This is a genomic window from Flavobacterium chryseum, from assembly GCF_004362015.1.
Classification (GTDB): domain Bacteria; phylum Bacteroidota; class Bacteroidia; order Flavobacteriales; family Flavobacteriaceae; genus Flavobacterium.
Genome location: NZ_SNWW01000008.1, coordinates 115,344 through 173,014 on the forward strand (window position 1 = coordinate 115,344; position 57,671 = coordinate 173,014).

The following is a 57,671-nucleotide window of genomic DNA, read 5'->3' on the forward strand; positions in this document are numbered from 1 at the left end:
GATTCTTGCTTTTTCATCATTTCCAGATGAACGAACGTTAGATTGTTTTTTCTCTTTCGTTACGTTTACACACATATCATCACCACGAGAGTTTTCTCCAATAACCTGACCTTCGTAGATTTCGGCATTTGGTTCAACAAAAAACTTACCACGATCTTGCAATTTATCGATAGAATAAGGAATAGCTTTTCCTTTTTCCATAGAAATCAATGAACCTTTGTTACGTCCGGCAATTTCACCTTTGTAAGGCTCATATCCAATAAAACGGTGTGCCATAATAGCCTCACCTGCTGTTGCAGTAAGCAATTGGTTACGCAATCCAATAATTCCACGTGATGGAATATTAAATTTTACAATCATACGCTCCCCTTTAGTTTCCATACTTAGCATTTCACCTTTACGCATAGTAACGAACTCTACCGCTCTACCTGAAAGTGATTCTGGTAAATCGATTGTCAATTCCTCAATTGGCTCACATTTTTTACCATCAATTTCTTTGATGATAACCTGTGGCTGACCAATTTGTAATTCGTAACCTTCTCTTCTCATTGTTTCAATAAGAACAGATAAGTGAAGTACTCCACGACCAAAAACCATGAATTTATCAGCAGAATCAGTTTCACCTAACTTCATCGCTAAGTTTTTCTCTAATTCTTTTGTCAATCTTTCTCTAATATGACGAGAAGTTACAAATTTACCCTCTTTACCAAAGAAAGGAGAGTCGTTAATTGTAAACAACATACTCATTGTAGGCTCATCGATATCAATCGTTTTTAGACCTTCCGGATTTTCATGATCAGCAATAGTATCACCAATTTCAAAACCTTCAACTCCAATGATTGCACAAATATCTCCAGCAATAACTTCTTGTACTTTTTTACGACCAAGTCCTTCAAAAGTATGAAGTTCTTTGATACGAGATTTAGATATCGTACCATCTCTTTTTACTAATGAAATTGGCATACCTTCTCTAAGAACTCCTCTTTCAAGACGACCAATAGCGATACGACCTGTAAAAGCTGAGAAATCTAAAGAAGTAATCAACATTTGTGGTGTTCCTTCAGAAACTTTAGGAGCTGGTACATTTTCAACAACCATATCCAATAATGCTTCAACATTATCAGTTACGTTTTCCCAATGATCAGACATCCAGTTATTTTTAGCAGAACCATAAACTGTTGGAAAATCCAACTGCCATTCTTCAGCACCTAATTCAAACATTAAATCAAAAACTTTTTCATGAACTTCTTCAGGAGTACAGTTTTCTTTATCAACTTTATTGATAACTACACAAGGTTTCAAACCTAAGTCAATCGCTTTTTGTAATACAAAACGAGTTTGTGGCATTGGACCTTCAAAAGCATCAACTAGCAAACATACACCATCGGCCATGTTTAATACACGTTCTACTTCACCTCCAAAATCCGCGTGGCCTGGAGTATCAATAATATTGATCTTTGTTCCTTTATATTGAACTGATACGTTTTTAGAAGTAATAGTAATACCTCTCTCACGCTCTAAATCGTTATTATCAAGAATTAAATCACCTGTATTTTCGTTGTCACGAAATAATTGACAGTGATACATAATTTTATCAACCAAAGTGGTTTTACCGTGATCGACGTGGGCAATAATTGCAATATTTCTAATAGATTCCATCTGAGATTTTTAATGGGTGCAAAGGTACACTTTATTTTGATATAAAAAACGTTTCTTTGATAGTTTGCGTATCTCCAAGTAATTAGTTCGGCGTTCTATGTAAATTTTAGGGTCAAAATGGAACCGCATTTTTGTTTAATTGTGGTTAATTTAATTATATTTGAGTGATGAAAAGTAAAACTCTCCAAATTATTCTGGTTTATATTATTATTTCGTTATTTATGGCAATTATCTGTCATAAGTTGCTAACTAGTTTTATTTCTTCAAAAGAATATTTTTACTTTTTCATCCTTAAAGACATCCTTTTCATCTTAATTACCGGTCTTATTTTCAAATACATACTTTCTAAAAATGAAAGCAAAAATATTTCTGTTTTTGAAAAATTAAAAAGTACAAATGAAGAAATCAAAGAATCAAATGAAAAATATGATATTGTAGCAAAAGCAACAAGCGATACCATTTGGGACTGGAAAATTCAGGAAGACAGCATTAATTGGAATAAAGGAATTGAAATTGTTTTTGGGTATAAACAAGAAGAAGTCGGAAAAACCTCAAAATGGTGGTTTGACAAAATTCATCCCGAAGACAGCATTCGAATGTCTATTAAACTGTATTCCTTTATTGAGCAAAAAACCGAAAAATGGCAAGATCAATATCGTTTTAGATGTGCAGACGGAACTTATAAATATGTTCTTGACAGAGGTTTTTTATTAAAAGACGAAAACGGAAGAGCCATCAGAATGATTGGAGCCATTCAGGATATCACCAAACAAAAAGAAGAAGAACAGCGCTTAAAACTTTTAGAAACGGTAATTACGCAATCTAAAGATTCTATATTAATTACAGAAGCAAATTCAGCAAGTGGAAGAATTCCTAAAATAGTATACGTAAATCCTGCTTTTTCACTAATGTCCGGATATCTTCCGAAGGAAATTATAGGAAAGTCAACAAACATTTTCAATAAAGGGCCAAATTCAGATTCTGATGAACTAAAAAAGCTTTTAAGCGCCATTAAAAACGAAGAAGAATGTTTGATCGAAACTATAAGTTACACCAAGCAAAAAGAAGAATATTGGGTTCGGTTTTCTATGATTCCAATTTTTAATAATGAAGGTTTAATTTCGCATTGGATTTCTATTCAAAGAGATATTACTGATGAGAAAAAACTCGAAACAGAAAAAGAACATCTTATTCGTGAACTGACCCAAAACAATAAAGATTTAAAACAATTTTCATACATTACTTCCCACAATCTGAGAGCGCCATTATCGAACTTAATTGGCCTTTTGAACCTTATCGAAGATATTCCGATTGAAAATCCTGAACTCGAGGAAATCCTGACCGGCTTCAGCAAATCAACCCATTTATTAAACGAAACCATCAACGATTTAGTAAAGGTCATTATCATTAAAGATAATCCTTCGATGCAAAAAGAGGAAGTTTCTTTAAAAGAAGTATTCGAAAATGTATTTAGTCAATTATCTTTTCAAATAGAACTACACAAACCAATCATTAAGTTAAAGTTTGACAGAGTACCAATATTAATTACAAATAAAGCTTATATAGAAAGTATTTTACTTAATTTGCTCACCAATTCTATAAAATACAAATCAGAGAATAGAAAATTAAAAATAGCTATTACTGCGGAACAAATTGACCACAAAGCTATTTTGACTTTTAAAGACAACGGAATTGGAATTGATTTAGAAAGAAATGGTGACAAGGTCTTTGGACTATATCAAAGATTTCACAATTATCCAGACAGCAAAGGACTAGGATTATATCTTGTAAAATCGCAGGTAGAAACCATGGGCGGAACCATAAGTATAGAAAGTGAAGTTAACAAGGGAACCACTTTCACAATAACATTTAAAAATTAAACTTATATGCTCGAGCAAATTTTATGCATTGATGATGATCCGATCTCATTAATGTTATGCAAGAAAGTAATTTCAAAATCATCATTTTCCAAAGAAATTATCACAGCACAAAACGGCGAAGAGGCATTACACCATTTCAACACTTTAAAATACAACAAAAATAAAGTAAGCAAACCAGAACTGATTTTTTTAGATTTAAACATGCCTATTATGGGTGGCTGGGAATTTCTGGACCACTTTACTTCTAAAGATTACACTGAATTTAATACTGCAAAAGTTATCGTATTATCATCTACAATTGATCCGGATGATCTTGCGAAGGCCAAAAAGTACCCAATTATCATTGACTTTCTTTCAAAGCCAATAACGAAACCTATGTTAGAATATTTAAAAAAGAAAATAGAGATTTAAACGAGAAATAAATTCCAATCTTTTAAACTCCAAATTCCAACCTTTAGATATTATTTAAAGAAACAACATTCATTTACCCAACAAGAGAATAACATCAGAATTTCAAATCCTATACAATATTAAGAGGTATAATTTGTTTTTTTTTAAGCACAAGTCTATATCTCAATTGGAATTTTAAAATTGATTTTTGTTTATTTTTTCAATTATATCAAAACAAAAAAAAGTCCTCTAAAAGAGGACTTTTTATATTTTAGGAAATTGTAAATTAATTACAATTTAGCAACATGCTTAGTTAATTTAGACTTCAAGTTAGAAGCTTTATTATCATGAATGATGTTCTTTTTTGCTAATTTATCAATCATAGAGATTACAGTTGATAATTTTGAAGTAGCATCAGATTTATCAGTAGCTATTCTTAATGCTTTGATAGCATTACGAGTAGTTTTATGTTGATATCTGTTAAGAACTCTTCTTTTTTCGTTACTTCTGATTCTTTTTAATGCTGACTTATGATTTGCCATTTTTTTTAATTTTAGATGTAATAATTATTATAGAATACTAGTTAAAAAAGAAAAACCTCCCACAATTGCAAAACAATCACTTTGGTTTTAACTAATAAAACAAAAACCGAGACACCAGTTTTTATTTTATAAAACTTATTCACAACTAATTTTAGTAGTCCGTAAGGGAATCGAACCCCTGTTACCAGGACGAAAGCCTGGAGTCCTAACCCCTAGACGAACGGACCATTCTCGTTCTAAGTTTTCTTCAATTATATGAATTGAAATTGTAGCCCGTAGCGGAATCGAACCGCTCTTACATGGATGAAAACCATGCGTCCTAACCGATAGACGAACGGGCCATTTAATTCTCAGTATTTCAAGAACAATTCGCAGTAAAAGTAGTAGCCCGTAGCGGAATCGAACCGCTCTTACATGGATGAAAACCATGCGTCCTAACCGATAGACGAACGGGCCTGCTTCTCTAATGCGGATGCAAAAATACAACTATTTTTAAGATGTACAATACCTGATGCAAAAAAAATTATTTTTTTTTAATACGCCTTAGCAAACAACACTCTTTTTGTAGAAGGATTCCCAGTAAACACACAGGTTCCCGCCTCTTCTACAGCATCTAAAGGAATACAACGAATTGTTGCTTTTGTCAAGTCTTTTATTTTCTCTTCAGTAGCTGCAGTACCATCCCAATGTGCGGATACGAAACCAGCTTTTCCATCTAAAACTTCCTTAAACTCCTCAAAACTATTCACTTCAGTAATATGAGTATTACGATACTCTAATGCTTTATTAAATAAATCGATTTGAATCTGTTCTAACAGGTCATTTATATAATTTACGATTCCGTCACCAGAAACTACTTCTTTTGTCAAAGTATCTCTTCTTGCAACTTCAAAAGTTCCGTTTTCTAAATCTTTTGGTCCAACAGCAATTCTAACAGGCACACCTTTCAATTCCCATTCAGCAAACTTGAATCCTGGTTTTTGAGTCGTTCTGTCATCATATTTAACCGAAATTTTCAATTTCTTTAGTTTAGCCGTTAACTCGTTAACTGCAGTTGTAATTTCAGCCAATTGCTCGTCTGTTTTATAAATAGGAACAATAACAACTTGTATTGGTGCCAAATTTGGAGGCAATACCAATCCCTGATCATCAGAATGCGTCATTACCAAAGCTCCCATCAAACGGGTAGAAACTCCCCAGGAAGTTCCCCACACGTGTTCTTGTTTTCCTTCTGCGTTAGCAAATTTCACATCAAAAGCTTTTGCAAAATTTTGTCCTAAAAAGTGAGACGTTCCTGCTTGCAATGCTTTTCCGTCCTGCATTAAAGCTTCAATACAATATGTTTCATCAGCACCTGCGAAACGTTCTGTTTCGGTTTTTATTCCTTTAACAACCGGAATTGCCATGAAGTTCTCTGCAAAATCAGCATAAACATTCATCATTCTTTCAGATTCCTCTACAGCTTCTGCTTTTGTGGCATGCGCAGTATGACCTTCCTGCCATAAAAACTCTGCCGTTCTTAAAAACAAACGCGTACGCATTTCCCAACGAACGACATTCGCCCATTGATTGATTAATAAAGGTAAATCTCTATAGGATTGTACCCATCCTTTATATGTAGACCAGATAATAGCCTCACTAGTAGGTCGAACAATTAGCTCTTCTTCTAGTTTAGCGTTTGGATCAACCATTAATTTTCCGGGTCTGTCCGGATCATTTTTTAATCTGTAATGTGTTACAACAGCACATTCTTTTGCAAATCCTTCTGCATTTTTTTCCTCAGCTTCAAACATGCTTTTAGGAACAAATAAAGGAAAATAAGCATTTTGATGTCCTGTCTCTTTAAACATTCTGTCAAGCTCTGCCTGCATTTTTTCCCAGATAGCATATCCGTATGGTTTAATAACCATACACCCTCTAACCCCTGAATTTTCGGCTAGATCTGCTTTAACAACCAGTTCGTTATACCATTTAGAATAATCTTCTGATCTCGTAGTAAGGTTCTTACTCATATTGAATAGTTTGGCACAAATTTTGTTTTAATAATTTTAACTTAAAAGTTTCACAAAACTAACTATTTTTGTAATGTGCAACAATAAAAAACACCACAGATATGAAAACTTATATTTCTCTTCGCCAAAATTCAGCTCATTTCTACTTAATTGGATTACTGAGTTTTCTAGCGGCATCGTGTGGTTCTTACCAAAATGCTTCGTATAACGACAATGACGGAGTTTATGGCAACAGACCAAACACTTATGCGCAAACAAATACCACAAACACAAACAACCAATATAAGGATTACTTTAAATCATTACAGGATGACAATCAGCCAACTGAAATTTTTACAGATGTAGATTCTTATGGTAATTATGCCGAAAATGACAGCACACAAGTGGCTACTACTACCGCTTATCCTGCATGGGGAAGCGCTAACTCAGATGTAGCTGTTAACGTTTATTCTAGTCCAAGCTGGTCAATCGGATTTGGATTCGGATATCCTTATTATGGATACGGATATGGTTACGGTGGATATTGGGGTTACCCTGGTTATGAATGGGGTTATCCTGGATATTGGGGACCTGGTTACGGATGGGGTTATCCCGGATACTATCCTGGTTATGGATATGGTTATAATAACTACTCTTACAGCTACGGAAGAAGAGGTTCTGCCGCTTATTATGGTGGAAGAAATTATGCCTCAAACAGAAATTACTACAGCAACAGAGGATATGCAAGTAGAAACTACACTAGCAGAGGTAATTATACCACAAATAGAAATAGCTACACAAACAGACAAAATGGCTATTCTGACTACAGAAGAAGTTCTTCTGTAAACGGAAGAAGTTACAATAGCTCAAGCCCTACTTTTACAAACAGAAGAAGTTCTGCTCAAAATTATAATAATGGTAGTTATGATTATTCTAACAGAAGATCATCAGGAAATACAAATACAACCAGAAGTTATAACAATGGCGGAAACAACAACTCGTCAAGAAGTTATTCATCACCAAGCTCATCTCGTTCTTATAACGGCGGCGGTGGCGGAAGCATGAGATCGTCTGGCGGCGGCGGTGGCGGAGGTATGAGATCTGGCGGCGGTGGCGGTGGAGGAAGAAGATAATTCTTCTCCTTTTCACATCAAAACAATCATCTAAAATGTAAACCTAATGAAAAAAATATTCTTCCTAATTATATCAGGACTAAGTTTTAGCGTCTCACATTCTCAAGAAGTTTCAGATGCAGTACGATATGCACAAGACAATTTAACAGGAACTGCAAGATTTAGAGCCATGAGTGGCGCCTTTGGTGCTGTTGGTGGAGATTTATCTTCAATGTCTGTAAACCCGGCAGGGTCTGCTATCTTTTCTAACAATCAAGTTGGAATCACCCTTAGCAATCAAGACATTAAAAACAATTCTAGTTATTTTGATGGTCGATCTAGCGATAAGGACAACTCATTTATCTTAAATCAGGCTGGTGGTGTTTTTGTTTTTCATGACAGAAATCCAAATAACAATTGGAAAAAAATAGCAATTGGAGCAACTTATGAAAACACTAATAATTTCAATAGTAATACTTTTTCATATGGAACAAATCCAACAAACTCTATTGACGGTTATTTTTTAGATTATGCCAATGGAATACCCTTGGGAGATATAACACAAATTCCATATAGAGATCAATTTTACTATGAGCAACAAGCTGCTTTTGGAGTTAAAGGAAAAGTAATATTACCGGCTAATCCAGATGACGAAAACACAGTGTATAATTCTAATGTTCCTGCTGGTGGAAACTATTATCAGGAAAATGAAATATACGCCAGAGGATATAATAGTAAATTGAGTTTTAATATTGCAACTTCTTATAAAGACAGAATATATTTTGGAGCAAATTTAAATGTTCACGTTACCGATTATAGAAGATCTAGCAGCTTTTATGAAGATAATAACAATGATTTATTACCTCAAGAGACTATTTCGACTTTACGTTTTAATAATGACTTATATACTTACGGAAATGGTTTCTCTTTTCAACTAGGAGCTATTGCCAAAGTTACAGAAGCATTCAGACTTGGTTTAGCCTACGAATCAAACACATGGTATGAATTATATGATGAAGTTTCTCAAAGTTTATATACATCAACAGATACCAGCGGAGGGCAAGGATTTAATTATTCTGTTAATCCAAATGTCGTAAATGTTTATGATTCCTATACATTACAAACTCCAGGGAAAGTTACTTTTAGTGCTGCGTATGTATTTGGAAAATCAGGTTTGATTAGTGTTGATTATGCTATTAAAGATTATTCAAATACAAAATACAAACCAACAAGCGACAATGGTTTTAAAGGATTAAATAATGATATGAGCAATCAATTAACCAACAATGGAGAGTTAAGAGTTGGTGCCGAATATAAAATAAACCGATTAAGTCTGCGAGGCGGATATCGCTTTGAAGGAAGTCCTTATAAAGACAAAACTACAATTGGAGATTTAAACAGTTATTCCGGAGGATTAGGATATAGTTTTGGAGCTACAAAAATAGATTTAGCGTATTCTTACTTAGAAAGAAAATCTAATCAGAAATTTTTTGCTACAGAATCATTTAATGCTGCTGCTAACATTACATCGAAACTTAATAATGTTTCTTTGACCTTATTATTTGAATTGTAATTAAAACTAAATAGATGAATGAAAATTTCCGTCAGGTTTTTTACTTGACGGATTTTTTTTTTGACAAAATTAAATTTTCAGGCATTCATATAAGAAAATTAAAATTATCCTTAGAAGTTTAGGGGAATTGGCTTCATAAAAAACATCTAAAAGAAACTGAAACAAGTGGTGTTTGAATAAAAAAGCGTAATTTTGCACTCCAATTTATAAAAGTATGAGAACCAAGTCTTTAAAAAAGAACAAAATTAACGTAATCACTCTTGGGTGTTCAAAAAATGTGTACGACAGTGAAGTGCTTATGGGACAGCTTCGTGCCAATGGCAAAGAAGTACAACATGAAGCGCCTGCTGCTGAAGAAGGAAACATTATTGTAATCAACACTTGCGGTTTTATTGATAATGCGAAAGCAGAATCTGTAAACATGATTTTAGAGTACGCTGATAAAAAAGAAAGAGGCTTAGTTGATAAAGTTTTTGTGACAGGATGTCTATCTGAACGTTACAGACCAGATTTAGAAAAAGAAATTCCTAATGTAGATCAGTATTTTGGTACAACAGAATTGCCTCAATTATTGAAAGCTTTAGGTGCAGACTATAAACATGAATTATTAGGAGAACGCTTAACTACAACTCCAAAAAATTACGCTTACTTAAAAATTGCAGAAGGCTGCGACAGACCTTGCAGTTTCTGTGCTATTCCTTTAATGAGAGGTGGACACATTTCTCAGCCAATTGAAAAATTGGTTAAAGAAACTGAAGGTTTGGCAAAAAATGGCGTTAAAGAATTGATTTTAATTGCTCAGGATTTAACGTATTACGGTCTTGATTTATATAAAAAGAGAAATCTTGCCGAGCTTTTAGAAGCATTGGTAAAGGTTGAAGGTATTGAATGGATTCGTTTACATTACGCCTACCCTACCGGTTTCCCGATGGATGTTTTGGAATTGATGAAACGCGAACCAAAAATTTGTAATTATATTGATATTCCGTTGCAACATATTTCAGATTCTATTTTGAAATCGATGCGTCGTGGTACAACTCAGGCGAAAACAACTCAATTATTGAAAGATTTTCGTGCTGCTGTTCCCGGAATGGCAATTAGAACTACCTTAATTGTTGGATATCCAGGAGAAACTCAGGAAGATTTTGAAATTTTGAAAGATTTTGTTCAGGAAATGAAATTTGACAGAATGGGATGCTTTGCTTATTCTCATGAAGAAAATACGCATGCATACTTATTAGAAGATAATGTACCGGACGATGTAAAACAAGCCAGAGCCAATGAAATCATGGAATTGCAGTCGCAAATTTCATGGGATTTGAATCAGGAAAAAATTGGAAAAGTATATAAATGCATCATTGACAGAAAAGAAGGAGCGCATTTTGTGGGTAGAACTGAATTTGATAGTCCTGATGTTGACAACGAAGTCTTAATAGATGCATCAAAACACTATGTAAAGACTGGTGAATTTGTTAATATAAGGATAATTGAAGCAACAGAATTTGATTTATACGGAGAACCTGCTTAAATTTACAGTATACATTTGTTAACTTTTGATAAATTCCACTTTATGAAACCTATACAATCTTTATTTATTTTAGTTTTCGCCTTACTAAGTTTCAATTTTGCATCTGCTCAATACGGAAACGGCGGTGGATACAATAATGGTTATGGTGGCGGTGGCGGCTACGGAAGAGGCGGCGGAATGGGAATGGACAGAAGCATGATGGCAGGTCCGCAGGGTAATACAAGTAAACCTAAAGAAGTTCCACCTGAAGAAACAGCTGCCAAAATTGTTGAACAAATGAAACCAGAAGTAAATCTTGATGAATTGCAAGCTATTGCAATTACGAATGTTTTTGCAGACAGTATGAGAGAACAAGGCATTCTTTTAAAAAATGAAAGCAGTAGTCAGGATGAGAAAATGGAGCAAATGAAAGCGTTGCGAGAAAGTACTACTAAAAAAGCAACTGCTTTTCTTAACCCTGATCAGATTGAAAAATATACTTATTTCATGGAAAATTTTAAAGAGGTAAAGAAATCAAAAAAGAAAAAAGAAAAAGACTCTAAAGAAATAAAAGAAGGAACAGAAGTAACACAAACTAAAGAATAAGTTATTCTCTATAACCTTACAATGTAATAACCATGGTAAAAAAACATCTTTGTTATTTTGTATTAGCAATTATAATTACTTCTTGCTCTACAAATCCCTATAAAAGCACCGAGAAAGTTTATGACCAACAGCTTAAAACTCTGGAAGGTCAAATTACAAGTAAAGAACCTCAACCAATTCCTGGCATTACACCTGTAGTTATTGATACTACATATGCACAACAATTAGGTATTGTAAAGGATTCATTATCAAAAACAGGATCTACGGCTTTACAAAATGGCATAAATACGGAATGGATTGGGACTGTAAATTTCAATTTAAGAAAACCAAGTTTTGTTATTATTCATCATACGGCTCAGGATTCAATTCAGCAAACTATAAATACTTTTACAAAAACAAAAACTCAGGTGAGCGCTCATTATGTGATATCTGAGAATGGAAAAGTAGTTCAGATGCTAAATGATTATTTAAGAGCATGGCATGCCGGAGCATCAACCTGGGGGAAAAATACGGATTTAAATTCAACCTCAATTGGTATTGAACTTGATAATAACGGATTTAAACCTTTTACAGAAGCTCAAATTGGTAGTTTAGTCGCTCTTTTAACTAAACTTAAAAAAGATTACAATATTCCGACGCAAAATTTCTTAGGACATGCTGATATTGCCCCGGGAAGAAAACAAGATCCAAGTGCTTTATTTCCTTGGAAAACATTAGCTGAGAAAGGTTTTGGAATCTGGCCTGATGAAATTCTGGAAGAAGCTCCTTTCGACTTTAAAATTGAACCTGCTTTGAGAATTATTGGTTACAACACAAAGAATCTTTCGGCAGCAATTCAAGCTTTCAAATTACACTATATTCAAACTGATGCAACTTCTGTTTTAGATCGAAAAACAATAGATACTATTTATTCTATTTATAAAAAACAGCTTCAATAAACATCAATTAATAAAATATAAAACGCGTTTCTAACTATTTGGAAACGCGTTTTTTTTTGTAGTGTTTTAAATTTGTCACGAATTACACAATATAACACAATAGAAACCCAGAGCTAATGATTTTAACAATAACAAAATTAGAGGAAATTAGTGGAATTCGTGGCAAGAAAAACACCCAATAAGAATTAAGCTTTTAATCCTTTAAGCTGTAGCTAAAATTTAATACAACAAGAACGCTTAATAAAAAAGCTGCCTAAACATTAGTATGTTTCGACAGCTCCAAAAAAAAAAAATATCAATCTTTATCTCTAGAAAGAGTATGTTGTAGCAATTAATCCGTAGAATGATCCTCCTGTTGGCAGAGTATCTTTATCTAAAAAGATATCTTCTGATGCAGCATCGTATCTTAACTCAGGAATTATTGTTAGTTTTCCAACTTTGTAATTTAATGAAATTGTGTTTGCAAATACACTAGAACCATTTAAAGTTCCAAGATTTAAAGCATCTTTAGCATCGAAATATTCAATTCTGTATGCTAAACTTAAAGTTGGCTTGAATGCGTAATTAGCATATCCTACGATCGCGAACCATTCTCCGTCTAATGTACTGTCAAAATCATTTTTAGATTTAGCATAAGTAGCATTCAATCCAAGTGCGAAACTATCACTTATTGTTTTTGAAGCCGTTAAGTCAAACTGTGTTTTATTCTCATCAGATGGTATAACTAAAGTTCCCGGAGTAGGATTTGTACTTCCTGTCGTAAAGTTTAAATAGGCGCTACCTGTTTCACCAACAAAACCTACTTGTCCGATATACGTTTTTTGACTTGAACCGGCATCCATTGCTGATTTAAAATCAGTTGGATTTGTTATACCCAACATTGCTGTAAATTTCCCTGAAGTATATTGTGCTTTTACTCCAGTATTAAAGAATGGTCCGTATGAAAATGCATAAGACATACTATAGTTTTTGTTACCTATTGCATCTAATACTTCGTATCCGATATGTGTACCAAAACTACCTGCGACAACTTTAAATTTATCCGTAATTTGGTAAGTAAAAAATAATTGTTTAATTAAAAATTTTGCGTTAATATCTTTATCTGTTGTTTCATTATATGAAAATTCTCCTGCTCTTTTTCCGAATCCTAAATCGACGAAAACAGAAGCTTTGCCAAATGTGTGGCTTGCTTGTACGGAAGCCATTCCTAATTCGAATGAATCTTGTGAGTTGGTAAAGCTCGTTAATCCATTCATTTGTTTTGAAAAATCATATTTATAATAAGCATCTGCTGATCCTCCCCAAGTGGTTGCTGGCGATACTGCGGTTTCAGTATCATCTTGGGCAAAAGCAAAAGAGCTGGTTAGCATTGCAGCTAAAATGTGACATACTTTTTTCATGTTTTAATTGGTTTAGTTATTAATTGATTCTGGTTAGTTAAATTTTTATATATGTATTTGTATACTATAAGTCACTTCTAAAACCTCTTATTCCCCCTTAAAACCTCTTCATTTTCATTAGCGAATTTATTAACTTTTGTATCAGTACAAGAATTCAAATGTATTTTTTTAGTGTTTTATAGCAAGAATTATGGATTACAAAAATTATTTTGACAATAATCGTTATTTGACATTTATAGCGATTTGTTTTTGAAAATTCAATAACGGTTTTACACCAAAAATAACACATAAACAGGGGTAAATAACAAAAATAAAAACACAAACAACCAAAAACAATCTATAAAAAGATAAAAAACAAACATCACCCTATAAAAAATAGGGGTATTAATTATTTTAATTAAAACGAAATAAAAAACCAGTTAACACTCTTAATTCAGAAAATAAATTTTATTTTAATCTAAATTCTTACAAAATAATATCCACATAAACAGAATTAACATCCACACATAAAACCTTTTTAAAACTGAATACAAATAAAAAGCCTGCTCAAAAATGAACAGGCTTTAATTGTAAACTAATATTTTCGCATCATTCGTGCGAATTGTACTTTCTTATATATTCCCGAACTTTGATTCCGGATTCTTTTAAATCTTCTGTTTTCCACTTTCCTTCTGACTTTGCTGATTTTTTTAAGATGGAACATGTTTCATCTTTATCAGAAACAGACCATGTTATCCAGCTCAGCTTTCGGGCTTCCATCCAGTCTATATATTCTTGCCATGATTTATAATCAAGAGGTCCGTCTCCTGTTGCTTCCATTCCTGCTGATTCAGAAATAAAAATTGGTAAACCGCTTTCTATCGCTTTATCTGTTCTGTCTCTTAACTCTTTATGGTGCGTTGCAGCGTAGAAATGCATGGTGTACATTAAATTAGTATATCCTTTAATAGGATCTGCAGCCGGAAGGTTTACATCCTGATCCCAATGCGGGGAACCAATCAAAATAACATTATTAGGATCGTTTTCTCTGATAACTTTAATTACTTCTTCGGCGTAAGCCTTAACTTCAGGCCAAGTCTCGTAATCAGGTTCATTAAAAACCTCATATATAATGTTGGGATATTTTGCATACTTTTTTGACATCTCTGCAAAGAATTCTTTGGCTTCTTTTAGGTTAATGTTATGACTGTGCCAATCGATAATTACATAGATATCCGCTTTTATGGCGCCGTTTACAACTGCTTCTATTCGTTGTTTTGAAAATTGCGGCTCTTTCATATAAGACATCTCTCCCAACTCTACTCCCATTGCGGCACGAACAATATTGCATTTAAAATCTTTTTTTAACCAGCGAACCGCTTTTTCATTATAAAATCTCGGCCACATACTATGCCAGCCAAAGCTCATTCCTCTTAAAGAAATCGGTTCCTTATATTTATCTACCAATTGAGTTCCCACAACACTAAGTTGCCCGTGATGTTTTACCTGTGCATTTAAAAATGAAAACAGCAGTAGTAAACCCATAGAAAATAATCTATTCTTTGATTTCATAATAATTTAGTTAAGGAATTAATCGAAGTGTAATTACATCGTGAGAAGCAAGATCTGCAACAAAATTCTTTTTAGTATTTCCTATTTCTTTATTTTTCCAGAGATCTTTTACTTTATAACTTGTTTTGCTAAAGTCAGCTTCGTATCCAAAATCAGCATCTTTAATGACCTGTTTTTTCCAATCGAAATTGATTTTCTTAGCAGTATCGCTTCTATTTAAAAAAGTTACGGCCCAATTTCCATCTGATAAAGGTTTTACCCAAACTTCTAATCCGTTTTCGACAGAATATTTAAAACCCTGAATTCCCAGTTTGTCCTGATTAACGGCGATTAATTCTTTGTTGGTTAAAATTGCCAGAGTTTCTTTAGACATTTTTCTGAAATCGTTTCCGGCAACAAGTGGCGATGCCATCATGCACCACATCGAAAAATGCGATTTATCTTCGGTATCATTCATCTCATTTCCAACTTCCATCATATCAAAATCATTCCAATGATCCGGACCTGAATATTTACGAATGTCTTTTCGCATTTCGACAATTTTCATAAATCCCCAAGACGACCAATTTCCTTCTTCGTGTTTGAATTCGCAATCAAAACAAGGATAAATATCTCCTGAAATTCTCCAAAGATTACCAATTGGTTTTCCCCATTCCCAAGGTTGATTATCGCCCCATTCGCAAAGACTAAAAACTATTGGTCTTCCGGCAGTTTTTAATGCGTTACTCATCGTTGTGTAAGCTTCGGGAGCTGTAATTCCTTTTGTGTTACACCAATCGTATTTTAGGAAATCGATTCCTAATTTAGCATAAAAACGAGCGTCCTGATATTCGTAGCCTCGCGTTCCGGGATAACCGGCGCAGGTTTGCGTTCCTGCACAATTGTACAAACCAAACTTTAAACCTTTACTATGCACATAATCGATAATAGCTTTCATTCCGCCAGGAAATTTAACCGGATCTGGAACTAAATCTCCATTAACATCTCTTTCTCTGGTCATCCAGCCATCGTCGAGAACAATATAATTATATCCTGCCGCAGCCATTCCTGAAGAAACCATAATATCTGCAGTTTCTTTTACCAGTTTTTCGTCGATACTTGTTCCGAAAGTATTCCAGGAATTCCAGCCCATTGGTGGCGTCATCGCCAAACCTTCAAACTTTCCTCCAGCCTGGGTATGTGTATTTCCCTGACTAAATCCAAAAACGGAAATACTTAAAGTTAGTATTAAAATTATCTTTTTCATTAAAAATTCATTTTAAAATATACTATAAAAAAGTATTCCCTAATTGAGTGGATTAGGGAATACTTAAACAAAACTCAAAATATAATAAACGCTTTTATTTCAATACGAAGCCGATATCATCAAATAATACAGTATTACCTCCGTCACCATTTGATTCCTGAAATGTAAGCATCGTAACACTTGTAGGATTTCCTAAATCGCTTAAAGGAATTTCAAGATAAACCCATGTAGTTGTAACAGGAAGAACATAATTAGGCCCTCCATTTACACTGAAATTTACACGCCCGTTTTTTGTTCCTTTAATGGCAAATCTCATTCCTTTATATGGTGTCATATCAACATTGAAACCCCAGTTTCCTCCATCCCATTGTCCAAATTCCCATCTCCATGATTTCTCGCCTTGATAAGAATCTCCTTCAAAAGCAAAATTAACGCCTTTTCCTGCCCAAGGTCCTCCCCATTGCATACCATAAAGTTCATCATCATAAAGCGCTGTTCCTATTGCTTCTTTAGATACTGCCGTTCCTGATATATTGGTTACTGCCAGATTTCTATGATTTGCATTGGCCGGTATTTTCACAACAATTTGCTCTAATGTAGAAGATAGCACTGTAACAGGAACTTCTGGTTCTGTTAGTGTTTTTGCAAGCGTTACAACCGGATTAAGGAAATATTTTCCTTTAATTGTTACCTCATCACCTTCAGAACAATTTATAAAATTGAAACTATTAAATGTTGGTACCGGAGGCGCAACGGTTAAACCAAAAACAGCTGTTCCTTTTGATGTTACTACTTTTAACTGATTTGCTGCATCTGCATACGGCGTGTTTTCATCAACCAATATAATGATATCTGTATCCGTTACTAATGTTGGCTTAAAATACGTTTCAAAGTCATTAAAGTAAACTTTCTGTGTTCCCAAAAGTCCTTTACCATGAATTACATAATAATTTTTTGGATCTACTAATGTTACCGGAGTTAATGGTTTCATGCTTCCGTCAAGATTATATCCTGAAGGAGAAACAGACTCAATAACAGGTCCGCCATTGTAAGTCTCGGCACCATCATCATTTGAGCATGAACTAAAAAACATTAAGGATAACATCAATGCCATGCATGCTGCTAGCGAAACAATTTTTATATTTTTCATATCTTATATTTTTAATATTATTTAAAAGTATACGGTGCTACTTCTGTCAATTTTGGATTTTTAATTAAATCATCTGCCGGATAAGGCAATAATAGATTTGATGCAGAGATTGTAATATGTTTTTCGACATCTTTATCTCCTCTGTTTTGCGCTTGCAAAATAGCTTTAGCTTTATCAAAAGGCAAACGACCTAAATCGAAATAATAATCTCCTTCACACGCTAATTCTGCACGTCTTTCTTTGAAAATATCATCAAAAGAAATTGATGCTTTCTCTGATAAACCAGCTCTCTTACGAACAGCGTTGAAAGATTTTAGTGCCGCAGGATCTGATGTACTTCCTGATTGTGAACCCAAAATTGCTTCGGCATGTATCAATAATAATTCTGCATAACGCATCATATAACTGTTCATACTGCTTTCTCCGTTAAACGGAGGATTAAATGGTCCTGTTAATGGAAGATTTTCTTTCCCTATTACATATTTTTTTAATCCGGCACCTGAATTTTGAGCCTGATTTGCTATTTCGAATGTATATCCTAAAATTTTTGGAGAATCTACAGCAAGTGTCTGAGCATAAGTTAAGTTTGGATAAAAATCACCCGGTAACATAAATGTTTCAATTCTTCTCTTATCTCCATTTTCAAAAACATTATGAATTAAATCCTGAGATGGTGCAATTTGTCCTGAATAACTTGTTTCTACCAATCTGTTTTCAGGAGCGAATAATGTATTCGAAAAATTCCCTTCAAAATACGTTCCGGCTCCTGTCCATTGCCATGAAAAGATAGACTCTTCATTATTATTGTTTTTCTGAATCCATAAATCAGCAAACGATTTTGTTGGCAATTCTTCCCCACCTAATAACTTAAATTCTCCGCTGCTAATTACTTCCTGAGCCATAGCTCTGGCTAATTCATATTTCTTTTGATATAAATATACTTTTGCTAACAGCGCTTTTGCAGATCCACTGGAAACATGTGCGTTTGCAGCATAATCTGAACCTCTGTTTTTAGTTTTTAAATTGGCGATTGCAAACTTTAAATCGTTTTCTATAAAAGTATAAACATCTGTAACAGGGTTGCTTGGAATAACAAAGTTTTTTGAATATTCTGCATTGTTTTCGATAATTGGCACATTTCCCCATAATCTTACTAAAAAGAAATATGAAAATGCTCTGATAAAGTGCATTTCTCCCAATGCATTGTTTAAAGCCGCATCACTAACATTTGGGCCAACACTTTGCGGAAGTGTATTGATAAAAGAATTACAATTTGCAACAGCTCCAAAACATGATCTCCATGAATCTGAAATAAAAGACTGCGAATTTGTAAAACTTAAATCTGTAAATTTTCCAAATTCATTATAAGGCCCCGCATACATATTACCAGAAATAACATCTGTAATACCATAGAATCCTTCTTTATTCATATTAAACCAAACAAGGCCGTACAATCCGTTACTTGCATTATCAAGTTTTGTATCAGAATCGTAGTAGTTACCTATAGTGGGAGCACCTTCTGCAGGAACATCTAAAAAGTCCTGAGAGCAAGATGATGATAGTAGCGTCAGTAATGTCAAAGCAATTGCACTACTTCTTTTTATTATATTTTTCATAGTAATTTGTATTAGAATTCAACATTAAAACCAAAAGAAATCTGTCTTGGCACCGGATAACGACCATTATCTACACCAGATAATAATGCATCCTGATTATAAGAGCCCACTTCTGGATCGTATCCTTTATATTTTGTAAAAGTGTACAGGTTTTGTCCAGATGCATAAATCCTCAATCTTGTCAGACTCAATTTCGAAATCATATCAGATGGTAAAGAATATCCTATTGTTACGTTTTGAATTCTTAGATAAGATCCGTCTTCGATAATACGCGATGAAACTGCATTATTAATATCATTGTAAGCTGATGGTCTTGGCAAAGAAGCATCGAGATTTGAAGCTGAGTAAAAATCTGAAGCCTCTGTTAAGTAATTGGTTCCTAAATTACTATTCAAAGTTCCGGACATACGTGTTAAGTTCATTAATTTATTTCCGGAAGTTCCCTGAAGAAAGATTGATAAATCAACATTTTTGTATTTGAAGTTATTCGTAAATCCGTAAGTAAATTTTGGATTTGGATTTCCGATTGTAACTAAATCTTTAGTATCAATAATACCATCACCATTTTGATCTTTATAAATTACATCTCCTTTTTGAAAATTTGGTAACAATGAATTCGTTCCATTTTTTAAAATAACTCTTGTTCCAGGTGCAGTTTCATGACCATATGTTAACAAATCCTCATCTGTTCTGTAAATTCCGTTTGCTTCATAACCTATGAATGAACCAATTGGCAAGCCTTCCTGAGTTCTTGACACTGTAACAGTATTGTAAGCAAGCGTACCCATAGTTTTTACAATATTTAATCCGGCCATGTTTGTTACCTCATTTGTATATTTAGTAAAGTTGGCACTAGCATTCCATGAAAAATTTTGTGTAAACTGGTTGGTATAATTTAGGGTAATTTCAAGACCTTTATTCTCCATGCTTCCAAGGTTAAAGTAAGGAGGATTTACACCACCTTCATAATCACCACCTCCGGAAAGAAAATTAGGTAAAGGAACCTGATACAGGAAATCTTTATTTACTTTTCTATACACATCTATTGTAGCAGAAAGTTTAGAATTAAACATTGTAAAATCTAACCCCAAATTGGTTTGTTCCTGAGTTTCCCATTTCAAATCTTTATTTGCTGTATTTGATGGTAAATAAGAAGTTCCCATTGTACTGTTAACCAAGTGAAGATTAGAATCATATAAATTATTACCAATTTGATTATTTCCTGTTTGACCCCATCCTACTCTTATTTTAATATTGTCAACATACTTTTTGGTACCTTCCATAAAAGCTTCATTTGAAAGTTTCCATGAACCACTTGCCGAACTAAAAACACCCCATTTATTTCCAACAAAGAATTTTGAAGATCCGTCAGTTCTAACCGCTCCTGAAACACTATATCTATCAGCATAATCATAAACAACCCTTCCTAAATAAGAAGCTAAAGTTTGAGTTCCTGAATACACACCACTTGTAACCGCATTTGGCAAATCAGATCCGGCTAGAGTTTTGTCGTTATTGTCTTTATATCCTTCACCAGTTATAGTATAACCTTCCCAGTGTGATCTGTTTGACTCTTGTACAGCCAAAATTGTAAAGCTATGTTTATCAATAGTTTTTCTATAGGTAAGCATATTTTTCAAATTCCAGGAATTACCTGTAGAGGGGTTGTAATATAAATTAGCAAAACTTTTTACAGCATTACCTAATGAATACATAGGATCAAATCGTTGTCCTAAATTATCATAGATGTAACCACCGGCCTCAAAACGATATTCTAAACCTTTAAATAAATCTATTTGAGTATAAAAGTTTCCTGAATAATTTTTTCTAACTAAAGTGTTTGACCCTAATAATGAAGTTGCAACAGGATTAACAAATGATGTCGATCCGCCGGCCGCAGGACCGGCAAAAGCACCTGATAATTCTCTAACCGCTACATCCGGTGTTGCTAACAATGAAGTCGCAACTACACCATTAAACTGACCGTTTAAAGTTAGTTTTTCATCAGTAACTGCGCCACTTATGTTCACACCTACCTTTATAAATTTGTTTACTTTTGCATCAAGATTGGTTCTGAAATTATATCTTTTAAATCCAGATTCGATAACAATTCCTTCCTGATTTAAAATCCCTCCGGATATATAATAGTTAATCCCTTCTTTACCTCCTGAAAAAGACAGTTGATTCGATTTCATTATTCCTGTTTCATAAATTGCATCCTGCCAGTCTGTACCTTTTCCTAACAGTTCAGGATGTGCAAATTCAGGACGTTTACCTGTAGGATCATATACATCTGATAAAGCATTTTGATGAATTGCATATTCCTGCAAATTCATAGAATTCAATTTCTTTGGAAGATTGCTGATTGAATAAGAATTCTCAAAAGATAATTTTCCCGTTCCTTTTTTACCAGACTTTGTTGTAACGATAATAACACCATTAGAACCACGTGATCCGTAAATTGCAGTTGCAGAAGCATCTTTTAAAATATCAATAGACTCAATATCACTAGGATTAATAAGCGCTAGAGGGCTTTGCGTAATATTACCACTATTAGAAAAATTACTATTTCCCTGAGCATTTCTGCCTGATGTAGATGAATTTCTTGCATCACCAGATATTGGCACACCATCAATTACGTACAAAGGCTCATTTGTTCCTGTTAAAGATGAAACACCTCTAATACGTACCGAAACATTACTTCCCGGCTCACCAGAATTACTGTTTATAACAACTCCGGCAGCTTTACCCTGCATCATTTGGTCAAATGAAGCTACTTTTAAGTTTTCAATATCTTTTGAGCTAATACTCGAAATAGCACTGTTTATATCTTTTCTCTTTTGAGTTCCGTAACCAATAACGACTACATCTTTCAAATCTTCAGCAATAGGTTTTAGAACTACATTTAACGATGTTTTTCCATTTAAGGCAATTCTTTGCGTATTAAAACCAATAAATGAAAATACTAAAGTTGAATTAGCTGGAACATCAATCGTATATTTTCCATCAAAATCTGTTGAAGCTGATGTCTTTAATCCGACAACCGAAATATTTGCTCCAGGGATCGACAATCCTTTGTCATCAGATATGACTCCGGATACCTTTACCTGAGCCGTAATAAAATTACACGTCAGTAACAAAAATAGGATCAAAGGAACTGCTCTGTGGTTAGCGTTCCAATGAATGAAGTTAGTCATTAGTTTTTTCATAATAATGTTTGGTTAGTTTAAATTTGTTCTTCATAACTCAGTAATAAAAGGGTTGCATTTATTTTCTAAATTATTTAACAAATCTATAACAGAAGAAAACATTAAATCAATAGTATTATATCATTTGATGATAATATTTTTACTATATCGCTTTAAAAAAACATATATGAAAAATAAACAGAATAAATTTTACATTATTCGCAATTACCAACCCGTAAACAACTAAGAATTATAAATTAAAATTAACGAATCAGCTAAAATGCAAACGATTTCGTTAAAAATAATATTTGTTAGTGAAAAAATAGTATCATTATAATATGCGCTTTAATCCAGAAAAATCTTCCCTGTATTGACTTGGCGTACAGTTTTTAGTAGCTTTAAAACTACGATTGAAGTTCGCAATATTATTAAAGCCTGATTTAAAAGCGACTTCAGAAACGCTCATGTCTTTTTCAACCAGCCAGCGGGCAGCATAACCTATTCGAATATCATTAATATAATTGACAAAAGTTTTGCCAGTACGTTTTTTAATAAACCTGTTAAAAGAAATTATAGACATGCTGGCAACATTCGCAACATCTTCTAAAGTAATTTTTTCAGCAAAATGTTTTTGCACATATTCATAAACTAATTTCATTTTGTCGTAATCATCAAACGTATCATAATCTACAGTATAAGTAGAAAGCAACCGTTGATTTCTTGAATTTGCCAGATCATATAATAAAGAAGTAATTTCAAGAAAGTAATCCATTCCATCTAACTTAGAGAGCTTTACCAATCTTGGCGTTAATTCTTCGGTTACTTTTTTAGAAAATAAAATTCCGTGAATCGAACGATTGAACATATCCCGAATCGGATTCATAATGCGTCTAGATAGCAAAGATTCGTGAAATAAATCGTTATGAAACTGAATTGTAATTTCATGAATTTTTTTGCTCGTGCATTTATTCAATTCCCAGCCATGATATAAATTTGGCCCAATCAAAACCAATTCTACATTGTCAATTTCTTCAATATTATCTCCAACAACACGCTTTACTCCTTTTCCATTCAAAATAAAATTAATCTCAAATTCAGGATGATAATGCACCGGAAAATCAAAATTATCCTTTACTCTGTCAAAAACCAAAAAGCTGTCTCCAGCCGACAGTGGCGCAATTTCTCTGTAAAAATTTTTAGTACTACTCATCTTTAGAACAATTTTAAGAAGTGATATCAGGTTTTTATTTGCAATAATATGATATATAATTGATAAAATAATATTAATTATGCTATAAACATCCGTTTATCTTTGAAAAATAGAATTATCATTTTTATAAAAAGAACATTAATATAAAACATTAATCATTTTTAATATAATAACTTTTTATAGTTTTAATAATTTTAAAGGATAAATGGTAGCAAATTCCAGATTACAAAATAGAGTACTATTAAACCATTATCATTTTTATAGTTTAATACTATTAAAGCTAAAAACAGCAACAATTGCAATGAAAAAAAACATTCAAATACTACTAATATCAATGTTTACTGGAGTTTCATGCTCTTCAAAAGGAATAGTGACTAATACTAATTTGTCACTTTCAGATAAAAAAGCAACACCGGAAACCGTTTCCTTATTTGAAAAGCTTAATCGATTAACGAAAAAAGGGTATCTTTTTGGACATCAGGACGACCTCGCTTATGGTGTAAACTGGAAATATGAAGAAGGCAGAAGTGATATAAAAGATGTCGTTGGAGATTATCCTGCTGTTTACGGTTGGGACATTGCAGGTTTGGAAAAAGACGATATTAACAATATTGATGGCGTTCCTTTTGAAAAAATGAAACACTATATTAAAGAAGCCAATGAAAGAGGCGGAATATCTACCATAAGCTGGCATTTTGACAACCCTGCAACCGGAAAAAATGCCTGGGACAATACACCAAATTCGTTAAAAACAGTTTTACCTGGCGGAGAAAACCATCAAAAATTTACAACATGGCTAGACAAAGCCGCTACTTTCTTTTTGTCCTTAAAAGATAAAAAAGGAAAAAACATTCCGATTCTCTTCAGGCCTTATCACGAACTTACCGGTGGCTGGTTTTGGTGGGGAAAAGGAAATTGTACTCCGGAAGAATTCAAATCTTTATGGAAATTCACCTTCGAATATTTACAGAAAAAAGGAGTCCATAATCTTATTTACATCTATAATACAGGGAGTTTCAATTCAAAAGAAGATTTTTTAGTTCATTATCCAGGCGATAATTATGCTGATATTTTAAGCTTTGATAATTATCAGAATAATGATGATGAGGAAGGTACGAAATTTATTGAACAAACCCAAAATCAGTTTAAAATTTTAAATGAAATCGCTGCAAATCAACATAAATTAATGGCTTTAGCCGAAGCAGGATACGAAGCAATTCCAGATCCAAAATGGTGGACAGGAACTTTATCAAAAGCGATTGGAGATTATAAAATATCGTATGTTTTATTATGGAGAAATCACGGCTGGCAGGAAAAAGAAAAAAAAATGCATTATTACGCTCCCTATAAAGGACAAATAAGTGAAAAAGATTTTGTCGATTTTTATAATCTGGATACAACTTTATTTGAGAAGGATATAATTAAAAATTGAGAATTAAAAATTAAAAATCCGCTTAAATCTGCGTGATCTGCGTGATCTGCGTGATCTGCGTGCTGAAAAATTCAACACATAGAACCAAATCTAAACCATAACCTTAAAAAAAACGAATGCACGAAAAAATAAGTTTAAAAGAAAAAGTAGGTTACGGCCTTGGAGATGCCGCATCTTCGATGTTCTGGAAAATTTTCAGCATGTACTTATTATTTTTCTATACCGATGTTTTCGGGTTGGCACCTGCTGTAGTCGGAACCATGTTTTTAATCACCAGAATCTGGGATTCGTGCTTTGACCCAATTGTTGGAATCATCGCTGACAGAACAAAATCTAAATGGGGAAAATTCAGACCTTACTTATTATGGGTTGCCGTGCCTTTTGCCATAATTGGCGTTTTAACTTTTTACACCCCTGATTTTGACGAAAAAGGAAAAATTATTTATGCCTATGTAACGTATTCGGCAATGATGATGATTTATTCGTTAATCAACGTGCCATATGCATCACTTTTGGGCGTAATGTCATCTGACAGAAAAGAAAGAAATACTTTATCGTCTTACCGAATGGTTTTTGCCTTTGGAGGAAGTCTTTTGGCACTTTGGCTAATTGAACCTTTAGTAAATTACTTCGGCGGAAGCCTAAACTCCAAAACAGGCTGGCTGGCAACAATTGCTGTTTTCGGAGTTATTACAACTGCTTTTTTCTGGGGTTGTTTTTTCTTCACTAAAGAAAGAGTAAAACCAATTTCTGATGAAAAGACAGATTTAAAAGAAGACTTAAAAGATTTATTAAAAAATAAACCGTGGTGGATTTTACTCGGAGCCGGAATTGGCGCTTTAGTATTCAATTCTATCCGTGATGGCGCTGCCGTTTATTACTTTAAATATTATGTAAGCAGCAGCGTAAATTTCGATTTTTCGCTTTTTGGGACAGCTTTTCACATGACACCAACTTCAATTTATTTGGTTTTAGGGCAAGCTGCAAACATCATCGGAGTGATTGCCGCAACGCCAATTGCTAACAGAATTGGTAAAAAAAACACGTTTTTTGGTGCCATGGCATTAGCCGCACTTTTGAGTTTGATTTTCTATTTCTTCGGAAAAGAAGATGTTTTGTTAATTATGAGTTTTCAGGTTTTAATCAGCATTTGTGCCGGTTGCATTTTCCCTTTAATCTGGTCGATGTATGCCGATAGCGCCGATTATTCAGAATGGAAACAAGGCCGCAGAGCAACCGGACTGGTTTTCTCCGCATCCTCAATGTCACAAAAATTTGGCTGGACCATTGGCGGCGCAGGAGCCGGATGGCTTTTGGGTTATTACGGGTTTCAGGCTAATGTCGAGCAAACCGAAGTAACGCAAAACGGAATTCAATTAATGTTAAGTGTATTACCTGCTTTAGCAGCCTTTATATCAGTCGCTTTTATTTTGTTTTATCCATTATCTGAAGAAAAACTTCAAATAATAGAACAAGATTTAAACGAAAAACGAGACCTGACCCATTAAAATAGTACCCATACTGAAATCAATTCCTATGACAACAATAATCTCTTCGACTACTTTTCAGGATAGAAAAATAGCATTAGAAAAAGAACATAAAACATTAATCGAGCAAAAAAATGCTCCACAGGAACACACCGGAAACGGCATATACGAACGCTATAAAAACCCTGTGGTTACAGCATCGCATGTACCATTAAACTGGCGTTTTGATTTAGACGAACAAACGAATCCTTTTTTACAGGAAAGAATCGGAATAAATGCCGCTTTTAATGCCGGCGCCATGAAATGGAACGGAAAATATCTTCTTGCCGTTCGTGTAGAAGGCATTGACAGAAAATCATTTTTCGCTATTGCCGAAAGTCCGAACGGAGTTGATAATTTTAAGTTTTGGGAGAAACCATGCGTGATTCCACAAACCGGAGAACCTGATACCAACGTTTACGACATGCGTTTAATCAATCATGAAGATGGATGGGTTTACGGAATTTTTTGCACCGAAAGAAAAGACCCGAAAGCTCCAAAAAGCGACACAAGTTCGGCTGTTGCCAATGCCGGAATCGTTCGTTCTAAAGATTTAATTAATTGGGAAAGATTGCCGGATTTAATTTCGAATACAGGCCAACAACGTAACGTGGTTTTGCATCCGGAATTTGTAAACGGAAAATATGCTTTATACACACGTCCGCAAGATGGTTTTATAGATGTTGGCGCAGGAGGCGGAATAGGTTTAGGTTATGTTGATGATATGACAAATCCGGTAGTTAAAAAGGAGAAAATCATTTTTGGAAAACAATATCATACTATTTACGAATTAAAAAACGGTCTTGGCCCCGCTCCTATTAAAACAGAAAAAGGCTGGCTGCATTTGGCACACGGCGTTCGTAATACAGCTGCAGGTTTACGTTACACACTTTATATGTTTATGACTGATTTGCACGATATTGCCAAAGTAACGCATGTTCCGGCAGGGCATTTTATGGGACCTGAAGGAATTGAAAGAGTTGGTGACGTGTCTAATGTTTTATTCTCTAACGGATGGATTGAAGATAACGACGGCACTGTTTATGTATATTATGCGTCATCAGACACCAGAATGCATGTTGCGGTTTCATCTGTAGAAAAACTCGTTGATTATGTTACGAATGCTCCCGCAGATACTTTTATTTCTGCAGGTTCTGTAAAAACAATTATCAATCAAATTGAAAAAAACAACGCAATATAATTTATCGTGTCAAAACTAAAGCAACTTAAAACCGAGTTATCAGCAGAACTTGATTCTATTTTAGACTATTGGTCAAAAAATGCCATCGATACTAAAAACAACGGTTTTATTGGTCAGATTGATAGTAATGAAAACATAGTGGGAAATGCCGAAAAAGGTTCTGTTTTAAACGCCAGAATTTTATGGTCTTTTTCTTCCAGTTATCAAATTACTAAAAATGAAGAACATAAAAAGATAGCGAAACGCGCTTTTGAATTTCTTTCAGAATATTTTTATGACTCAGAATTTGGAGGTTTATTTTGGAGTATCAATGCCGATACAACGCCAAAAGACACCAAAAATCAGATTTATGCTTTAGCTTTTGCCATTTACGGATTATCTGAATATTATGTAATTTCTAAAGACGAAAAAGCTTTAGCAATTGCAATAAATTTATATTTAAGAATTCAGAAATACAGCTACGATCCTGTAAATAAAGGCTATTTAGAAGCCTTTACCAGAGATTGGCAGCCTATTGAAGATTTACGTTTGAGCGATAAAGATGCCAACGAAAAAAAGACAATGAACACGCATTTGCACATTGTAGAAGCATATGCGAACTTGTATAAAGTCTGGAAAGATAAAACACTTCAAAAAAACATAATTGAATTATTACAAACCATCGAAAAACATTTCATCAATACCCAAACAGGTCATTTACGTTTGTTTTTTGATGAAAACTGGATCGAAAAACCAGATGTTATCTCTTATGGACATGACATCGAAGCAGCCTGGCTTTTATTGCATTGTGCAGAAATCGCTGGAGATGAAACGCTAATTATCAATTATAAAAAATACGCCGTTCAAATGGCAGAAGTTACCAAGGAAGGTTTAGACATTGATGGCGGTTTATGGTACGAATTTGATCCTGAAAAAAATGAATTAATTGCAGAAAAACATTGGTGGGTTCAGGCCGAAGCTTTAATTGGTTTTTACAACGCTTATCAACTGACAGAAAAAGAAAGCTATTTAGAGATTGTACTCAAAAATTGGGACTTTATAAAAAAACACATTCTCGATACTAAAAACGGAGAATGGTTTTGGGGAATTTACAAAGATGATTCTCTAATAGAAAAAGACAAAGCAGGTTTCTGGAAATGTCCATATCACAATAGCCGAGCCTGTTTAGAACTCATTAACCGAATTAAAACTTAGCAAAATGAAAACTACTTTTCTAAAAATAGCATTTTTAAGCATGTCGATTCTGGCATTTGCTGGTTGTTCATCAGACAAAGATACAAGTGATGAAGTCATTGTAGATCCGCCCAGTTCTGGCGATATTTTGACAACACAAAACGTGACAACTTATATGGTTGATGCCAGTGCTACTAAAGAAACTGTAGCTTTATTTTATAATTTAAAAAAACTTGCCAAAACTAAAGTTGCAATTGGGCAACAAGACGCTTTTAATAGTTTTTACCAAGATACGGCCGGAGATTCTGATATCAAAAAAAATACAGGTTTCGATCCTGCACTTTTAGGTTCTGATTTTATCTTTATTACCGATAAAAACAATAACAATCAGGCTAATAACTGGTTTTATCAACAAGAACAAAAAACGATTAGCGATGTAAAAGCCGCTTACGCGAAAGGAATGATTAATACCTTTTCATGGCATTTGAGAGAACCTAACAACGAAGATTCTTTTTATGCAGCCGATATGACTGCAGACCAAAAAGCAACCGCTTTTAAAAGTATTTTATCAGGCGGCACAAATCACGAATGGTACAAGAAAAAACTAGACAAAGTTGCGAGCGTTATTTCAAATTTAAAAGGTTCAAACGACGAATTGATTCCGATAATTTTCAGGCCTTTTCATGAATTTGACGGAAGCTGGTTTTGGTGGGGAGCCAATTTTTGTACACCTGAAGAATACAAAACGGCTTATCAATTTACCGTTGATTATTTAAAAAATACAAAAGGCGTTCACAATATTTTATATGCTTTTTCGCCGGACAATTCTTATTCAACAACTGAAACTTATTTAAGCCGATATCCGGGAGATAAATATGTTGATGTTTTGGGAATGGATAATTATGGAGACTTTAATAATCAAGGAAATGAAGGTGTAAACAGAGCCAATGCCAAACTCAAAATGATATCGAATATAGCTTTGGATAAAGTAAAAATTGCAGCTTTGACCGAAACCGGATATCAGGTTAATGCAACAACTCCACCAATTAACAATTGGTTTTCTACCAACTTATACAGTGCATTAAATAATAATTATACATTTGATCTTAAGATTATATCGATAAGCTATGTAATGTTTTGGAATAATACTAAAGATGGTTATTATGTCCCGAATGGTTCCGTTTCGAATGCAGCTGATTTTAAGACATTTGCGGAAAAGCCAAAATCGGCATTATTGAATTCTTTGCCGAAAATGTATGAGTTGCCGAAGTAAAATACATTTAGTTAGTCATTGCGAGGAACGAAGCAACCACACTAACAATAAGCAAACTTGCTAATTAAAAAGATAGGCTGCGTGAGATTGCTTCGTACCCCGCAAAGACAAAGTGCGAGAAAAATTAATACCTAACAGGTTTTTAAAACCTATTAGGAGATAAAAAAATAAATAATGAGAAACAAACTTCTAAAAACCTTCAGCCTTGCTTTAATTTTCTCTGTCCTTGCGTGTCAGGCACAGGAAAGAATTACAGTAAAAGGAACGCAATTTTACAAAGGCGATAAGCCGTACGCTTATATTGGAACCAATTATTGGTACGGAAGTTTACTGGCTTCGAAAAAAATAGGCAACCGAAAAAGATTACTTCGTGAACTTGATTTAATGCAAAAAAACGGAATCGATAATTTAAGAATTCTGGTTGGTGCTGATGGCGGAAAATATGATTTTACAGTTCGTCCTGCGTTGCAATACGAACAGGGAAAATACGATGAAGATTTGCTGGACGGACTGGATTTCCTAATGAACGAAATGAGAAAACGTAAAATGTATGCCGTTTTGTATTTGACGAACAACTGGGAATGGTCCGGCGGAATGTCGCAATATCTGGAATGGAATGGCAAAGGTGCAATTCCGGTTCCGGCAATTCCACCCAACACCTGGCCGCAGTTTATGTCGTATACAGAACAGTTTCATAGTTGCGAACCTTGCATGAAAGCTTTAGAAAATCATGTGAAATTTATTATGGGGCGATCAAATAAATATTCGAAAAAGAAATATACCGAAGACAATACAATCATGGCGTGGCAGGTTGGCAATGAACCTCGACTTTTTACGCCGGAAAACGAAGCAAAATTTACCCTTTGGCTGAATAACATCGTCGATTTAATGGATAGCCTTGACAAAAACCACTTAATTTCTACCGGTTCTGAAGGCAAAAACAGTTCAAATGACAGCATGGAAATCTTCGAACGCACACATCAGAATCCGAATATCGATTATTTGACGATGCATATCTGGCCAAAAAACTGGAACTGGTTTAAAGCGGATAATGCAGCAAATACATTACCAACAACACTGGAAAATGCCGGAAAATATATTGACGATCATGTAAAAGTTGCCAATAACTTAAAACGACCTATTATCATTGAAGAATTTGGTCTGCCGAGAGAAAATGAAAACTTAATTGCCGGGTCATCTGTTACCAACAGAGATATTTTTTACAATTATATTTTTAGCAGAGTTGCAGAAAGCGTTAAACATAACGGTCCGTTGCAAGCGGCAAATTTCTGGGGATTTGGCGGTGAAGGAAAAGCAATTACTAAAGATGGAAAATGGAATCCGGGCGATCCTTTAACTACAGACCCTCCACAAGAACCGCAAGGATTAAATTCTGTTTTTTCTTCGGACAAATCGACTTTAGAGATTGTAAAAAAATATAACTTAGAGTTGCAGAAAAATAAACCACATAAGTTATATAAGAAATTATAAGTTACTTGCCGAACAGCTTTTCAAATGAACTTACATTACTTATATGTTGAAAAAAAATCCAGCATGAAAAAAATATTGCTTGTCTTTTCCGTTTTACTTTTTAATTTCTCTTTTTCTCAAAAGAAGCAAGACTTTGTTTTGAATTCTCCCGATGGAAAAATCGAAATTAAAATTGTTGTAAATGATAAAATTAGCTGGACGATTTCTCATGAAAAAGATTTGATTTTAGCTCCGTCGGCTATGTCAATGACTATAGATGAGAATATAGTTTTAGGAAAAAATGCAGTTATTTTAAATTCAAAAAAAGAAAGTATTGATGCCTCATTTGAAACTCCCATTTACAAAAAGAAATCAATTCAAAATAAGTACAATCAACTCACAATAAACTTTAAAAATGATTTTAGTATTGAATATCGTGCCTTTGATGATGGCGTTGCTTATCGATTTGTAACCAAAAAGAAAAAAGATATTACAGTAAAATCAGAAGAAGTTGTTTTGAATTTCGATCAGGATTACAACACGTTAATGCCTTATGTTCGTGATTTAAGAAATCCCAAGGACCCTTATATTTCATCTTTTGAATCACATTATGAAAACAAAAAGATAAGCGAATTTGCAAAAGATACTTTAGCTTTTCTTCCATTTTTAATTGATTATAAAAACCATAAAAAAGCAGTTTTTCTAGAAGCCAATTTAGAAGATTATCCAGGATTATTTGTAACCAATAATAGTTCAAAATCAGGTTTTCAATCTTGTTTTTCTAAATTTCCGCTTCAGGAAACAAACGGTGGTTTTAATTACCTCAACAAATTAATCACAGAACGAGCTGATTATTTGGTTAAAACCAAAGGAACCAGAAATTTCCCGTGGAGAGCAATTGTAATTTCTGAAGATGATTCGGCTTTAGCCAATAACGATATGGTTCAGAAATTAGCTGAACCATCAAAACTTAAAGACATTTCGTGGATAAAACCCGGAAAAGTTGCCTGGGATTGGTGGAACGACTGGAATATTTACAATGTCGATTTCAAAGCCGGAATCAATACACAAACCTATAAATATTATATAGATTTTGCATCCAAAAACAAAATTGAATATGTGGTTTTGGATGAAGGCTGGAGTGTAGAAACAGACATTATGAAACACAATCCGAATGTTGATTTGGAAGCCTTGATCGCTTACGGAAAAGAAAAAAATGTTGGTATTATTTTGTGGTGTTCCTGGATGGCTTTGAATAACAATATTGACGGTGTTTTCGAAAACTACGCAAAACTAGGCGTTAAAGGTTTTAAAGTTGATTTTATTGACCGCGATGACGCTAAAATGGTGAATTCTGTTTATGATATTGCTCAGAAAGCAGCAAATCATAAATTACTTTTAGATTTTCACGGTATGTATAAACCAACCGGAATTCAGAGAACTTTCCCGAATATTTTAAATTTTGAAGGCGTAAAAGGTTTAGAAAATAATAAATGGACACCAAATGATGATGTTCCGTTGTATGATTGTACAATTCCGTTTATCAGAATGATGGCGGGACCGATGGATTACACGCCCGGAGCAATGCGCAACGCGACAAAAAGCGAATTCAAACCCAGTCATTCTAATCCGGTAAGTCAGGGAACAAGATGTCATCAATTAGCACTTTACACAATATTCGAAGCGCCTTTGCAGATGATGGCCGACAGCCCAACCGCATATATGAAGGAACAGGAAAGCACTGATTTTATTGCTCAAGTTCCGACTACTTTTGATGAAACTGTTTCGTTAAATGGCGAAGTTGGAAAATTTGTTTCAATTGCGAGAAGAAAAGCAAATACTTGGTATTTAGGCGCTATCACCAATTGGGATTCCAGAGAAATTATAATAGATTTTTCTTTCCTTGAAAAAGGCAAAAAATTCGAAGCCGAGATTTTCTCCGATGGATTAAACGCGGATAAAGCTGCTATTGATTACAAAAGAGAAAGCATTACGGTAGATTCTAATACAAAATTAAAATATCGATTGGCAAGTGGCGGTGGTTTGGCGATGATTATAAAATAATAACTTAAGTATTAAACCCGACAGGTTTTAAAAACCTGTCGGGTTTACGATTTTTTAATCCCACAAAAAAACTGGACTAAAGTCCAGCTCTACAATATGGATCGAGCCAAAGACTCTTTTATAGTTCCGAAGGAACAAATTATATTGTAGGGCTGGACTTCAGTCCAGTTTAGAGTATGTAGTGCAAATTAAGACAATATCTTTTCAATCGCATTCAATTCATCTTGAGTAAAATCAAAAATTTGCAGACAATCAATATTGTTATTTAATTGTTTTACAGAACTCGCACCAATTAAAACCGAAGTAATTCTTTTGTCTTTCATTAGCCAAGCTAATGCCATTTGCGCTAAAGATTGGTTTCTGTTTTGCGCAATTTCATTCAGCTGAACTAATTTCTGAATTCTTTCCTGCGTAACCTCATCTTCTTTCAAATGTCCGTTTGGATTATGCGCTCTTGAATTTTCAGGAATTCCCTTTAAATATTTATCCGTCAAAAGTCCTTGTGCCAAAGGCGAAAATGCGATACAGCCCACTCCTTTTTCTTCTAAAACATCTAATAAACCATTTTCTACCCAACGTTCTAACATTGAATATTTTGCCTGATGAATCAAACACGGAGTTCCTAATTGTTTTAAAACATCGACTGCAACACGAGTTTCTTCTGCAGAATAATTGCTGATTCCAACATACAAAGCTTTTCCGCTTCTTACGACGTGGTCTAGAGCCATCATTGTTTCTTCAATAGGCGTTTCAGGATCTGGGCGATGCGAATAAAAAATATCAACATAATCGACTTTCATTCTTTTCAAACTCTGATCTAGACTTGACAATAAATATTTACGAGAGCCCCAGTCACCATAAGGTCCGTCCCACATGGTGTAACCTGCTTTTGTAGAAATTACGATTTCATCACGCAGGTTTCCCTGAAAATTATGCCAAAGGATTTTACCAAAATTAGTTTCTGCAGATCCAGGAACCGGTCCGTAATTATTCGCCAGGTCAAAATGAGTAATTCCTTTATCAAAAGCTTCTACCGCAATACTTTCGGCATTATCAAAATTATCTACTGAACCAAAGTTATGCCATAATCCTAAAGAAATTTCAGGTAATAATAAGCCGCTTTTTCCGCATCTGTTGTATTTCATTGTTTTAGTTTAATTGTTGGAAGTTTTTATAGGTTTTAAAGGTAAAAACAAACATCAGAATTTAAAATCAAAATAGTATTTAATTTTCGTAAATTTGTTTAAATTATAAAATTATGAATAATAACTGGCAAAATTTAATTTCGATAGATCCTGATATCAGATTTGGAAAACCTGTAATCACAGGAACTCGAATTTGTGTTTCAGACATTCTTTCATGGCTTTCTACCGGAATGTCTTTCGAGGAAATTATTGAAGATTTCCCTGAATTAAAAAGAGAAGACATTCTTGCTGCTTTGGTTTTATAATAAAAAAATCTCGCAGATTTTGCAGATTAAGGAGATAAAGAAATCTGCCGAATCTGTAAAATCTGCGAGAGAAATATTTAAAAAAAACTTTGCGACTCTGCGCCTTTGCGAGATTAAATACTTCTACTCTTTTATCTCAAAACCACTTTCCAATCCTTTATCAGAACTTCCTCCAACCATGATTTTAAAAGTTCCGGGCTCCACTAAATAATTACCTTCATTATCATAAAAACCGAGTTCCTTATCTGTTAAGGTAAAAGTTACGGTTTTCGTTTCGCCTTTTTTCAGGTTTACCAATTCAAAACCTTTCAATTCTTTAATTGGTCGAACAATACTTGCGAATTCATCATGAATATATAACTGCACAACTTCTTTTCCGTCATAATTTCCTGAGTTGGTAACGGCAACACTAACCTGCACTTTTTCTCCCTTTGCAAAAGAAGTTTTATTTAGCTTCAAGTCTTTATAATCAAATTTAGTATAGCTCAATCCAAAACCAAACGGAAATTGCGGTGTTTTTTCCACATCCATATAATGCGACCAGAAAACGTTTTTATCGCTGTCAACCGGTCTTCCTGTACTGTATTTATTATAGTAAATCGGAACCTGACCCACATTTCTAGGGAAAGACATTGGCAATTTTCCACTTGGGTTATAATCGCCGTATAAAACCTGTGCAACCGCATTTCCGGTTTGTGTTCCTAATTGCCAGGCTTCTACAATTGCCGGAATTTTTTCTGCAGCCCATGGAATACTTAACGGACGACCGTTATTTAAAACCAAAACAATATTTGGATTCACTTTATAAATTTCTTCTAGTAATTCCTGTTGTAATCCCGGCAAATTAAGATCGGTTCTGCTTCTTCCCTCGCCGCTTTGAAAACCATATTCACCCAAAACCATTACGACAACATCTGCATTTTTTGCGGCTGTTTTTGCAGCTTCAAATCCGCTTTTGTCTGTTGTGTTGAAAACAGTTTCAGTCAAGAAAGTAGCTTTTTGAGATAGTAAATCGACACCTTTTTCAAAAACCAATTGATTGTCTTTGTATTGCTGCATTCCTTCTAAAACCGAAACGGCTGTATTGTCATCAGCAGCAATTCTCCAACTTCCGAGCGGACTATTTTTATCATTTGCCAAAGCGCCAATCAAAGCAATTTTTTGTCCGGATTTTTTCAGCGGAAGCAAATTCTTTTCATTCTTTAACAGAACGATAGATTTTTTCGCCATATCCAAAACGCCTTCATTATTGGCTTTACTTCCCACAACTTCTTTTTCGCGTTTTTCATCGCAATATCGGTACGGATCATCAAATAAACCTAATTCAAATTTCACACGAAGAATTCTTCGAACAGCATCATCAACCAAAGCTTCTTTTACTTTCCCTTCTTTAACCAAAGCCGCTAATTTTGCCACATACAAATACGATTCCATATCCATGTCAGAACCTGCAAGTACTGCTTTTGCAGTTGCTTCTGCTTCGTCCTTTGCATATCCGTGTGCAATCATTTCCCGAATCGAGGCATAATCAGAAACAACAAATCCATCAAACTTCCATTTTCCTTTTAGAATATCTCTTTGCAGAAAAACATTTCCGGTTGCCGGAACACCGTTCAAAGTATTAAACGAATTCATAAAAGTTCTAACTCCAGCCTGAAGCGTTGCCTCAAATGGTGGCAAAACCGAATTATACAATTTAGCATTGCTAATATCTACAATATTATATTCCAGTCCGGCTTCAACGTAACCATACGCCGCAAAGTGTTTCGCGCAAGCTGCAATCGTGTTTACTTTTTGCAAATCTGCAATGGTTTCACCCTGAAAACCGTGAACTCTGGCGGTTGCAATTTTACTTCCCAAATACGGATCTTCTCCTGCACCTTCCATTACACGACCCCAACGTGCATCGTTTGCAACATCTACATTTGGACCAAAAGTCCAGTTTATTCCAGATGCAGAAGCTTCATCTGCCGCAATTGCCGCCGATTTTTTAATGGCTTCTAAATCCCAACTCGCTGCTTCTGCCAGCGGAATCGGACTTAGCGTTTTATAACCGTGAATGACATCAAAACCAATAATCAACGGAATTCCCAATCTCGTTTCTTCAACTGCAATTTTCTGTACAGAACGAACTTCTTTAACGCCCCGAACCGTTAACATTGATCCCACTAATCCTTTTCGTAAATGCTCGTATTTCAATTCTGCGGTTCCACCTTTAGGAGCCGGTCCCGTTACATCCCAAAATCCGTTGTACTGATTCATTTGTCCGACTTTTTCCTCTAAAGTCATAAGAGGCAAAAGCAAATTAATTCTTTGCTCAACAGTTTTATTTTTATCCAGATACGGTTTTTTTTGTGCATTCATATTTCCAACAGTAAACAGGGCAAAAAACCCCAATTGTTATTATTTTTTTATTTTTCATTTGGTTAGATAGTTTTTTTTTAGGTTCTGAGTTACTAAGTTGCTAAGTTGCTAAGTTTTAGTTTGGGCGTGTCCCTCCGGGTCGGGCTATCCGTTTCAAGTCCTCGCACTTCCTTCGTCAGGCTGTGGGCTTTCCACTGCTATCCCTCACGCAAAGGGTCTTACAAGAACTTTTCGTTTTTAAACACAATCTTGGCATTTCGACGGAGGAGAAATCATATAACGGATTTACGGTTCGTTGCTCTCTGGATGTGATTTCTCCTCCGTCGAAATGACACAAAATGCGAAAAATCTAAAATCTAAAATCTAATTACTCCGTTATAAAACAAGAAGCCGGCAAATTTGCTTTATTAAACAAATCAGATTGTATTGTATTTCCCCATGCAAATCTCACTTTTACAGGAGTCGCTCCTTTTTTACTCGTCAAAATCACCTGATTATTTTTTATCGAAGCTTCTGCCGGATAATAAACTCCATCAGCTCCGGCCATCTCAAATTGATTCGATGTTTTGTTTTTAAAGTACAATCCGTCGGCATAATCAAACGAAACGATTGCTTTGTTTTTATCAATCTTTACATCTTTAAAAATTGGGCCGTTTACCAAATTAGAATTGACTTTATAAGTATCAGCCAAAGCCAGATTTGCCAAACGAATTCCAACTGATTTTTTATTTTTTGGATGAATATCAATCGTATCTGAAATATCAGAAGTCAAAACCATTCCCGTTTTTGGAACTTCTTTTAAAATTTTTCGCTGCGAATTTCGCACTGTTACATTTGAGAAATTATTGCTTCCGGTTTTATAAGGTGCGATCTGAACAAAGTAAAAAGGAAATTCGTCGTTCCAAACTTTTCTCCAGGAATTAATCAACGCCGACAACGTTTTATCATAAACTAAAGAACCCACATTCGATTCGCCCTGATACCATAATGTTCCGGCAATTTTAAAACCAGCAAAAGGATAAATCATCGCGTTATATGCACGCCCGGGCTGGCGTGGCCCGTATTCTTGTTCGTTGAGTTTTTTAGCATTTTCTAATAAAACCGCATCGTTTTGAACTACCTCTTCCGGCATCCAGATTTCAGCAGGAGTTCCGCCCCAATTGGATGAAATTAATCCGATTGGGACATTTTTTAAATCTTCTTGCAAACGTTTGGCGAAAAAATAGCCAATTGCGCTGAAGTTTTTCATGGTTTCCGGAGTTGATTCAACCCAATTTCCGAGTAAATTATTCTGAGGTGTTGTAGCAGTTAATTTCGGAACGGTAAAAAATCGAATGTTAGGATTTGTAGCATTCTTCATTTCTTCTTCACCATTCTCGATTCCCCAACTTACCGACATTTCCATGTTGGATTGTCCGGAACAAACCCAAACTTCACCAATCAAAATATTTTTTAGGATAACTTCATTATATCCTTTTATCGAAATACTGTAAGGCCCGCCCGCTTCGGGAGTTTTTATATGAAGTTCCCACTGCGCCTGATTGTTGGCTACGACTTTATATTCCTGATTGTTCCAGCTTGAAACCAATTTGATTTCTTCTTTTGGATTTGCCCAACCCCAAATTTTTACTTCAGAATTGCGTTGCAAAACCATATTATCGCCAAAAATATTCGGAAGGGTAACGTTTGCCATCATAGTATTGGAAATCAATAGAAAGAAAACAAACTTAAATATATTATTTTTCATTTAAGAGCTTTTTTAAAAATGGACCATATTCAGCGGCTAAAATTTTATGATCTGACACATCAGGATGCCCTGAACAACCTTTTGGTGTCATTTGTTTAAACTTAAAAATCTGAATTGGTTTATGCCTTTTATCTTCCGTGAAAGCGCTTTTTACTTTATTTAAACAATCTTCAAAAACCACGGCTCTTTCTCCATTTACCATTGGGCTGTTGGTTATTACTATTTGTGCTTTCGGATTGTGTTTGTACAACATTTTAATGAAGTTGATGTAATTCGAAACATATTTTTCTGCGTTAAAAGGCAAACGCTCTTTTTTTCCATCTCCGCCAGAAAAATCATTGGTTCCTAAAGCAATACTGATAATATCAGGCTGAAATGCAAAATCATATTTTGGTTTTGATGGATCTTTTGTTAAATATAAATTCTCATATACTTCCGGCATTATAGCTTCGTCTTTATTTTCATCGTTCCAGTTTCGATACATTCCAATTCCTGAAACTGAACTCATTAAATAGTCAACATCAATTTTTCTGGAAAGTATTGGACCATATGCGTAGTATCCGTTGTGATGATCAAAATATTCTCCTTTATCGCAGGGAACATCTGACGGATCGCTCGCCGCGCCACAGGTAATTGAATCTCCAATAAATTCGATTTTCTTTTTCTTTTTCGACGAAATCGAAGTTAGTTTTGCTGTTGTTCCGTAGAAAAAAATTCCACCGCTGTGGGCTTCTGTAGTTTTATAAATAGTTAAATTATGAACTTTTTTATTGGAAGTTACTTTTATTGGAAATGATTGTACTGCACCTTTTTCAATTCGTAGTTTTCCAATATATTTTCCATCCAAAACTAAGGAAACATAATTATGATGTTCCCAAGAATCAACACTTTGCAATGAAATCGCGCATTTATTCCCTATAAAATTGAATGAAACCGAAGAAGCTGTTCCGATTAAAACAACAGCATTGTTCTGGAGTTTTTCGATGCGGCCTTCATAAAGAAATTTATCTGTTTTGTTTTGAGCTTTCGAAACAACCGAAATCAACAAAAACAAAATTAAAAGTGCTATTTTTTTTGGAAACATAATTTATTCGTTAAAATCTTAATGTGATTCACAAATATATCTGAAAAATATTTTCAAAAAAGATACTAAAACATCAAAAAGCAATAAAAAAACACCAGAATAATTAAACTCGTTTTACGTTATAGTATCATTCTTATAAGTCAATAGCAAGTATTCCTTTGATTTTCAAAAGCAACAAACTATCTTTAAAAAATTAATCTTTGATTTGCCTCAAAAATGAAACTGACTCTTTACATATTAACTGCAACAGCTTTTTTGCTTTCTTCTTTCACCTGCGAAAAAGAAAACAAACCAATAGTTCATCAAATTCACAAAACATCATCTAAAATTGACCGCGATTCTATTGTTAGTTACGCTAAAAATTATTTAGGAACTCCTTATCTGTATGCCGGAAGTGATCCGAAAAAAGGATTTGACTGTTCGGGATTTGTGAGTTATGTTTTTAAAAATTTCAACGTAAATTTACCAAGAAGTTCCAGCAGTTATAAAGATTTGGGAACTTCATTAAATCCTGAAGATTTTAAAGTTGGAGATATTTTGGTTTTTTACGGCTACAAAGACAGAACTGTTGTTGGTCATCTTGGCATTATTTGCGAGGCCAACGGAATGCAGTCCAAATTTATACATGCTTCTTCGGGAAAAGTAAATAGTGTTACGATTACTTCTTTAGGTACAGAACATTATACCAATCGTTTTTATAAATGTATTGATGTCTTGTCTAAATAGTTTTTTTATTAATAATGATTTTATTGATTTTTTCACGCAGATTTAAAAAGATTTAAGCAGATGTGCGCAGATTTATTAAAAAAAAATCTAATTAAAATCTAATTAAAATCTGCTTTAATCTGCGTGAAAATTAGGCGGCAAACCTTTTTATAACTTATTCTTCTGTAAGTAGTTTTATCAGACTTTCATCTCTTTGGTAAACATCTTTATAAAAATTCAACTGTCCCTTTCTATCTACCCAAGCGGTAAAATATCCAATATAAACGGGCACTTTCTTTTTTAGCGTACACCAGCTTTCTTTACCTGCATGCATGGCTTTATCAATTTTTGCCGGTGTCCATCTTGGATCTTGTTTTAAAAGTTCAATGGCCAATTCTCTTGGTTTCGCAACGCGCACACAACCATGACTAAAAGCTCTGCTTTCTCTTTCGAACAAACTTTTTGCAGGAGTATCATGTAAATAAATATTATTTGAGTTTGGAAATAAAAACTTCACCAAACCAAGTGAATTATTTTTTCCGGGAAGTTGTCGCACTGCACCGTTATTCCATTCGAGATTTTTTTGTGCAAGGTAATTTTTATTCTTAGCCATTCCGGGTTTGATCTCTTTATTAATGATACTTGTGGGAACATTCCAATACGGGCTAAAAACAATATTATTCATCATTCCGCTAAAAATAACGGTTTTTGTCATTGCTTTTCCAACCACGACTGGTGAAGTAAAGGCAATTTCACGATCACGGATTAAATATAATTTGAATTCCGGAATATTAACTTCTATAAATTCTTTTCCTTTTTCGAGTTCAGGATCAATCCATCTGCAACGTTCCATATTGGCAATAATCGTTTTAATTCTGTCAGAAACCGGAACATTCATTTCCTGAATATGTTCAGATGTAATTTTTCCGTTTACGATATTTCCGTTATGCGATTGGAAATTTTTAACGCCATCAACTAAAATATCGTCATAGACCAAACTTTTATTGTTTTCTTTAAGTTCTCCGGTTATAAATAGTCGTTCTCTAATTTGTGCAATAGCAAGTGCAGAATCGCCTTTTTGTAAACTTTTAAAATCATCTCCTACTTCGATATTTTTCCATCCGCCTTTTTTCTCGATTTCTCTGTATTGACGAAGCGCATCACGAAGTTTGTAATACTGACTGAACATTTTGCTCTTTTTGTCATCGCTTATCGTAGATTTTTCAAAGATTGAATCTGAAAAAACCTGATAATTTAGTTTTTTTCGGGGTAAAAGCCATTCTAAAGAAATTGTTGTTTTTTCATCTACGCCTGATACTTTCTGAACGTAATAGAAATATAAATTGGTTATCATCAAATCAGTAGTAATTTGTGATAATTTATTATCAGAAACACGTTCAAAAATAGGCGTGATTTTTCCGTTATACGGAAAGTTGGCTTTTAAACCTTCTTCTTCTAAACCTCTGTATTTATTAAATAAAGTATTTCCAAATTCTACAACTCCTTTATTATCCAACCATAATTGGGTAGATTTTTTTTTCTTGTATAATGACAAAACATCATTTTGAAATTTATTCAATTTAGGATAGGTTTCGTAAAAAGCCGCAATAGCAGCACTATCAATATGAATCTTAAGTTCAGGAGCTTCTTTTTTAGGATTGTTTTTTAAATTTTCTTCATTCTTTTCAGATTTAGAATTGCATGAGACAGCAATAAAAAGAGCAATAAAAGCAGTAAGCGAATACAAAAATTTCATAAAATTATTTTTAATAAAAGTAGAAAAGTTTTAATATAATTTAAGTTGCCGGAGCAAAAATTAATCACATAATTACTAACAGGATTTTTAGTCGAATTTCATTTAAATAACAAACAAAAAAAACTCCAGATACATTACATACCTGGAGTTCTCCCCTTTATAATCAACCTTTTTATTTAAATAACCGTACCTTTTAAAGTCAAAATTTTTGGCGCAGTTTCAGCGCTTGTTGTTACAGTAACTGTTTTAGTAAAAGCACCTTTATTTGCTGCATTATAGGTAGCCGTTATTTTTGCCGATTTACCAGGCAAAATTGGCTCTTTTGTATAATCTGTTGCTGTACAACCACAAGATCCCTGAACTGTTGTGATTACAACTGCCGTTTTTCCTGTATTTTTAAATTCATAAACAATTGCTTTTGGTGTTCCTTGCGGAATTTCACCAACATCAACTGTTTCTGCTTTCCAAACTATTGTTGATGCAGTAATTGTTGTGTTTTCATTTTTGCAAACTAATGTTTTAACTGGCGCTATTGCCGAAAAAGACATTAATCCTAAAGCAAGAGCTAACATCGAAATTTTAATAATTTTCATAGTCAATTTATTTTAATGGTTTATAGTTAAATTTTCTATACCAAAAGTAATTGAGTTAAAATCGATTCGCTGTTAAGCGGTATCAAATGTTTGTTAACGACTTGTTAACGGGTGTTTTTATTTTAAATTTTGACTATATTACACTATCTAAACGCCCTATTTTTGAAAATTAACAGACTCAATAGTATCATTCTTTTAGGACTCATTGCAATCATAAGTATCTTGGTGGCGCAACTACTTTGGACAAAAGAAGCGTTTACTTTAGAGCAAAAAAAGCTGAGTCAGAAAACCCATATTGCTTTACTTGAAGTTGCCAAAAAATTGTATGAAGGCACAAACCACGAGTTGCCGGCACAAAATCCTGTTCAAAAAATAGCGAATGATTATTATATCGTAAATGTTGATAATGACTTTGAACCTGATATTTTAGAATTTTATCTGAAAACAGAATTCAAGAAAATGAATATCACAACTGATTTTGAATATGCCATGTACAATTGTCAGAGCGACGAAATGGTTTATGGAAATTATATTTCATTATCAGAAAAAGGAAGAGACAAGCAATCGGTTTATTTCCCGAAGCATAAAAACCTGGTGTATTATTTTGCGGTTCGTTTTCCCAATGAAACTACTTATTTATTTAGTTCAATGCGTTTTTGGTTTGTCCTTTCCATTGTACTCATTCTTATTTTGCTAATTTATGTCTATTCGATTTTTACGCTTTTACAGCAAAAAAAATACTCGGAGTTGCAACGTGATTTTATTAATAATATGACGCATGAATTTAAAACGCCTTTGTCTTCGATTTTAATTGCTTCCAAATATTTAATTGAACAGAATGTTATTAAGGAAGACAAAAAGCTTCATACTTATACCGATATTATCATTAAACAAAGCCATAAATTAAACCATCATATTGAGAAAATTTTAAATGTGGCAAAATCTGATTATAAAACATTAGAACTAAAGAAAGAGTCGGTTTTGATTGTTCCGATTATTGAGGAAACTATTGAAAATATTCTTTTAAAATATCCCGACGCCAATATTAAAATTGAAACAGAAATAAAAGATATTAAAATCGAAACAGATGTTTTTCATTTTACTAATTTAGTTTACAATTTATTAGATAATGCTGTAAAATATTGCAATAAAAAACCGGAGATTACGATTAGAATTGTATTAGAAAATCAACTATTAAAATTGGCTTTTATTGATAACGGAATCGGAATTTCTCCTAAAAATATTTCTTTTATTTTTGATAAATTCTATCGTATTCAAAATGAAAAAAGCAACGAAGTCAATGGCTTTGGTCTTGGTTTATATTATGTAAAAGAAATTTGCAATTTGCAAAACTGGAAAATAAATGCCCAAAATAATGATCTAGAAGGTGTTACTATCACCTTATCAATTCCTTATAAAAAATGAAAAATTTTAAAATTCTTTATACCGAAGATGATGAAACATTAGCGTTTCTGACGAAAGACAATCTAGAACAAAACAACTACGAAGTCATTCATTGCTCTGATGGAAAATCTGGCCTGGAAGCCTTTAAAGAAGAAGATTTTGACATTTGCATTTTTGACATTATGATGCCAAAGATGGATGGTTTTGAATTGGCAACGGAAATAAGAAAAAGCAATACTGATATTCCGATTATTTTTCTTTCTGCCAAGACTTTAAAAGAAGATCGCCTTAAAGGGTTGCGTTTGGGTGCCGATGATTATTTGGTAAAACCATTTAGTATTGAAGAATTATTATTGAAAATCGAAATCTTCTTAAAGCGATCTCAAAAAAACAATCTGACGCAAAACTCACTTTATGAAATTGGAAAATATCAATTTGATTATAAAAATTTCTTTCTTTTTAATGAAGATGAAAAAATTGGGCTTACGCAACGCGAAGCAGAGCTTTTGAAATTGTTTTTTGATAATAAAAATATGGTTTTAAAAAGAGAAAAAATTCTTTCGGCGCTTTGGGGTAATGATGATTATTTTATGGGACGCAGTTTGGATGTTTTTATTTCTCGCCTGCGTAAAATCTTAATTAATGAAAAAGAAATTGCTATAGAAAACATCCACGGAGTTGGTTTTCGTTTTAAGATGTAATTTCTTGACAATAACTATTTTAAAATTTCGTATTTTTAATATCTAAATCTTCCAATATGAAATTGTATCATTTACGAAACGCTACTTTAGTTATAGAAACAGATCTGCATGTTATTTTGGTTGATCCGATGTTAGGAAAACGAAAAACGATTCCGCCCTTTACGATATTTAGATATAAGCCAAAACGAAATCCGCTTGTTGCTTTACCCAAAAACAGTCGGGATATTTTGAGCAAAGTGACCCATTGTTTGATCACACATTTGCATCCGGACCATATTGATAAAGCCGGTGAAGTTTTTTTAAGAAGAAAAAGCATTCCGGTAATTTGTAATATAAAAGATGAAAAACAACTGACAAAAAGAGGTTTAAACATTACTCAAACTTTGAATTATTGGGAACCTCAACCTTTTTTAGACGGCAAAATTACTGGAATTCCCGCCATTCACGGTTATGGATTTATTGCTAAAGCGATGGGAAATGTAATGGGTTTTCATATTGAATTGGCGAATGAAAAATCAATTTATATTAGTTCTGATACTATTTTCACAGAACATGTAGAAAAAGTTCTTGTAGAGTTTAAACCTGAAATCGCTGTCGTGGCTTGCGGAACTGCAAGACTTGACATTGGTCAGCCTTTATTGATGAGAATGAATGATATTTTAAAGTTTGTTGCTCTTGCACCAAGCCAAGTTTTAGCGAATCATTTAGAAGCTTTAAATCATTGCCCAACTACCCGTGAAGAATTAAGACTGGCTTTGATAGAGAATAATCTTTTATCGAAAGTTTCTATTCCGGAAGATGGGGAAAGTGTTAGTTACTAACTCCAAAATACTTTAGAAAAACAAATTCTTAGTTCATTATAAATATTATATTTGACTTCCTAATTAAGCCAAAAATAATGAATGATTTTCTAAGAAAAATAAAATTAACTAAAGACATCATTATACAATTACCAGTGTCAAAGATTGACTTTATTCAGAAATTTAGAAATAATGTTGATGAATCTAATTTAGATTACGATCCATTTGAAGTTTTTCAATCTAGTATAAATGAATACAAAGGACATATCGGTGATTATATCTTCGAAATAAAAAAGAGGAAGAAAATATTCGATACGAATTATTCTTTTGCTAAAGTTACAGGAGAACTAACTGAGGAAAATAATCAATTAATTATAAACGCTGAAATTTCTTGTTTTAGAAAAAGAATGATTATTTTTATAGTTATGGCGCTTCTTTTTTATTCAATTTTCTTTATAAGCATGGTTTTTAATGCTGAAAATACTGTTCCCTTCTTTATGGTTCCATTTCTTTTAATTCATATGTCACTAATGATAGGAGTTCCTTATTTCATTATAAGAAGAAGTGTAAATAGAATGGCTTATGATTTAGAAAGAGATTTTCATTATTGGGTAACTAAAAACAATTAAACCGATTTGAATTATTTACAAAACCAATAATCCAAACTCGCGTAAAGTATTAATTGGTTTAGAATACCAAAACAATTCAAAATCCTCTAATTGAGTTTCAAAATCATTTTTAACTTCCTGAAAAGTGTAATTTTTAGCATTTGAAATCGTAATTTTCGTTAAGATTTCTACCAGCCATTCTCCTTCATTTTTATTGGTTTGAATTTGAAAACTTTCTTTTTTATCATGAAAAGTAAGAGTCATCATTTCCCAGGTTTGCCCTTTTTTAGATTTTGTAAAATGTTCTGCAGAAGGTTTTCCACCCAACCAAACTACTTTGGCATTTGGTTTTGTATTGAAATCATTTGCTTCCTCGAGTGCATTAAAAATAAAATCGGGATCAATTTTTGTTTTCGGAATTTTAAAGTCGAACCAGTCTTGCAGTTCATAGTCGAAACAGATTCCGTGCATGAAATTAAAAAGTGATTTTTTTAATCCGAAACTAAACTTGTCGTGATTGATTCCGGTAGAATCGGTATAATCAATATCATTATTGGCAAAAGTTCCAATAACTTCAGTTGCTTTTGTAACGCCAAATTTCTCTGGATACAAACCAACCGGACTGTGAGCTGTCATTGCAAATTGATGCCAAAAACCAGATTGTAGAATTCCGGCTTCAAATAACTGGCGAACCATTTCTAAGCTGTCAACTGTTTCCTGTATGGTCTGAGTTGGATATCCGTACATTAAATACGCATGAACCATTATTCCGGCTTCGGTAAAATTTCGGGTAACTTTTGCTACTTGTTCAACCGTTACACCTTTATCGATCAATTTTAATAATCGGTCTGAAGCCACTTCTAAACCTCCGGAAACTGCAATACAGCCGGAAGCTTTTAGCAATAAGCACAAATCTTTAGAAAAGCTTTTTTCAAAACGAATATTAGTCCACCATGTTACGGCTAACTTTCTGCTTAAAATTTCCAGTGCTAAAGCACGCATCAGCGCTGGTGGAGCAGCTTCATCAACAAAATGAAAACCATTTTGACCGGTTTGAAGCATCATGTCTTCCATTCGATCGCAAAGCAAATTGGCGGCAACTGGTTCGTATACTTTAATGTAATCTAATGAAATATCGCAGAAAGTACATTTTCCCCAATAACAGCCATGCGCCATGGTGAGCTTATTCCAACGGCCGTCGCTCCACATTCTGTGCATCGGATTTACGATTTCAATAACCGAAATGTATTTATCCAAAGGCAAATCAGAATAATCAGGCGTTCCTACATAAGATTGTTTGTAATCGTTTTTTAGGGAATTATTTTTATAAACGACTTCGCCATTTTCTAAAAGAAAAGTTCTTTTATAAGAATTGGAATTTGGATTTTCGAGATTGAAGATTAATTCCTCAATCGGCACTTCTCCATCATCTAAAGTAATAAAATCGAAGAATTCAAAAACTCTCGCATCAGAAATAGAACGCAATTCGGTATTTGGAAAACCGCCGCCCATCGAAATTTTAATTTCCGGATGATGCTGTTTTACCCATTGTGCACATCGAAAAGCGCTGTATAAATTCCCTGGAAAAGGAACAGAAATTAAAAAGAAAGTTGGATTTACTTTTTCAATTTTATCTTTTAAAATCGAAATTAGAATCGAATCTATATAGGTTGGTTTTTGTTGTAAAGCATTGTACAATTCATCAAAAGAATTGGCGCTTCGGCCTAAGCGTTCTGCATATCGGCTAAAACCAAAATTTTCATCGACACATTCTACAATATAATCAGATATATCTTCGAGATATAAAGTCGCTAAATGTTTTGCTTTATCTTGGGTTCCCATAGTTCCGAAAGCCCAATCGAGTTCTTCTAATTGCGCAAAACGAGAAGCTTCAGGCAGAAAATCTTCCTGACAAATTTGTAACGCCAATGTTGGGTTTTTTCCCTGCAAAAACTGAATAACGGGATTTATTGTTTTAATGTATTCGTCCTGTAAAGCAAAAATACGTTTGGAGTTATCTGAAACTTCAGGGTTAGGAACTTCAAACCTGAAACTTGAAACCTGAAACAAATCCTGTAATCCTTTCTTCGAAAACAATTCCAAAATTACATCAATACCTAAATCAGCCTGAACCGATTCAATATTTTTAGTGTTTAAAAATCCCTTTATATACGCAGTTGCCGGATATGGTGTATTCAGTTGCGTAAAAGGAGGCGTTATGACGAACAGTTTGGTTTTCAAAAGAAATGTTTTTGCAAAAATAAGGCATATTTAGGGACTTTTAATGAAAAGATTTTGAAGGTTATTTTTGTGTTATGCAACTTTAATTTTTGATTTTATTTTGTAGATAATTAATTACATTTGTCGCAACTTAATTAGTGAAATGAAACAAAAATTACTTTTATTTTTTTTAATAATAACTATTCAATTGTTTTCTCAAAACAAAAGCCAATCTATTGGTTTTAAAGAAAATAAAGGTCAGATTATAGATCAGAAAGGAAAAGCAAATCCTTCGGTAAAATATCTATTAAACTCTAATGGACTCAATGTTCAGTTAAAGAAGAATGGTTTTTCGTATGATATTTATGAAGTAAAGAAAATACCTCGTAAAAATCCGCATGATGGAAGAAACGCTCCGCCTGTACCTGAAGAAGATATAAAAGAAGAGCAGCCTGATTATAATCTTGAATATACTTTTCATAGAATTGATATTGATTTTGTTAACTCGAATTCTAAAGTTGAATTAGTTACAGATCAGGAATCAAAAGATTTTGACAACTATTACAATGTTCCTAATAAACCTGAAGGAATTGTTGGTGTCCATCGATACAAACAAATTACCTATAAAAATATTTACCCATATATTGATGTTGTTTTTTCGATTCCGAATGATCCAAAAAAAGTTGTAGAATATAATTTTGTCATTCATCCGAAAGGAAAAATCTCTGATATTCAATTAAAATTTAATGGTGCTGAAACAGATTTAGTTGACAACAAAATCCAAATGAATGTTCGTTTTGGAAAAATGGAAGAGACATTACCTGCGAGTTGGATTGAGGAAGGAACTGCTAAAAAAGAAATTGCTGTTGGTTATAGAAAGATTCGGAAGGATGTTTATGGGTTCAATTCGGCAAATTCTGTTGATGGAAAAACTGTGATTATTGATCCTGTGCCAACGAGACTTTGGGGAACATTTTATGGGGATGAAGAAAATTATGGAGGTAATGAATTTGGGGGAATTACAACCGACTTATTAGGTAATAATTATTTAGTAGGATCAACTTCTGTTTCCAATTCTTCGTATGCCACTTCTGGTGCACATCAAACTACAATTGGAAATCCTAACAAAATGGGTACTGATGGAATAATTGTAAAATTTTCGGAAGATGGTCGAAAATTATGGAGTAGCTATTATGGTGGTGAAGAATATGACAAAATAAACGCAGTAAGAACGGATAACCAAAACAATGTTATCATTGTAGGTAAAACAAATAGTAAAACCAATATTAGCACTGTTGGTTCATACAGTTCTACATTTGGTGGTTATGATGACGGATTTTTGGTAAAGTTTAATCCTACAGGTACCAGACTTTGGGCAACATATTATGGAGAAAAGGATAATGATGAAGCTTTTGATGTTGATATTGATAAAAATAACAATATTTTTATGGTGGGTCGGTTTTCAATCAATCATTCAGAAAATGTTCACGACACTCCTATAGGCGATGGTTTCATCGCTAAATTTAATCCTAATGGAAATATACTTTGGAATAAATTATATGGTGGCAAAGGTACAGATGAATTTAAAACGGTTAAGGTTGGTGAAAACTTTATCGTGGTTGGTGGTCTTTCATACAGTGCAGATAATATTTCTACCCCTGGAGTTTTTCAGGAGAATCTTAATTATGTATACAATCTTTCCAACGATGGTATAATTTTTAAACTAAATCTAAATGGAGACCGAATATGGAGTACATATTATGGAGGAGAGTCTTGGGAAAAAATTAATGCAATCGAAATTGATGATGAAAATAATATATATGTAGGCGGAGAAACACGAAGTTCTATGGGTATCGCTACACCAAATTCTTTTGACGATTATAATTTAAATACCGAAACAGGTTTTTTTGCAAAATTGGATCAAAGTGGACAAAGATTATGGGGATCATACTTAGGTTATAGCACAAAAATTTACTCACTTGTATTCAAAAACAATTCACTATATATTGGGGGCAATGGAGGAATAGACAATTCAATAACAATTTTATGTGCTTATAAAAGAACTGGTAATTCTGGAGGATATGTTGGAAAATTTTCTAAAGGAGGGGAATTAATTTGGGGAAGTTATACAGGAGGATTTGATCAATATTCCGAAACTGGAGTAACAATTAAAAATAATGAAATTGTAGTAGGTGGAACATCTTCAATGAATGATGGAATAGCTGACTCAAATTCATATCAACCTGAAATTTTAGGCCGTAAAAATTTTTATTTAATGAAGTTTTCAGAAGATACCAACTGCAACATTGATGTACACCCTTCAAGTAATTCTCCTGTTTGTATTGGTCGTACATTAACTTTTTCTGCTGATCCTGATTATAATTATTTATGGACTGGTCCTAACGGTTTTACAAGTAATTTACAAAATCCGATTATTACAAATGTTTCTAATGCAAATAATGGCACTTACCATTTAACTGCAAGCGACAATTGTGGATGTGAAAAAAAATATGATATTGAAGTGATAATTGGTGACATTCAAGCACCAGTTCCCGATATTGCAACTCTACAAACCATAACTGGAGATTGTCATACTACCATAACTACATTTCCAAAAGCAACAGATGTTTGTGTGGGAGCAATTACAGGTACAACTACAGATGCGTTATCTTATACTTTGCCCGGAACTTATACTATCAAATGGAATTATAATGATGGAAACGGTAATATATCTTCACAAAACCAAACTGTTACAATTACAAGTCAGCCACTTCCTGTTCTTATTTCTCCACAAAGCTTCTGCATTCAGCAAAATGCTACTTTAGATAATATTAATGCGACAGGTCAAAACATACAATTTTATGATGCTTTAATTGCTGGAACATTATTACCAAAAACAACTTTGCTTCAAAACGGAATAACCTATTATGCTTCACAAACTGTAAACGGTTGTGAAAGTGAAAGAGTTTCTGTAAAAATCAATATTCAGAATACAACTTCTCCAACAGGAAATGCAAACCAACCTTTTTGCTCCGGACAAAATCCTACAATTGCAAATATTCAGGTTGATGGAGATCTTATAAAATGGTACGATGCAGCTTTAAATGGAAATCCTTTGGCTATATCAACAAATCTTCAAAATGGTAAAACCTATTATGCTTCTCAAACTGTAAATACTTGTGAAAGCCAAAGATTTGGCGTTACCGTTTCGGTTGGAAATACACCTCCTGCTCCAACAGGAAATGCGAATCAACCTTTTTGTAAAAATCAGAAAGCTACTTTAGATAATATTTCCATTAGTGGTCAAAATATAAAATGGTACGATTCTAATTCTTCGACTACTGCATTGGCAAATACTATATTATTACAAGATAATAGTACTTATTATGCTTCTCAAACTGTGGGATGCGAAAGTGCGAGAACTCCAATTACCGTTAGAGTTTATGATACACCTTTACCAATTGGAGACAACAAGCAAACTTTCTGCATTGATGAAAATGCAACTATTGCCGATATTAAAATAACAGGAACGTCCATCAAATGGTACGATTCTACTGTAGCCGGAAATAGTTTGGCAAGTACAACTACATTACAAAATGGTATTTATTACGCTACTCAAACGCTTAATAATTGCGAAAGTGAAAGATTGGCAATTACAATAAAAGTTCAGGATACGCAACCTCCAATTGCTGATGCTTTTCAATCTTTTTGTGTGCAGCAAAATGCAACATTAAAAAGCATAAAAATTAATGGAGAAAACATAATATGGTATAATGATTTAGCCACAAGACCAGAATTATCAGAAGGAATTCCGCTTGAAAACGGAAATATCTATTATGCTTCGCAAACTATTAATGGCTGTGAAAGTGACAGAATTGCGGTTAAAATTCAAATCTTACCTGCAACTACTGCGGATTGCATTAATTATCTTGATGAACTTCCGTTCCCGAAATTCTTCACTCCAAATAGTGATGGATATAATGATACGTGGACAATCGATTTTGCATATTTAGCCCCAAATACTGGCATTCGAATATTTGACCGTTATGGAAAATTCATCAAAGAATTAACGACAAATACGGCTTGGGACGGAACTTATATTGGTCATAATGAACCTTCTTCTGATTATTGGTTTACTGTTACCCGATTAAACGGAACAGAATATCGAGGGCATTTTAGTTTGAAAAGATAATTTAACCACGAAGTTCGCAAAGATTCCGCAAGATTCGCAAAGCAATAAACTTTGGTATCCGGATAAATCTTAGCGAACTTCGTGGTTAAATTTTATTCTAAAATTTTATATTATTTCGTTTGAACTGAAAACCAATTTGAAATTTCTTCTAAGGCAATTGGAGAAATCGTTTGTTCTATTGTTTCATATTCATCTGGAGAACCAGTTTTACATTCCTGAAATAAATGATTCAAATTGGGTAAAATTTTAACGGTCACTTTTTTATTTCCAGCTTTTGCTAAAGTATTTTTAATGATCTCTGTATTAACTTCGGCCGGAACTTGTAAATCTTTATCTCCGTTAAGAGCTAAAACGGGACATTTTACATTTTTTAAAACAGTTACCGGATCAAATTTTATAAAGTTATAATACCAATTAGAAGTAATTGCAAGAGTAGCCATTTTTGCTTTCTGATCAGTAGGATCTTCAAATTTTGACTTGAAATAAGTATTTATATGATTTTTAAAGATATCGTCATTGGTGGAAGAAGCTAAAACAATATCATATGCGCCCTTAAAAATCTCGTGATCTTTTTTAATTTCTGCTTCCGAAACTCCGCTTTGTCTTTGTATCAATTCTTTTTGTAACAACAGTATTTTATCACCTCGAAGTCCAGGTCCTGCCAATAAAACGATAAAAACAATATCTTTAGAATTACCTGCCACAATCGGTGCAATCAAACCTCCCTCGCTGTGTCCGATTAAGCCAATTCTGTTTTTATTTATTTCTTTTCTGGTTTTTATATAGTCTACTCCGGCTTGTACATCTTTTGCAAAGTCAGTAGAAACGGCAGTACTAAAATTACCTGTTGATTCGCCAACTCCGCGATCATCAAAACGCAATACAGCAAATCCTTTTTTAGTCAAATAATCAGACAAGACCAAAAATGATTTATGCCCAAGAACTTCTTCATCTCTATTTTGAGGCCCACTTCCAGTAATTAAAATGACAGCCGGAAAATTACCTTCTTTTTTAGGAAGAGATAGTGTTCCTGCCAAGGTAACTTGATCTGTTTTATTTTCAAATTTTACGTCTTCTGTATAATAAGAATAAGGCTTTTGAGGTTCTTGGGATCTTACACGAACTTCTTTCTGAACATTTTCTCTGGATAAATTAACATCCAATGATTGTCCGGATTGCGTAAGCTTTCCCACAATAATATTATCGCTGTTCAATGTTCCTTCATAGGTACCCTTTATAGCGACAATATCCAATTTCAAAACGGCATTTTCAAAAGTAGTTTTAGCAACTGGAATTCCTGTTGCTTTTTGATCCGGGCTGTCCATTGTAGAAGAGTATCCGGATTCTGTTTTCGTAATATGAAATGCAAGTCTTAATTGAGTGCCCGGAACTTTCAAAAGCCCATTCCACTGTCCTGTAATTTCCTGTGCGAACGTTATGGAAGAAGTTAAAATTATTATTAAAATAAGTATTGTTTTTTTCATTTTTATTTAAGGAATTCGTTATGAAATATTATTTTTCTCTAAGTTCTGAAATTTAAAATACGAGTATATTATGGGTACAAGTGCTATAGTGACACCAATGGAAATAAAAGCTTTCGAGAAAGTGAACCCAGGAAAAACCAACCCTCCTAAGACGATAATTATCCCGCCCAAAAACCAAATTTTACCTGCAAATACATGCGTAGCTTTCCAAACTTCACGATTCTCTAAAGTCCAAGGTGTTCGAATTCCGATAAAATAATTCGGCTGGATCACTTTAAAATAATTGCCTAAAACCATTAATAGAACGCCAACAAAAACATAGATCAAATTGGGACTCGAGAAGTTTTGATTTTTTGAGATGTAGATAAAAAATAACGCCAGTAACGACATAAACAAAACCATAAAAAATTTCAGTTGATAAAATTTACTCCCCATCAGGGCGATTCTCTTTTTAGGATCAATCTTTTCAGCGACAATCGTAATTAAATACATCAAAACCGGTAGCATAAAAACCAATAGAATTAACAAAGATCTATCACCCCAATTGTCAATTTTTCCTTCAATATTCCAATGGGTCGGAACCTTTTCAGGAAGACTTTTCCAAATTAAAGCTAAATAAACAAAAGGAGTCAAAACAATTCCAATTATGGGAAGTTCTTTTTTTAAAGTTAAATTCATTTCATTATTTTTTAAAAGTTAATATCCATTGCAAAACATCTTCCATTATGGTAGTATTAATGGAATAAATGATGAATTGCCCATTTTTTTCAGAAGTGATTAATTCGGCACGTTTTAAAATATCTAAATGATGCGAAATACTAGGCTTCGAAATATTGAAGGCATCTGCAATTTCTCCGGCAGACATATCCTTCTGTTTCAAAAGCTCCAGAATTTCTCTTCGGGTTGCATCATTTAATGCTTTAAAAATATCATTCATTATTTATATATTTAGACAAATATCTAAATACTTTTTTTAATTCACAAAAAAATGGACAACAATTATATTGTTGTCCATTTAATATTAAAGTTAAAATATTTTAAAACTGATGCACTTTCTTAGAAATCACTAAAAATGAAACTAGAGAAATCAAAGCTGCAATCGTCAGGTAAAAACCTACAAAGTTTAATCCGTAAGTAGTGGCGAGCCAAATTGCTATTAGCGGTGCAAATGCCGCACCTAAAATACCAGCCAAATTAAAAGTCAGAGAAGCACCGGAATAACGAACGGTGGTAGGAAACAATTCAGATAAGAAAGTCCCGAGCGGACCATAAGTAAATCCCATCAACGACATTCCGATACAAACAAAAGTAGTTACTAAAACAGGATTTCCTGAATTGAGAAAATACGAAAAGAAAAAACCAAATATAGCAATAGCAGATGTCGTGATAATTAGTATTTTCCGGCGACCAATTTTATCTGCAACTACAGCCGAAACAGGAATAAAAGCAGCAAAAAACAATACTGAAAACAATTGTATCAACAAACCATCTCTTTTAGTAAAACCTAAATCAGAAGTAGCCCAGCTAAGTGTAAAAACAGTCATTAAATAAAACACTAAAAAAGTTGTAATTGCAGATAACGTACCAAAAATCAATTGATTTTTATATGATTTTATCAACGTCAAAAACGGAATTTTAACTTCTTTTTGTTCTAATTTAGAATTTTCAAATGCCGGAGTTTCGCTAATTTTTAAACGAATATAAAATCCAACTATTACTAAAAGTGAACTTGCTATAAAGGGAATTCTCCAGCCATAATCCATAAAAGCTTCACTGGTCATAGAATCTGTTAATATTAAAAAGGTCCCTCCTGAAAGCAACAATCCTATAGGCGCTCCCAATTGCGGAAACATTCCGTACCATGCACGTTTATGTGGCGGAGCATTTTCGATCGCTAATAAAACAGCACCTCCCCATTCTCCTCCTAAACCAACTCCCTGGCCAAATCTACAGAACATTAATAAAATTGGTGCCGCAATACCAATACTTGCATAACCGGGTAAAAAACCTATTGCAATTGTCGACAGTCCCATTGTTAACAGCGCAACTACCAAAGTAACTTTACGTCCTATTTTATCTCCATAATGTCCAAAAACGGCTGAACCTATTGGTCTGGATAAAAAAGCTATTGAAAAAGTAGCCAAAGATTCAAGGGTAGAATTTGTACTACTCGCTCCCGGGAAAAAGAGTTGAGGAAAAACCAATACTGCAGCATTGGCATAAATGTAAAAATCAAAAAATTCGATCGTCGTACCAATTAAGGAACCAAATAAAACGTGTCGTAAGGAATTCTCCTTATTAGGGTTATTGTTCATGTAAAATAGATATATCTTTTTTAATTACAAAAATATAATTTCGTTATTAATAATACAGCATTAGAGCAAATAGTTTTAATATCCCACTGTGTTTTTAACAACTATAATGTATTTATCATTTTCTATATCATTAAATGACTCAACATTAAAAACTTGATTATAGGAACTTTAAAATAAAAATAAAAAACAAATCATAAGCAATCGTTAAAACTGTTTTTAACTGTATATTTTGATTAAATTTACAGCTGTCAAAAATAAATTTAAAATTATGCCAACCGACTGTATCAGCTATCAAACTTCAGGATATTTTTCTAAATTGATACAAGATTATTTAGATCAGAAATCAGAATTGAAACCGCTGTACAATTATTTTCCTACTTTAGAAAACTTCGAAAAACAGATTGCCGAAAAAGAAGCAAACTTTGATAACGCCAACCGAACTCCTCTGGTTGAATCTTTAAAAAGGCAATATCAAAACATTGAAATTTCTGATGCAACAAAGCAAAATATTGAGCTTTTAGCACTTTCAAATACGTTTACAATTACAACC

General features: G+C 33.7%; 43 protein-coding genes and 3 tRNA genes (2 of these 46 cut by a window edge). 22 read left to right on the forward strand and 24 right to left on the reverse strand.

Annotation, left to right across the window (positions count from 1 at the left end; all coding sequences use genetic code 11):
* Window positions 1-1,659, reverse strand: partial view of a translational GTPase TypA gene (gene typA / locus EV143_RS15850; protein ID WP_133508921.1) — the 5' portion only. The gene continues 138 nt to the left of window position 1, outside the view; only the first 1,659 of its 1,797 coding nucleotides appear in the window; its start codon is at window positions 1,657-1,659; its stop codon lies off the left edge, out of view.
* Window positions 1,660-1,826: 167 nt separating this feature from the next.
* Between typA and EV143_RS15855 the strand changes: the two genes are divergently transcribed.
* Together EV143_RS15855 and EV143_RS15860 are read left to right on the forward strand one after the other, a co-directional pair.
* Window positions 1,827-3,539 (forward strand): PAS domain-containing sensor histidine kinase, encoded by a 1,713-nt coding sequence (locus EV143_RS15855; RefSeq protein ID WP_133508922.1) that lies wholly within the window; start codon window positions 1,827-1,829, stop codon window positions 3,537-3,539.
* A 6-nt stretch (window positions 3,540-3,545) separates the two neighbouring features.
* Window positions 3,546-3,950 carry a response regulator gene (locus EV143_RS15860; RefSeq protein WP_133508923.1) on the forward strand — a complete coding sequence of 135 codons (405 nt, stop codon included), beginning with the start codon at window positions 3,546-3,548 and terminating at the stop codon, window positions 3,948-3,950.
* 269 nt (window positions 3,951-4,219) lie between these two features.
* Here the strand turns inward: EV143_RS15860 and rpsT are convergent, their stop codons facing one another.
* The 5 genes from rpsT to proS form a co-directional block, all read right to left on the reverse strand.
* The gene (rpsT, locus tag EV143_RS15865; protein WP_056252442.1) at window positions 4,220-4,471 is read right to left on the reverse strand and encodes a 30S ribosomal protein S20; all 252 of its coding nucleotides are present in this window, start codon (window positions 4,469-4,471) and stop codon (window positions 4,220-4,222) included.
* A 155-nt stretch (window positions 4,472-4,626) separates the two neighbouring features.
* Window positions 4,627-4,698: transfer RNA gene (locus tag EV143_RS15870), tRNA-Glu, on the reverse strand.
* 42 nt (window positions 4,699-4,740) lie between these two features.
* Window positions 4,741-4,812: transfer RNA gene (locus EV143_RS15875), tRNA-Glu, on the reverse strand.
* A gap of 43 nt (window positions 4,813-4,855) precedes the next feature.
* Window positions 4,856-4,927, reverse strand: a tRNA-Glu gene (locus EV143_RS15880).
* 77 nt (window positions 4,928-5,004) lie between these two features.
* Window positions 5,005-6,483 (reverse strand): proline--tRNA ligase, encoded by a 1,479-nt coding sequence (proS, locus tag EV143_RS15885; protein WP_133508924.1) that lies wholly within the window; start codon window positions 6,481-6,483, stop codon window positions 5,005-5,007.
* 101 nt (window positions 6,484-6,584) lie between these two features.
* Between proS and EV143_RS21685 the strand changes: the two genes are divergently transcribed.
* The 5 genes from EV143_RS21685 to EV143_RS15910 all read left to right on the forward strand — a co-directional run bounded on the left by EV143_RS21685 (window position 6,585) and on the right by EV143_RS15910 (window position 12,198).
* Complete coding sequence (locus EV143_RS21685) at window positions 6,585-7,595, forward strand: hypothetical protein (RefSeq protein ID WP_208111286.1); 1,011 nt, start codon at window positions 6,585-6,587, stop codon at window positions 7,593-7,595.
* A 46-nt stretch (window positions 7,596-7,641) separates the two neighbouring features.
* Window positions 7,642-9,147, forward strand: coding sequence for an OmpP1/FadL family transporter (locus EV143_RS15895; RefSeq protein ID WP_133508925.1), 1,506 nt, complete (start codon window positions 7,642-7,644; stop codon window positions 9,145-9,147).
* A gap of 214 nt (window positions 9,148-9,361) precedes the next feature.
* A complete protein-coding gene (rimO, locus tag EV143_RS15900) occupies window positions 9,362-10,675 on the forward strand; it encodes a 30S ribosomal protein S12 methylthiotransferase RimO (RefSeq protein ID WP_133508926.1) in 1,314 nt (437 codons plus the stop codon).
* A 42-nt stretch (window positions 10,676-10,717) separates the two neighbouring features.
* Window positions 10,718-11,260 (forward strand): hypothetical protein, encoded by a 543-nt coding sequence (locus tag EV143_RS15905; protein WP_133508927.1) that lies wholly within the window; start codon window positions 10,718-10,720, stop codon window positions 11,258-11,260.
* A gap of 32 nt (window positions 11,261-11,292) precedes the next feature.
* Window positions 11,293-12,198, forward strand: coding sequence for an N-acetylmuramoyl-L-alanine amidase (locus EV143_RS15910; protein WP_133508928.1), 906 nt, complete (start codon window positions 11,293-11,295; stop codon window positions 12,196-12,198).
* Window positions 12,199-12,506: 308 nt separating this feature from the next.
* Here EV143_RS15910 and EV143_RS15915 read toward each other — a convergent pair whose 3' ends face one another.
* From EV143_RS15915 to EV143_RS15945, 7 genes are all read right to left on the reverse strand, one after another.
* Entirely contained in the window at window positions 12,507-13,598 is a 1,092-nt protein-coding gene (locus tag EV143_RS15915) for an outer membrane beta-barrel protein (RefSeq protein ID WP_133508929.1), read from the reverse strand.
* A gap of 588 nt (window positions 13,599-14,186) precedes the next feature.
* Entirely contained in the window at window positions 14,187-15,149 is a 963-nt protein-coding gene (locus tag EV143_RS15920; protein WP_133508930.1) for a glycoside hydrolase family 5 protein, read from the reverse strand.
* Window positions 15,150-15,159: 10 nt separating this feature from the next.
* A complete protein-coding gene (locus tag EV143_RS15925) occupies window positions 15,160-16,395 on the reverse strand; it encodes a glycoside hydrolase family 27 protein (RefSeq protein WP_133508931.1) in 1,236 nt (411 codons plus the stop codon).
* 94 nt (window positions 16,396-16,489) lie between these two features.
* On the reverse strand, window positions 16,490-17,545 hold the full coding sequence (locus EV143_RS15930) for a hypothetical protein (RefSeq protein ID WP_133508932.1): 1,056 nt from the start codon (window positions 17,543-17,545) through the stop codon (window positions 16,490-16,492).
* Between the two features lie 17 nt (window positions 17,546-17,562).
* Window positions 17,563-19,161, reverse strand: a complete 1,599-nt coding sequence (locus EV143_RS15935; protein WP_133508933.1) for a RagB/SusD family nutrient uptake outer membrane protein — start codon at window positions 19,159-19,161, stop codon at window positions 17,563-17,565.
* Between the two features lie 11 nt (window positions 19,162-19,172).
* Entirely contained in the window at window positions 19,173-22,370 is a 3,198-nt protein-coding gene (locus tag EV143_RS15940) for a SusC/RagA family TonB-linked outer membrane protein (protein WP_133508934.1), read from the reverse strand.
* A 310-nt stretch (window positions 22,371-22,680) separates the two neighbouring features.
* Window positions 22,681-23,559, reverse strand: coding sequence for an AraC family transcriptional regulator (locus EV143_RS15945; RefSeq protein ID WP_133508935.1), 879 nt, complete (start codon window positions 23,557-23,559; stop codon window positions 22,681-22,683).
* A 301-nt stretch (window positions 23,560-23,860) separates the two neighbouring features.
* On the opposite strand from EV143_RS15945, the gene EV143_RS15950 reads away from it, so the two are divergent.
* From EV143_RS15950 to EV143_RS15980, 7 genes are all read left to right on the forward strand, one after another.
* On the forward strand, window positions 23,861-24,991 hold the full coding sequence (locus tag EV143_RS15950) for a glycoside hydrolase family 26 protein (RefSeq protein WP_133508936.1): 1,131 nt from the start codon (window positions 23,861-23,863) through the stop codon (window positions 24,989-24,991).
* Window positions 24,992-25,107: 116 nt separating this feature from the next.
* On the forward strand, window positions 25,108-26,499 hold the full coding sequence (locus tag EV143_RS15955) for an MFS transporter (protein ID WP_133508937.1): 1,392 nt from the start codon (window positions 25,108-25,110) through the stop codon (window positions 26,497-26,499).
* A 28-nt stretch (window positions 26,500-26,527) separates the two neighbouring features.
* Window positions 26,528-27,718 carry a glycoside hydrolase family 130 protein gene (locus tag EV143_RS15960; RefSeq protein ID WP_133508938.1) on the forward strand — a complete coding sequence of 397 codons (1,191 nt, stop codon included), beginning with the start codon at window positions 26,528-26,530 and terminating at the stop codon, window positions 27,716-27,718.
* Window positions 27,719-27,724: 6 nt separating this feature from the next.
* Entirely contained in the window at window positions 27,725-28,912 is a 1,188-nt protein-coding gene (locus EV143_RS15965) for an AGE family epimerase/isomerase (RefSeq protein ID WP_243739888.1), read from the forward strand.
* A gap of 4 nt (window positions 28,913-28,916) precedes the next feature.
* Window positions 28,917-30,164: a glycoside hydrolase family 26 protein gene (locus EV143_RS15970; protein ID WP_133508940.1), complete on the forward strand. Its 1,248-nt coding sequence runs from the start codon at window positions 28,917-28,919 to the stop codon at window positions 30,162-30,164.
* Window positions 30,165-30,338: 174 nt separating this feature from the next.
* The gene (locus EV143_RS15975) at window positions 30,339-31,655 is read left to right on the forward strand and encodes a glycoside hydrolase 5 family protein (protein ID WP_133508941.1); all 1,317 of its coding nucleotides are present in this window, start codon (window positions 30,339-30,341) and stop codon (window positions 31,653-31,655) included.
* Between the two features lie 63 nt (window positions 31,656-31,718).
* Window positions 31,719-33,698 (forward strand): glycoside hydrolase family 97 protein, encoded by a 1,980-nt coding sequence (locus EV143_RS15980; protein ID WP_133508942.1) that lies wholly within the window; start codon window positions 31,719-31,721, stop codon window positions 33,696-33,698.
* Between the two features lie 188 nt (window positions 33,699-33,886).
* Here EV143_RS15980 and EV143_RS15985 read toward each other — a convergent pair whose 3' ends face one another.
* Entirely contained in the window at window positions 33,887-34,843 is a 957-nt protein-coding gene (locus EV143_RS15985; protein WP_133508943.1) for an aldo/keto reductase, read from the reverse strand.
* 113 nt (window positions 34,844-34,956) lie between these two features.
* Here EV143_RS15985 and EV143_RS15990 point away from each other — a divergent pair, with 113 nt between their 5' ends.
* Window positions 34,957-35,148 carry a DUF433 domain-containing protein gene (locus EV143_RS15990; protein ID WP_133508944.1) on the forward strand — a complete coding sequence of 64 codons (192 nt, stop codon included), beginning with the start codon at window positions 34,957-34,959 and terminating at the stop codon, window positions 35,146-35,148.
* Between the two features lie 123 nt (window positions 35,149-35,271).
* Here the strand turns inward: EV143_RS15990 and bglX are convergent, their stop codons facing one another.
* From bglX to EV143_RS16005, 3 genes are all read right to left on the reverse strand, one after another.
* Entirely contained in the window at window positions 35,272-37,512 is a 2,241-nt protein-coding gene (gene bglX / locus EV143_RS15995) for a beta-glucosidase BglX (protein ID WP_133508945.1), read from the reverse strand.
* 367 nt (window positions 37,513-37,879) lie between these two features.
* Window positions 37,880-39,259 carry a sialate O-acetylesterase gene (locus EV143_RS16000; RefSeq protein WP_133508946.1) on the reverse strand — a complete coding sequence of 460 codons (1,380 nt, stop codon included), beginning with the start codon at window positions 39,257-39,259 and terminating at the stop codon, window positions 37,880-37,882.
* Entirely contained in the window at window positions 39,249-40,343 is a 1,095-nt protein-coding gene (locus EV143_RS16005; RefSeq protein WP_133508947.1) for an SGNH/GDSL hydrolase family protein, read from the reverse strand. Before EV143_RS16005 ends, EV143_RS16000 begins: the two co-directional genes overlap by 11 nt.
* Before the next feature lie 216 nt (window positions 40,344-40,559).
* On the opposite strand from EV143_RS16005, the gene EV143_RS16010 reads away from it, so the two are divergent.
* Window positions 40,560-41,069, forward strand: coding sequence for a C40 family peptidase (locus tag EV143_RS16010; RefSeq protein WP_133508948.1), 510 nt, complete (start codon window positions 40,560-40,562; stop codon window positions 41,067-41,069).
* A 154-nt stretch (window positions 41,070-41,223) separates the two neighbouring features.
* Here EV143_RS16010 and EV143_RS16015 read toward each other — a convergent pair whose 3' ends face one another.
* Entirely contained in the window at window positions 41,224-42,804 is a 1,581-nt protein-coding gene (locus EV143_RS16015) for a L,D-transpeptidase family protein (RefSeq protein WP_133508949.1), read from the reverse strand.
* A 176-nt stretch (window positions 42,805-42,980) separates the two neighbouring features.
* Window positions 42,981-43,397, reverse strand: coding sequence for a DUF1573 domain-containing protein (locus tag EV143_RS16020; protein ID WP_133508950.1), 417 nt, complete (start codon window positions 43,395-43,397; stop codon window positions 42,981-42,983).
* Between the two features lie 162 nt (window positions 43,398-43,559).
* Between EV143_RS16020 and EV143_RS16025 the strand changes: the two genes are divergently transcribed.
* The 4 genes from EV143_RS16025 (at window position 43,560) to EV143_RS16040 (ending at window position 46,931) form a co-directional block, all read left to right on the forward strand.
* Window positions 43,560-44,822, forward strand: a complete 1,263-nt coding sequence (locus EV143_RS16025; RefSeq protein ID WP_133508951.1) for a sensor histidine kinase — start codon at window positions 43,560-43,562, stop codon at window positions 44,820-44,822.
* A complete protein-coding gene (locus EV143_RS16030) occupies window positions 44,819-45,502 on the forward strand; it encodes a response regulator transcription factor (protein ID WP_133508952.1) in 684 nt (227 codons plus the stop codon). Before EV143_RS16025 ends, EV143_RS16030 begins: the two co-directional genes overlap by 4 nt.
* Window positions 45,503-45,558: 56 nt before the next feature.
* Entirely contained in the window at window positions 45,559-46,323 is a 765-nt protein-coding gene (locus EV143_RS16035) for an MBL fold metallo-hydrolase (RefSeq protein ID WP_133508953.1), read from the forward strand.
* 77 nt (window positions 46,324-46,400) lie between these two features.
* Window positions 46,401-46,931, forward strand: coding sequence for a hypothetical protein (locus tag EV143_RS16040; RefSeq protein WP_133508954.1), 531 nt, complete (start codon window positions 46,401-46,403; stop codon window positions 46,929-46,931).
* 15 nt (window positions 46,932-46,946) lie between these two features.
* Here EV143_RS16040 and EV143_RS16045 read toward each other — a convergent pair whose 3' ends face one another.
* Window positions 46,947-49,151, reverse strand: a complete 2,205-nt coding sequence (locus tag EV143_RS16045) for a B12-binding domain-containing radical SAM protein (RefSeq protein ID WP_133508955.1) — start codon at window positions 49,149-49,151, stop codon at window positions 46,947-46,949.
* 142 nt (window positions 49,152-49,293) lie between these two features.
* Between EV143_RS16045 and EV143_RS16050 the strand changes: the two genes are divergently transcribed.
* Entirely contained in the window at window positions 49,294-53,322 is a 4,029-nt protein-coding gene (locus tag EV143_RS16050) for an Ig-like domain-containing protein (protein ID WP_133508956.1), read from the forward strand.
* Between the two features lie 110 nt (window positions 53,323-53,432).
* Here the strand turns inward: EV143_RS16050 and EV143_RS16055 are convergent, their stop codons facing one another.
* The 4 genes from EV143_RS16055 to EV143_RS16070 all read right to left on the reverse strand — a co-directional run bounded on the left by EV143_RS16055 (window position 53,433) and on the right by EV143_RS16070 (window position 57,121).
* Window positions 53,433-54,806: an alpha/beta hydrolase family protein gene (locus EV143_RS16055; protein ID WP_133508957.1), complete on the reverse strand. Its 1,374-nt coding sequence runs from the start codon at window positions 54,804-54,806 to the stop codon at window positions 53,433-53,435.
* A gap of 18 nt (window positions 54,807-54,824) precedes the next feature.
* The gene (locus EV143_RS16060; RefSeq protein WP_133508958.1) at window positions 54,825-55,484 is read right to left on the reverse strand and encodes an SdpI family protein; all 660 of its coding nucleotides are present in this window, start codon (window positions 55,482-55,484) and stop codon (window positions 54,825-54,827) included.
* A 4-nt stretch (window positions 55,485-55,488) separates the two neighbouring features.
* Entirely contained in the window at window positions 55,489-55,743 is a 255-nt protein-coding gene (locus tag EV143_RS16065; RefSeq protein WP_133508959.1) for an autorepressor SdpR family transcription factor, read from the reverse strand.
* Between the two features lie 100 nt (window positions 55,744-55,843).
* On the reverse strand, window positions 55,844-57,121 hold the full coding sequence (locus EV143_RS16070; RefSeq protein ID WP_133508960.1) for an MFS transporter: 1,278 nt from the start codon (window positions 57,119-57,121) through the stop codon (window positions 55,844-55,846).
* A 268-nt stretch (window positions 57,122-57,389) separates the two neighbouring features.
* Here EV143_RS16070 and bshC point away from each other — a divergent pair, with 268 nt between their 5' ends.
* Window positions 57,390-57,671 carry the 5' end (the start) of a bacillithiol biosynthesis cysteine-adding enzyme BshC gene (bshC, locus tag EV143_RS16075; protein ID WP_133508961.1) on the forward strand. 1,308 nt of this gene lie beyond the right edge of the window, so the window shows 282 of its 1,590 coding nt (coding positions 1-282); its start codon is at window positions 57,390-57,392; the stop codon falls past the right edge of the window.

What these genes read in the sequence shown, in the direction of transcription:
- EV143_RS16030 (WP_133508952.1), top strand. Translation starts at nt 44,819, where the DNA reads ATGAAAAATTTTAAAATTCTTTATACCGAAGATGATGAAACATTAGCG.
- EV143_RS16015 (WP_133508949.1), bottom strand. Translation starts at nt 42,804, where the DNA reads ATGAAATTTTTGTATTCGCTTACTGCTTTTATTGCTCTTTTTATTGCT.
- EV143_RS16010 (WP_133508948.1), top strand. Translation starts at nt 40,560, where the DNA reads ATGAAACTGACTCTTTACATATTAACTGCAACAGCTTTTTTGCTTTCT.
- EV143_RS15915 (WP_133508929.1), bottom strand. Translation starts at nt 13,598, where the DNA reads ATGAAAAAAGTATGTCACATTTTAGCTGCAATGCTAACCAGCTCTTTT.
- EV143_RS15960 (WP_133508938.1), top strand. Translation starts at nt 26,528, where the DNA reads ATGACAACAATAATCTCTTCGACTACTTTTCAGGATAGAAAAATAGCA.
- EV143_RS15970 (WP_133508940.1), top strand. Translation starts at nt 28,917, where the DNA reads ATGAAAACTACTTTTCTAAAAATAGCATTTTTAAGCATGTCGATTCTG.
- EV143_RS16050 (WP_133508956.1), top strand. Translation starts at nt 49,294, where the DNA reads ATGAAACAAAAATTACTTTTATTTTTTTTAATAATAACTATTCAATTG.
- EV143_RS15940 (WP_133508934.1), bottom strand. Translation starts at nt 22,370, where the DNA reads ATGAAAAAACTAATGACTAACTTCATTCATTGGAACGCTAACCACAGA.
- EV143_RS16055 (WP_133508957.1), bottom strand. Translation starts at nt 54,806, where the DNA reads ATGAAAAAAACAATACTTATTTTAATAATAATTTTAACTTCTTCCATA.
- EV143_RS15910 (WP_133508928.1), top strand. Translation starts at nt 11,293, where the DNA reads ATGGTAAAAAAACATCTTTGTTATTTTGTATTAGCAATTATAATTACT.
- EV143_RS21685 (WP_208111286.1), top strand. Translation starts at nt 6,585, where the DNA reads ATGAAAACTTATATTTCTCTTCGCCAAAATTCAGCTCATTTCTACTTA.
- proS (WP_133508924.1), bottom strand. Translation starts at nt 6,483, where the DNA reads ATGAGTAAGAACCTTACTACGAGATCAGAAGATTATTCTAAATGGTAT.
- EV143_RS15945 (WP_133508935.1), bottom strand. Translation starts at nt 23,559, where the DNA reads ATGAGTAGTACTAAAAATTTTTACAGAGAAATTGCGCCACTGTCGGCT.
- EV143_RS15980 (WP_133508942.1), top strand. Translation starts at nt 31,719, where the DNA reads ATGAAAAAAATATTGCTTGTCTTTTCCGTTTTACTTTTTAATTTCTCT.
- EV143_RS16005 (WP_133508947.1), bottom strand. Translation starts at nt 40,343, where the DNA reads ATGTTTCCAAAAAAAATAGCACTTTTAATTTTGTTTTTGTTGATTTCG.
- EV143_RS16000 (WP_133508946.1), bottom strand. Translation starts at nt 39,259, where the DNA reads ATGAAAAATAATATATTTAAGTTTGTTTTCTTTCTATTGATTTCCAAT.
- EV143_RS16040 (WP_133508954.1), top strand. Translation starts at nt 46,401, where the DNA reads ATGAATGATTTTCTAAGAAAAATAAAATTAACTAAAGACATCATTATA.
- EV143_RS16070 (WP_133508960.1), bottom strand. Translation starts at nt 57,121, where the DNA reads ATGAACAATAACCCTAATAAGGAGAATTCCTTACGACACGTTTTATTT.
- rimO (WP_133508926.1), top strand. Translation starts at nt 9,362, where the DNA reads ATGAGAACCAAGTCTTTAAAAAAGAACAAAATTAACGTAATCACTCTT.
- EV143_RS15955 (WP_133508937.1), top strand. Translation starts at nt 25,108, where the DNA reads ATGCACGAAAAAATAAGTTTAAAAGAAAAAGTAGGTTACGGCCTTGGA.
- rpsT (WP_056252442.1), bottom strand. Translation starts at nt 4,471, where the DNA reads ATGGCAAATCATAAGTCAGCATTAAAAAGAATCAGAAGTAACGAAAAA.
- bglX (WP_133508945.1), bottom strand. Translation starts at nt 37,512, where the DNA reads ATGAATGCACAAAAAAAACCGTATCTGGATAAAAATAAAACTGTTGAG.
- EV143_RS15930 (WP_133508932.1), bottom strand. Translation starts at nt 17,545, where the DNA reads ATGAAAAATATAAAAATTGTTTCGCTAGCAGCATGCATGGCATTGATG.
- EV143_RS16065 (WP_133508959.1), bottom strand. Translation starts at nt 55,743, where the DNA reads ATGAATGATATTTTTAAAGCATTAAATGATGCAACCCGAAGAGAAATT.
- EV143_RS15905 (WP_133508927.1), top strand. Translation starts at nt 10,718, where the DNA reads ATGAAACCTATACAATCTTTATTTATTTTAGTTTTCGCCTTACTAAGT.
- EV143_RS15990 (WP_133508944.1), top strand. Translation starts at nt 34,957, where the DNA reads ATGAATAATAACTGGCAAAATTTAATTTCGATAGATCCTGATATCAGA.
- EV143_RS15855 (WP_133508922.1), top strand. Translation starts at nt 1,827, where the DNA reads ATGAAAAGTAAAACTCTCCAAATTATTCTGGTTTATATTATTATTTCG.
- EV143_RS15920 (WP_133508930.1), bottom strand. Translation starts at nt 15,149, where the DNA reads ATGAAATCAAAGAATAGATTATTTTCTATGGGTTTACTACTGCTGTTT.
- EV143_RS15895 (WP_133508925.1), top strand. Translation starts at nt 7,642, where the DNA reads ATGAAAAAAATATTCTTCCTAATTATATCAGGACTAAGTTTTAGCGTC.
- EV143_RS15935 (WP_133508933.1), bottom strand. Translation starts at nt 19,161, where the DNA reads ATGAAAAATATAATAAAAAGAAGTAGTGCAATTGCTTTGACATTACTG.
- EV143_RS16035 (WP_133508953.1), top strand. Translation starts at nt 45,559, where the DNA reads ATGAAATTGTATCATTTACGAAACGCTACTTTAGTTATAGAAACAGAT.
- EV143_RS16020 (WP_133508950.1), bottom strand. Translation starts at nt 43,397, where the DNA reads ATGAAAATTATTAAAATTTCGATGTTAGCTCTTGCTTTAGGATTAATG.
- EV143_RS15975 (WP_133508941.1), top strand. Translation starts at nt 30,339, where the DNA reads ATGAGAAACAAACTTCTAAAAACCTTCAGCCTTGCTTTAATTTTCTCT.
- EV143_RS15950 (WP_133508936.1), top strand. Translation starts at nt 23,861, where the DNA reads ATGAAAAAAAACATTCAAATACTACTAATATCAATGTTTACTGGAGTT.
- EV143_RS16060 (WP_133508958.1), bottom strand. Translation starts at nt 55,484, where the DNA reads ATGAATTTAACTTTAAAAAAAGAACTTCCCATAATTGGAATTGTTTTG.
- EV143_RS15925 (WP_133508931.1), bottom strand. Translation starts at nt 16,395, where the DNA reads ATGAAAAAGATAATTTTAATACTAACTTTAAGTATTTCCGTTTTTGGA.
- EV143_RS15860 (WP_133508923.1), top strand. Translation starts at nt 3,546, where the DNA reads ATGCTCGAGCAAATTTTATGCATTGATGATGATCCGATCTCATTAATG.
- EV143_RS15985 (WP_133508943.1), bottom strand. Translation starts at nt 34,843, where the DNA reads ATGAAATACAACAGATGCGGAAAAAGCGGCTTATTATTACCTGAAATT.